We start from the raw sequence: 57,671 nt of genomic DNA on the forward strand, positions 1-57,671 counted from the left end.
GCATCTCCAGCAGGTGCCTGAGCTGGTTCACCTCGCGCGTGAGCGCGCGGGCGATGACCAGCGCCTGGACCTGGTTGGCGCCCTCGTAGATCTGCGTGATCTTGGCGTCGCGCATGTACTTCTCGATCGGGTAGTCCTTCATGTACCCGTACCCGCCGAAGATCTGCACCGCGTTGGTGGTGACTTCCATGGCCGTGTCGGTCGCGAACATCTTGCACTCCGCGGCGTACTTGGAGGCCATGGGGTGGCCGGCCTCCACGGCGCGGGCAGCGAAGTACACCAGCTGGCGGGCGGCCTCGGTCCTGGCGGCCATGTCCGCGAGCATCTTCTGGATCATCTGGAAGCTCAGGATGCTCTGTCCGAACTGGTGGCGCTGCGAGGCGTAGGCCACCGCCCAGTCCAGGGCCCCCTGCGCCAGCCCCACGGCCTGGGACGCCACGCCGGGCCGGGCCCGGTCCAGCGTCATCATGGCGTGCTTGAAGCCCATGCCGGCCGAGCCGCCGAGCAGCTGCGACTGGTGCACCCTGACGTCGGTGAAGTGGGTCTCCACCACCGGCACGCAGCGGATGCCCATCTTGTCCTCGACCTTGGGGAAGCTCATGCCGGGCTGGGCATCCTTGTCCACCACGAAGGTGCTGATGCGGCGCGACTTCGATTCCGGGTCGGTCACCGCGAACACCGAGTAGATGTGCGCCGCGCCGCCGTTGGTGGTCCACTTCTTCTCGCCGTTCAGGATGTAGTGCTCGCCGTCCTTCTTCGCCTCCAGCTTGAGCGAGCCGGCGTCCGAGCCGGCGGTCTTCTCGGAGAGGCAGAACGCCACGAGCTTCTCGCCGGCGGCGATCTTCGGGAGGTACTTCTGCTTCTGCTCCTCGGTGCCCGCCACCAGCACCGGGAAGGTGCCCAGGGCGTTGACGGCGTACAGCACGCCCACGCCGCCGCAGGCGCGGGAAAGCTCCTCCACGCACACGCACAGGTCCACGAGGCTGCCGCCGGCACCACCGTACTGCTTGGGCACAAACACGCCCATCAGGCCGGCCTTGGCCAGCTCGTCGCGGATCTCCCAGGGGTATTCCTGCAGGCGGTCGTACTTCGCGGCCAGGGGGCGCACCACCCGCTCCGCCACATCCTTTGCCACTGCCCGCCAGTGCGGGGATACTTCCAGGGTGTTGGCCTCGTCCACGCGGTCCTCCTTGCCAGGATTGTGTCGGGTTGACGGGGAATTCTCGCACAGGCGGGGGCGGAGAGCAACCGCAGGGCCGCCAGCACGGGGCCGCGGGCCCGCTTTGGGCTTGCGCGCCTGGAAGGGGTGTTGCAGATTGGGCTCGTCCGAATCGCACCCCCCGTCCCACGCTCCAAGGAGGAGATGATGAAGAAAGGCCTCACCCTCGCCGCGCTGGCGCTGGTCTTCGTGGCTTCGGTCGCGGCGGCCCCGGGCGCCGGCTTCTACAAGCATGTGCTCAAGGGCTTCAGTGCCAACGTGATCACCCTCAGGGTGGACAAGGACGGCGAGGAAAAGTACTACAGCGAGAACATGATGTATGCGCTGAAGGACAAGATGCGCATCGACGTGGACCTCTCCAAGACCCGCGAAGACGGCAAGCCGGCGGAGAAGGGCGGGGAGAGCCAGGATGGGCCCCCCGCGGGTATGGGCAAGTGCTACATGCTGATCGACGGCGAGCGGAAGGTGAGCGACATGGTGTTCCCGGACTCGAAGATGTACATGGAGTTCGGGTTCGGAAAGAAGAACAAGATGGACAAGTCGCCCCGCCAGGGCTGGTTGTCGCAGGCCGACATGAAGTACGAGGACCTGGGCGCCGAGGCCGTGGAGGGCCGTGCGTGCCGCAAGGTGAAGGCCACCTGGACCAACACCGCCCTGGAAGAGGCCAGGGAAGAGGCCGCCTACATGTGGCTGGCGAAGGATCTGGACGAGTTCCCGGTGAAGGTCCAACCGATTGATGACGAGGACGAGATCACCACCACGACGTACACGAACATCAAGTTCGGGAGCGTCAAGCCGGAGGTCGTGTCGCTGCCCGCCGGATTCAAGAAGGGGAGCTTCATGGACATGATGAAGGCCTCGTTCAAGAACCCGAATCAGAAGGGTGGGGGGGAGGAGGAAGAGAAGCTCGAGGAGGGCAAGGACGAGCCCAAGGAGGAGAAGGGCGACGTCGGCGGATTCCTCGGCGGCATGAAGAAGAAGATCAAGAAGTAGCCGCGGACGGCTTCCGGCGGCGCGATTGCGCGGGGCCCCCGGTCCTGTGGGCCGGGGGCCCCTTGCCGCCTGGCCGGGGGCTTCGTGAGCCCACGCGTGTCGGAGCTACTTCAATCGCACCAGCCGGACCGCCCGGCTACCCGGCACCCCTTCGAGCCGGGCCCAATACACCCCCGCGGCGACGGGCTTGCCGTCGGCCGCCTGGCCGCCCCAAGCCGCGGCACTGGAGCGGGGCGTCCCGCCCACCCGCGCCACGCGCCGCCCGGAGGTGTCGAAAATCTCCACCCGGGCGCCGGGAGAGCCGGACCACGTGAAGCGTTGCGCGCTGAACGCGGGGTTGGGCCTGCAGAGCAGGCGGGGCGCGTCCGTGTCGCCCCGGGGGGGAACCCCCACCACTCCCGGGCAGATCGCCAGGGTGTCCGTGCCCCAGGTGGAGAGGCTGTCGGAGGGCGAGCCGGTCTCGAGCCACGAGCGCGCCACTCCACGCGTCCCGCACAGGTCCGTCCCGGCCAGGCGGTATCGAAGCACCAGCGGGAGCCGGCTGCCCGGCACGATCGGGATGCGCCCGCTGTAGATCCCGTCGCCGGCCACGCTGTCGGGCCATGCGCCGTTGTCGAGCAGGCTCACGGGGTCGTGGGATGCGCCGCCCAGATCCTCCGTGGCGGTCACGGTGAATGCCCCGGGAAAGCCGGGCAGGTGCCCCGGGATCGCCGCGCGCACGACCAGCGTGGTCGCGGACCGCACCGACAGCCGGCGGCTCAGCCCGTGGAGCAGGTTGGATGTCAGCAGTTGGATACGCCAGTCGGCCGGCCCGGCGGCGGTGCTGTCCAGCCCCCAGCTCCACTGTATGGTGCCGGCGTTGAACACGCCCCCGCCCTGGACGCTCCACTCGGCGGGCCGGCGCTCGTAGTAGGTGGTCACCGCGGTCTGGGGGCACGAGCCGTCGGGGTAGGAGACGGGCGTCTCGAACAGCGAAACCACCGACGGTGGGGAGATCCCCGGGAACAGCACGTCGTACTCGTAGCCCATCACCTGCGAACCCAGGTCGTGCCCCACCTCCTGCTCCAGCCCCAGCGTGAGCCAGCCGTCGCAGCGTGCAAAGTGGATGGGGCGGGAGACCGGGTACTGGCAGGACGAGAGCATCGAGCCGAGCAGCTGCGCTTCGGGCCGCCACACCCAGCTGGCCCGCCAGTTCACGGTGGTGGATTCGGGGTGGAGGGCGAAGATGGGATCGGTGTAGTTCTTGTGGCAGATCACGGTGCGCGCGTTGTCGGTGAAGCGCACCTGCCAGTAGCAGGTGTTGGCCCCGAGGATCGCGAGATTGCCGGCACTGTCGGCGAAGTCCTGTGCGGCGTCGAACATGGACGCGGACCAGTACTCGCTGTGCCCCGTCGTCACCATGAGGCGATGGCCCGCGAGCACTTCGGGGCGCGTGGCCAGGTCCACGTCGGTGACGTAGTCCGCCTCGAACCCGGAGCGTTCGAGCCAGCGCAGGAACGGCACTTCCCACTTGGTGATGAATCCCAGGCCGTTGGCGGAATCATAGGGCCGGTTGTAGCTCACCCGCGGTGAGCGCACCCCGCCGCTGGAATTGTACTCGTAGAGACTCTTCCCACCGAACCCGTTGTAGGCCTGCCAGGTGTTGCTGGCCATGACCAGCAGGATGCCGGACGGGCCGGGGGAGACCGCCCGCACCACCAGCGGCGCGTGGCTCAGCGGATTGCCGGAAGCCGGAAACACCTGCACATCGTAGAGCCCGGTACGCCACCCGGCGGGCACCTGCAGGGTTTGAAACGCGGGCCAGCCGCACCCGCGGGCGTAGGCGCTGTCGGGAGTGGCGGGATTGGCGGCCGGCAGGCCGGAGAGGCTCAGCACCGTGTCGTTCACCGCCCCGAGGCGGATCACCCGCAGGTTCACCGTGGGGAAGGTGCTGGAAACGTGAATCCCCACCGACTCACCCGGGGCGGCGCTGGCGGCCGAGAGGTACACGTCCACCGCCGGGGATGCCGTGGCCGCTCCCGGGCCCAGGGCCAGGATCGCGGCGAAGACGAGCGCGGCTCGGGTGTGTGTCGGCAAGGTATCCCCTCGTTGGTCGGGCACGGGTGCCCCGGTGCTTCGATTCTACGGCATCTTCAATAATCAGGCAAGTTTGCGACGGCCGAATTGTGCGCCGCGGCGCGGCATTCGCCGCCCCGTCGTGCTCCGGCGCGACGGCACCGGGTGCTACCATGGCGGGGGCCCGTGGGAGGCGCAGGTTTCGGGCAACCCGCGCCGCGGGTTCCGCGTCCGAATCAGTAAGCCGGCAGGCCGGTGGCGACGCAAATGCGACACCGCCTGACTAGCCTGCCCGGCGTCCTTTTCGCAGTCCATACTGTTTGAAGCCGATCCGGTCGTGGTGAACCGAACCGGGCCCCGCACCTCCCGACCCGCGGGCCTTCCGAATCAACCCCCAGGAAGGAGACTCCCAGGATGAAACGCACGAGCGTCTGCATTGTCGCGCTGGTTGCCCTGGCGTGCGCCTCGATCGCGAGCGCGGAGCCGGCCGGCGGTCCGCCCAAGGGCGAGCCCGGGCCGGGCCGCATGGCCCGGGTCCAGAAGTTGCAGCTCAGCGATTCCCAGAAGAGCCAGCTCCGCGAGAAGCGCTTCGCCGCCGCCCACCGGCGCATCGAGCTGCACTCCCGGCTGGCGGAGGCGCGGCTGTGCCTGCATGAGCTGATGAGCGGCGAGAAGCTGGACGAAGCCGCCATCCGCACGCAGGCCCGGGTGGTCGGGGAACTCCAGGGCCAGGCTGCCCAGCAGCGCATCGAGGACCACGTCGGGATGTTGACCGTGCTCACGCCGGAGCAGCGCAAGACTGTCCACCAGTTGCGTCCCGGGATGCGCGGCATGCGTGGTCCCGCGATGTGGATGGGTGGTCACGGGATGGGCGGTTCCCGCATGGGCGGCCGTAATGTCCGGGTGCTGCGCTTCGGCGAGGGCCAGGGCGCCGGCGACGGCGAGAACATGGAAATGCTGCACCGGGCGATTCCGGGCGGGCCCGGCGCGGTGCGCAAGCAGGTCCGCATCGTGCGCCCGGGCCAGGGCTCCCGCGTCGAGATCCACGGAGTCGAGCCGGGCGACGAATCCGGCGATGGCCCCGGCGACGTGCGCATCATCAGGCTCGGCCTGGACGGCCCGGATGCCGAATGGGAGGCGATGGACGGCCTGGGTGCCGGTCTCGGTGAGCTCGGTGAGCTGGGAGAGCTGGGTGATCTGAGTGAGCTTGGAGGTGACATGGACTTCCTGTTCGGGCCCGGCTTCGACGGCGAGCTCGAGCTCGAGGAGGTCCTCTAGCCTCCTGCCGCGGTCCGCGATGCTCGCGTGAGGGTTCGCGGGCCCGCGCCGCTCGTTCCTGGAATGTGCATAAACGTACGCCCCCGGGCTGTTGCGGCCCGGGGGCGTTCGGCTATGTTCCCGTCATGCGTCCGCTCTTCATCCTCCTGGCCCTGTTCAGCCTGAACCTCGCCCCCGCGCCACCCGCGGCGTGCGGCGCGCGGGACATCGAGACCATGCGGGGAGTGACACTCTCCCTGTTCCACCCGCTGGACCGAGAGCGGACGGCCGCCAGCCTGGACCGCATCCGCGCGCTGGGCGCCACCCACGTCTCGGTGATCGTGCCGTTCCAGCAGGAGGACGTGGCGTCCCTCCAGATCGGTCTTCCCCCGGAGCAGGCGGTGCCCGACACGCTGCTGCTGCGCGTGGCCGCGGAGGCGCACGCCCGGGGCCTGAAGGTGGTGGTCTTCCCGCTGCTGAGCGTGCGACAGCACGGCCCCGGGCTGTGGCGCGGCGCGCTCCGGCCGCCGTCGTGGCGGGGGTGGTTTCGCGCCTACGGGGAGCGGCTGCTGCACTGCGCGCAGGTGGCGCGCGAGGCCCGGGCCGAGTGGTTCTGCGTGGGGGCGGAACTGGTCACCAGCGAGGCCCACGCGCAACTCTGGCGGGACCTCATCCGCCGGGTCCGCGCCGCCTATCCCGGGCGGTTGATGTACTCCCAGAACTGGGACCGCCCCGGCCGCCTGGGCTTCGGGGATCAGTTGGACCTGGTGGGCATGAACGCCTACTTCGAGCTGACTGCCCCGGACACCCCCGCCCCGCAACGGGGGTTGCGGGAGCGCTGGGTTAACCTGCGTCGAGACCTGGAGCGAAACCGGGTCGGCAGGGGCCCACTGGTGTTCACCGAGCTGGGCTATCCCAGCTCAGAGCGCGCCGCCACTCGGCCCTGGGACCACGTGGCACCCCGCGAGGCGCGCCCGGACTTGCAGAAGACGTGCTTCGAGGCGTTCTTCCGAGCTTGGTCGGGATCGTCCCGGCTGCGGGGGGCCTTTGTATACCTGTGGTCGGCCCAGGAAGGGGGAGAGGGGGATTCGGGCTACTCCATCCGGGACAAGCCTGCGGAGGCCACGGTGGGCTCCTGGTTCCGCTCCGGGTTTCCCGGGGGGTCGGCCCCCGTGGAGGTCGGTTCGGGGTCTGGCGGGGCGCCGGGGGCACCCGGGAGGCCCTGAGGCCCGACCCGGCGGAAGGCCGGCTCCTCGCCAGAGGGCCCCGGCTGTGGAAAAGTGGAAAAAGGCGGAAGGGACGCGGCAAGGCCGCGTCCCTTCACCATATCGCCCACGGACCAGACCCACATCTCTCAGGCGCAGTCTCGTATGCTCCGGGTCCGAAGATCCGGTCACGGGGCGGAATAATGTCCGTGGAGACTGCGGTAAGTAAAACACGGCCGGAAGCATTTGTCAAGTGGCATTTGTCATATTATCATCGCCGCTTGTGGAAAACTTCCTTCCGGCCGCCTTGGCTGGCCACGGCCCACCGGCCTTCCGGGCCGGGAGGGCCGCCCTAGTTCCGATTCAACCACTCCTCGTAGGCCCGGGTGCTGTACTCGCGACCCAGGAAGTCCTTCACCAGCTCCGCTGCCGGTTTCGAGCCCCCGGCCTCCAGCACCGTCTTCCGATAGTGCCCGGCCACCTGCGGATTCAGGATCGGCCCGCCGGAGAACGCGCTGAACATGTCCTTGGCGATCACCATGGACCACATGTAGGTGTAGTAGATCGCCGAGTAGCCCGTGAGGTGCGTGAATCCGGCCTGCATGTGCGTGCCTTCCACGTACGGCCACGGGGAGTACTTCGCCTGCAGCTCCTGGACCAGCTTGTCGGAGTCCAGTCCGTTCGGGTCGCGGTCGTGCATGCGCAGCGAGAGGGCCGCGTAGAACATCTGCTGGCGCACCCAGGCACCCTTGCCGAAGTCGCGGGCCGCGCGCATCCGGTTCACCAGCTCGTCGGGAATGGGCTGGCCCGTCTGGTGGTGCCGGGCAAACGTCTGCAGCGTGGCGGCGTCCCACACCCACTCTTCCAGCAGCGTCGACGGCGCCTCCACGAAGTCCCATTCGGTGGAGATCCCGGAGGTCCCGATCCAGGGATGCCGGCCGCCCAGGATGTGATGGAGCAGGTGGCCAAACTCGTGGAAGAAGGTGTCCACGTCCTCATGCTCCATCAGGCCCGGATCGCCCTTTGCGGGCTCGGGGAAGTTGCACACCAGCGTCGCCATGGGCAGCTGCCTGCCCTTGATCCCGGTCTGGATCGGGAAATTGGCGGCATGCGAGTACTTGTTCGCGCGCGGGTGCATGTCCAGGTAGAAGCGGCCCAGCTTCTCCCGGCCCTGGTAGACGTCGTAGACCTCCACCGAGGGATGCCACACCGGCACCCCCCTGACCGGCTTGTAGGTCAGCCCGAACATCTTCGAGGTCACGTCGAACAGGCCCTGCTTCACCCTGGCGTAGGGGAAGTACGGACGCACTTCCTGCGACGAGAAGCTGTACTGCTCCTTCTTCACCAGCTCGGTGTAGTAGGAGGTCTCCCAGGCATTCACTGCCGTGGCTGCGGGATCGTCCTTCTGCTTGCGCGCCAGCAGCGCGGCCCGGTCGGCCTCCATGCGGGTGTTCGCCAGCGCGCACACCCGGTCGATGAATGTGGCCACCGCGGTGTCGGAGCCGATCATCTTGTCCCCGGTGGCGTAGGCGGCGTAGTTGGGGTAACCCAGCGTGGTGGCCAGCTCCCGGCGCAGCCGCACCAGGGTGTCGAGCTCGGCCACGTTCACCGGGTACGCCCGGTTCATGAACACCTTGAAGAAGCCGGCGCGGTCCTTGTCGCTCTTCGCATACGTGACGAACGGGATGTAGTCCACGTAGTTGGACTTGAGCGTGATCCGCCCGTCGGCCCCCGGGGCGTGTGCCTTGACGTAGTCGTCGGGCAGACCCTCCAGCGCCGCGACTCCGTCCACCGTGTAGGTGCTGTGATCGGCGCTGAGGTTCTGGTCGAACGCCTGGGTGATCCGGACCACCTGCTCGTTCAGGTCGCGAATGCGGGCGCGCGTGGCGTCGTCCTTGTCGATGCCGGAGCGCCGGAAATCGCGCAGCTGCTTGAAGACGTAGAACTGCGTCTCGGCGTCGGCCTTCGACAGGTCCACCGCCTTCAGTGCGGAGTAGACCCTCGGGTCGGTGGCGATTTCGTTGGCCAGCTTGGAAGTGGCCTGCTCCACGGAGCTGGCCACCGCGCGCACCACCGAGTCGGGGTGGACCTGCTGGAAGAGTCCGGAGCGGCTGCCGAGCCGGTCGAGGCAGCGGTTCAGTTCGTTGTACGGCTCCAGGGTGTTGGCCGCGCTGCGCGGGGCCTTCGCCTGGAGCATCCGGGCCAGCGCCGCCCGGGCGGCCTTGAGCTCCCCGTCGGTCTCCCGGCGGTACTCCGAGGCCGTGGGCGCGGCGGTCCGGGCCGCGGACGCCGCGACCGGGGATGCGGAGAGCGCCGCCGACAGCAGGCACGGCAGGGCGATGGCAAGGAGGTGATGGCGTCTCACGTCGAAACCTTCCTCTGGTGGCGGTGTGCGGGCGGCCGGCGGCCGCCGCGGGGTGGGGGAGGGGTGGAGTCGCGCCAGTATACGCCCCGCCCCGGGGTGCTTCAACGAGCCGGGGCGCACGGGCGGCGGCCATGAAGAGCCCGGGAAGGGTCGGCACAGCCGGATCTACGGCGGCGGGGCCCTCCGGGTTGCGGCCGAGCCCGAGGGGGCGTCGCGGGGGTCGAGGGCGTCGCGCAGCCCGTCTCCGAGGCAGTTGAAGCTGAACAGGGTGAGGGACAGGACCGCCCCCGGCGCGGCCACCAGCCACGGGAACAGCGAGATCACGCCCGCGCCGTCGGCCACCAGCGTGCCCCAGGAGGCCGCCGGCGGCTGCACCCCCAGGCCCAGGAACGACAGGAAGGCCTCCTGCAGCATCACCGCGGGCACGGTGAGGGTGGCGTACACGACCACCGGGCCGAGCGTGTTGGGCACCAGGTGACGCAGGACGATGGCCGGATCCCCGGCGCCGAGCGCCCGGGCGGCCTCCACGAAGCTCTGCTGCTTGAGCGAAAGCACCTGGCCGCGCACGATCCGCGCCATGGTGAGCCACTGCACCGCGCCCAGCGCCACGAACAGCATCAGCAGGCTGCGACTGAAGAAGACCAGCAGCAGGATCACCAGGAACAGGTAGGGCAGGGAGTAGAGCACGTCCACGAAGCGCATCATCAGCTCGTCGGCGCGGCCGCCGCGGTAGCCCGCCACCGCACCGTACAGCACCCCGATGAGAACGCTCACCAGCATTCCGAGCAGGCCCACCGCCAGCGAAACGCGCCCGCCGTGAAGAGTGCGGCTCAGCAGGTCGCGTCCCAGCATGTCGGTGCCGAAGGGGTGGGCGGTCGAGGGCGGGGTGGGGCCGAGATCCAGGTCCTGCGACACCGGGGAAGGCAGGCCGGGCAGCCACGCCGCGCCGCAGGCCAGGAGCGCCAGCACGAGCAGGAAGCCGGCCGAGGCGACCGCCAGGTGATTGCGCCGCAGCCGCCGCGCGGCGTCGGCCCACAGGCCGGAGGCCCGGCCGCCCTCCCCGGCGGTGGCGTCCCGCGGCTCCAGGAGGGCCGGGGCGCTCACGCTTCCTCCACCCGCGGGTCCAGCCGCGCGTACAGCAGGTCCACCACCAGGTTCAGCACCAGCAGCAGCGCAGCGTAGAAGAGCACCGCCCCCAGGACCACCGTGTAGTCACGGTTGATGGCGGCGGTGTAGAGCTGCCGGCCCAGGCCGGGCACCGCGAAGATGCTCTCCACCGCGACCGATCCGGTGACCACGCCGGCGGTGGCCGGCCCGAGATAGGAGACCACCGGCAGCAGGCCGGGGCGCAGGGCGTGCGCCAGCACCACCCGCGACTCGGACAGCCCCTTGGCGCGTGCGGTGCGCACGAAGTCCTGCCCCAGCGTCTCCACCATGCCCGCGCGGGTGAGCCGCGCGATGTAGGCGGTGTAGACTGCCGAGAGCGTGAGCACCGGCAGCACCTTGTGGTCCCAGCCCGACCACAGCGCCGGCGGGAACCAGTACAGGCGCAGCGAGAACACCAGCACCAGCAGCGGGCCGAGCACGAAATTGGGAATGGACACCCCCAGCAGCGACGTGGAGGTGGCGAGGTAGTCCAGCCACGAGTTCCGCCGGTGCGCCGCGAGCACCCCCAGCGCGCCGCCCGTCAGCAGCGCCCACCCCAGCGCCAGTCCGCCCAGCTCGAGCGAAACCGGGAATGCCTGGAACAGGATCTCGCGCACCTGCAGCGCCGGCCGGCGGTAGGAGGGCCCCAGGTCCAGCCGCGCCGCGTTGCCCAGGAAGCGCAGGTATTGCGCGCCCAGCGGCTGGTCCAGGCCGTAGCGCCGGCTCATCGCCTCGCGCGCTTTCTTCGGGATGTCGCGCTCGGCCAGGAACGGCCCGCCGGGCGCAAGCCGCAGCATGAAGAACGTCAGCGTGGCGATGACCCAGAGCGTGGGCACCATCAGCAGCAGGCGGCGGGCGGCGAAGCGGATCACGGGCGGGCTCCCGCGGGCGCCGCAGCCCGTCCGTCCGTGGCCGCGGGCGCCGACGTCCGCGCCTGCGCGGCCGCCGCGCGCGCCCCGGCCGGCCCGATCCCCGGACGCCAGGAATGGTCAATCCAGACGTACTTCAGTTCCTGGATGTCCAGCACGTTGGTCTCCAGGCCGCGCACGTAGGGCTTGATCATCTCGTAAACCCGCAGGTGGTAGATGGGCAGGATCGGCCCGCGCTCCAGCGCCACCGCCTCGGCGCGCGCCAGCATCTCCAGGCGCAGCGCGGGATCGGGCTCGGCCGCCGCGGCATCCAGCAGGCGGTCGTAGCCGGGGTCGGCCCAGCCGGTGCGGTTGTTGTCGTCCCCGCCGCGCAGCGCGGCCAGGAACGTGTTGGGATCCAGGTAGTCGCCCAGCCACGAGCGGCGCGCCACGTCGTAGCGCAGGGAGGTGGTGGCCTCGAGGTACGAGCCCCACTCCTGGTTGGACACCGCCACGTCCACGCCCAGCTCGCTGCGCCACATCCCCTGGATGGCCTCGGCGATCCTGCGATGATCCTCGCTGGTGGTGATCAGGATCTCGATTCGGCGCATCCCGCGCCCGCCGGGATACCCGGCCTCGGCCAGCAGCCGCCGGGCGCGGGCCGGGTCGTGCCCGTAACCGGCCGGGGCTTCGTAGCCCGGGTAGCCCCTCGGGGTGATGTTGCCCCACGGCGCGCGCGTCCCGCGCAGGAGCTTGTTGGCGATGGCGTCGCGGTCCAGCGCCAGGTTCAGGGCCAGGCGCACGCGGGGATCGTCGAAAGGCTTGCGGGTCACGTTCATGGAGTAGTAGTACGTGCCCTGGAACGGGCCCGCCGAGAGATCCGCGAAGCGTCGCAGGTGCGGAATGTAGCCGGTGGGAACGTAGCCGCTGGGGTTCCAGTCCACCGCACCGGAGCGGTACAGGCTCATCGAGGTGTTGAGGTCCTCGATGGCATAGCACTCCACGCGATCCAGGCGCACGCGGGCGGCGTCCCAGTAGCGCAGGTTCTTCTCCAGCACGATGCGGTCGCCGGGGCGCCACTCGTGGAAGGTGAACGGCCCGTTGGACACGATGTGCTCCGGGCGCACCCATCGCTCGCCCCAGCGTTCCACCGCGGCGCGGGGGACCGGGAGCAGCGAGTAGAAGCCGGTGAGGAACACGAAGTAGGGCGTGGGCGCATTCAGCGTCACCACGAAGGTGGTGTCGTCGGGAGCCGCGAGGCCCACGCGGGTACTGTCGGAGAGCGTGCCTTTGCTGAAGGCCTCTGCGCCCGCTACCGGGAACAGCAGCGAGGCGTAGCGCGACCCGGTGGACGGGCGGAGCACGCGCAGCCACGACCATAGGAAGTCCCGCGCGGTTACCGGCGAGCCGTCGGTCCAGCGCGCCTCGGGCCGCAGGTGGAACGTGTAGATGCGGCCGTCGGCGGACAGGTCCCACGAGCGCGCCTGCCCCGCGTCGGGCGCGAGCGTGCCGGGGTGGTAGACGGTCAGGCCCTCGAACAGGGCGCGCGCGATGCGCCCGTCGGGCTGCCCCGACATCAGCGCCGGGTCGAGCTGTTCGGGCTCGGCCCCGTTGTTGAAGCGGAACACGTTGCCGGAGGGCGGAGAGACCCGCCCGAAGTACCGCGGGCCGTCCGCGGCCCCCGGGCGCGCCGGGCCGCAGCCGGCGGCGCACAGCGCCGCCGCGGCCAGGGCGCCTGGGATCCACCCGTGGGCTCCGAAAGGGACGCGCATGGGACGCAGCGTAGCCGCTTCGCGGCGCGCGCGGCAAGCGCCGGATGGAGACGGGGCTTCCGGCGTGCTAGAGTGCCGCGGGGAGGCCGCGATGAACCCGAAGACCATCCTGGTGCTGGGCGGCTACGGCGGGACGGGCACGTGGCTGTGCCGGTTGCTGGCGCGCCATACGGACACCCGCGTCATCGTTGCGGGCCGCCGGCTCGGGCGGGCCGCCGCGCTGGCGGGCGAGCTGGAGCGGGAGTGCGCGACGGAGACGGCATCCCCGGAGGGGGGATCCACCGCGTCCCGATTCGCCGCCCGGCACGCCGACGCCGCCGATCCGGCTTTGCTCGCGGCCGCCTTTCAGGGCGTTTCGCTGGTGATCGCCGCCTCCACCACCGCGCAGCACGCCGCCGCCACCGCCGCGGCGGCCCTCGACGTCGGCGCCGACTACCTCGACCTCCACTTCCAGGACACCGCCCTCCGCCAGCTCGAGGCCATGGACGCGCGCGTCCGCGCCGCGGGGCGAACGTGCATCACGCAGGGCGGGTTCCACCCCGGCCTGCCCGCCGCGCTGATCCGGCTGGCGGCCGCGCGCATGGGCGGGCGCTGTCGCGCCGCCGCGGTGAGCATGGTCATGACCCAAAGGGTGGAGCGCGCCGAGTCGCTCGAGGAACTGGTGGATGTGATCGCCGACTTCAGCTCCCAGGTCTACCGCGACGGCGAGTGGCGCAAGGCGGCGTTCGACATGAAGGACGTCCGCCGGGTGGACTTCGGCCCCGGCTTCGGGCGGCGCGACTGCTTCCCGCTGTTCCTCGAGGAGCTGCGTCCGCTGCCCCCCCAGCTGGGACTGGAGCGGGTGGGCGTCCACGTGGCCGGGTTCAACTGCTTCGTGGACTGGGTGGTCACGCCGCTGGCGTATGCGCTGTACCGCGTGAAGCGCGGCCTGGGCCGCCGGACCATGGCGCGGCTGATGACCTGGGGCATCAACACCTTCCCGCCGCCGCGACAGGGCGTGGTGATGGTGGTGGAAGCGTGGGCGGCGGGCGCAGCGCAGCCGGCAGACGCCCCCGCGTGGCGCCTGGTGCTCGACGATCCCGTGGACGCCTACCACTTCACCGCGGCCCCGGTGGCCGCGTGCGTGCTGCAGTGGCTGGACGGCGCACTGCCGGGGCCGGGCGTGCGCCTCATGGCGCACACGGTGAATCCGGAGCGGCTGCTGAAGGACCTCCGGGAGATGGGAGTGCGGGTGGAGGAGGGGGACGCGCGCGGCCAGGGAAGCGGCCGGCCCGCCACGGGCGCTCCCCGTGACGGGCCGGTCTGGCGGCCTGGGATGCTGTTCTTGCGGATCAGGACTTCGGGTACGGGTGCGCGATCTTGGCGGCGGCGGCCTTGAAGTCGAACGCCTTGAAGGTCGGGCTCTCCGAGTTGTGGCACACCACGCATTCCTTCTCGGTCGGCTTCACGAGGCCCACCGAGGCGGCCGCGGTCTTGCCGGCCTTGATGGCCTTCATGACCGGCATGGGCATGTAGTCCTTCCCCGCGCCATGACAGGATTCGCACCCCACGCCGTCCTCGGCCTTGAACGACGCCTCGAACATGGCGGCGGCCTTGCCGTGGCCCGTCACGTGGCACTTGAGGCACTTGGCGTCCTTCTGCGGGTCGGCGATGCCCTTTTCCTTGCCGATCTTCTTGGCCTCGTCGCTCGCGAGGACGGTGAACGCCTTCGCGTGCGCGGACTCCGACCAGACCTTGAACTGCGCACCCTTGGCCGCAGCGTTGTGGCACATCTTGCACTTGGCCGCGCCCACGTACTTGTGGGCGACCTCTTCGGCCGCCAGGGCAGTGCTTGCAACGAAGGCACCGAGCACGAGCAGCCCAAGAACGATCCTAACGTTCCTCATGCTTCTGTCTCCTTTCGATTTGCCGGATCTTGAGGTAGAGCAGGACGACCAGCGCCGTGATGATCAGCGTGGCGACGCCCAGACCCTGCCTCCGGAAATGATACTCCCGTATTGCCGCCAATGCCGCAGCTCTTGCGGCCGATACTACCTTGATTCCGGGCGCCGCGGAAGCCTCCACCGCCCCCTTCTCGAACGCGTGCACCTTCACCCGGGACTCCACCTGGGCCTGGTTCACGGCCTTCAGGGAATACCGCGCCTCGGCGATGTCCATCCCCAGCTGCTCGGCGCGCGAGAGGAGCTTCTCCGCCTCCGCGCGCCCCGCGAACAGGCTGTCGAGGGTGGCCCGGGTTTGCAGGATTATCGAGGCCGCGGGATCCGACGGCTGGTTCGCGTGGCAGGACTCGCACGCCGAGCCCTTCCCGAAGCCGATCATCGAGTCCGTGGGCCGGTCCACGCGGTGGTTGCCGTGGCACACCACGCAGCCGGGCAGGCCCTGGGAGTCGAACGCCGCCCGGTGCTTGCTCTTGTCGAAGAGCTCCGCGTTGGCCTGGTGACACGTGCCGCACACACCGGCCACCGACCGCACCCCCGGGGGCGCCGCGCCATGGTTGCCGTGGCAGGAGTTGCAGGCCGGCGCATTCAAGTCGGAGTTCTTCAGCAGGGCGATGCCGTGCACGCTCTGACGGTACTTCTCGAGCTGGTCGGTGGGAATCCCGTACGGGGCCATCCGCGCCTTGTCGGAGTGGCACTTCCCGCAGGTCTCGGGGACCCGGGTCGGATACACCGCCGAGCGCGGGTCCTTGACCTGGTAGATGGCGTGGTTGGAGTGGCAGCTGACGCACGTCGCGGCCCTCACATCCCCCTTGCGGTTCCGGTCCCCGTGGACGCTGGTCAGGTACTTCTCGTACTGGTCGACCGGCAGCCCCGGGTTGAATTGCCTCATGTAGGCCGGGTCGCCGTGGCAGCGGGCACAGGTCCTGGTGACGTTCGTGGGGTAGACCGGTGAGCGGGGGTCGCTGACCGCCGCAATCCCGTGCACCCCATGACATGAGACGCATTGCGGGCCGGCCGCGTTGCCCTTGAGCGCGGTGCCGTGGGCCCCGCCCAGGAACGCGCCCGCCGCGTCCCCCAGCTTGTGGCGGGTCTTGAATGGGCTGGCCGAGGCTCCATGGCAGCGGCCGCACATCTCGGGAATGGCCGCCGGCCTGGGCTTGCCCCGGAAACCCGCCGCGGGGCTCATCGCCTCGTCCTTGTCCTCCTTCGAGGCGTCCCCGCCGTGACAGCCGGCGCAGGTCACCCCGGCGCGGAAGTGCACGTCGGTGCGGAAGCCCTTGGCCTCGGGCCCGTCCAGCTCGGTGTGGCAGCCGAGGCAGTGATCCACCGCGGCGGGCTGCGCCGCCGCGGAGCCCGCCGGGCGCTGCTGCGCGGGCGGCGTGCCCGCCGGCTCCGCCGCCATGACGACCGCCGCCGCGCCCCCCCCGGCCAGCGCCGCGGCGAGCGTCGCCAGGGCCGCGGCCCGCCTCCATCCCTGCATCGGGGCGGCGCTCACCGGAGCCCCACGATGGTCATGACGATGATGAACATCACCACCACGACGCCGAGCCAGGTGATGATCCGGTTGCGCAGCCCGGCCGGGGTGCGCGCATCCCACAACGGGACCAGGAACCACATCAGCCCCGCGACACCGAACAGGCCCACGCCCAACGCCTCACCCTCCATGCCCAGCACCGTGGCCGGGAAATACTTCAGCGACTGGTACATGAACAGGAAGTACCACTCGGGCTTGATGCCCGCAGGGGCGGAGGCCAGGGTGTCCACCTTCCGGCCCAGCTCCCAGGGGAACGCCACCGCCAGGATCGCCAGCACGTTGAGCACGATCAGCCACAGGAGCAGGTCGCGCAGCACGAAATTGGGGAAGAAGGGCATGTAGCGCCGTCGCGCGCCGCGGTCGTGCTCCCACGATTCGGGCTCGGCGATGCCCTGCAGCTGGATCAGCAGCAGGTGCGCGCCCAGGACCAGCGTGAACACGCCGGGCAGCACCGCCACGTGCAGCCCGAAGAAGCGCGTCAGCGTGGCCGTGGACACTTCCTTGCCCGCACGCAGGATCTCCATCAGCTGGGGGCCGATGCCCGGCACCACCGCCATCATCTGCGTGCCCACCTTGGTGGCGAAGTAGGAGAGGGTGTTCCACGGCAGGAGGTAGCCGCTGAAGCCGAATCCCAGGGAGAGCGCCAGCAGCGTGAAGCCGGTGAACCAGGTCAGCTCGCGGGGCTTGCGGAAGGCGCGCGAGAAGTACACCGAGAACATGTGGATGAACACCGAGGCCACCATGAGGTTCGCCGACCAGCTGTGGATGGAGCGGATCAGCCAGCCGAACTTCACCTTGGTGATGATGAAGCGCACGCTCTCGAAGGCCGTCTGCTCGCCGGGCTGGTAGTACATCAGCAGCAGGATGCCGGTGACCACCTGCACGATGAACAGGAACAGGCTCACGCCGCCGAAGTAGTACCAGAACGAGCCGCGGAACTGCGGCACCTTCTTCTCGGCGGCCATGTGCTCGACGTAGGAGAGATCGAAGCGCTCGCGTATCGCCTTCTCGACCGGGGAGACCCGCCTCTCGTGTGCCATGCCCGCCCCCTAGGCCTTCGAGACCACGACGTCGTCGCCCTTGAGCGCCACCTTGTACTCGTCCAGCGGGCGGGGCGGGGGGCCGGCGATGTTGCGCCCGTTCAGGTCGTACATCCCGTTGTGGCAGGCGCACCAGATGCGCTGCACGTCGGGGCGATACTGCACCGTGCAACCGAGGTGGGTGCAGGCGGCGGAGAAGGCCTTCAGCTTGCCCTCGGAGGTGAGCACCAGGATCGCGGGCTCGCTGCCGAACCGGAATACCCTGCCTTCGTTGGGCTTGAGGCTCTTGAAGCTGGCCGCCACGACCGTGGTGGGCTCGGCTTCGCCCTGCGCCGGCACCTTGAAGTACTCGAAGACGGGGTAGAGGACCGCGCCGAGCCAGGCCAGCCCGGCTCCGCCGAGCGCCACATCCAGGAATGACCTGCGGGAAATGCCCTTGTCCGAACCGCCGTCAGCGGCCATGCACCCACTCCTGCGTACGGGGCCATGCTCCGAGACGTGGCGACGTGCCACGCGTTACCGGGGAAACGGTTGCACTGCACTGAGGTTCCGACGTTCGCGAAACGGGTGCGCCGGACTGAAACTTCCACGTTTCCGAAACGGCTGCAGCATCCTAGCATGCGCCCGCACCGAATGAGAAGCCCCGCCCTCCGCTGCGGGGGCGGGGCATGGGGGGATCCTGCGGGCCGGGCGGCGGCCGGCTACTTCTGCCCGGTCTTGCCCTCGGCGCCGCCCTGCGGCTTGACGGGCTTCGCCGTCATGCCCGGCTTGTCCCTGGCGTCACCCGGGTTGGCCGCGGCCTTGATCTCCGCCAGGTTTGCGGCGCCGTCCTTGTCCGAATCCTTCTCCTCGAGGGCCTCGAACTTGTTCGCGGCGGCCTTGAGGTCCGTGCCATAGGCGTTGAGCAGGGGGTCCGCCTTGGTGACCTTCATCCCGGTGTGGCACAGCAGGCACTTGGCCTTGAACTTGGCCGCTTCCGGGTACCTGGCCAGGAAGTCCTTCTGGATCTTGGTGCTGGCGCCGGCGCCTGCGGCGAGGGCCAGCAGACACGCGGAGGTCAATACCAGGGTAAGGGCGGTACGGAATCGCATCCTGCTCCTCCTGCTGTGGAGATGACTTCAGGCCACCGGGCGCCCGCGGCGTTCCAGGGCGGACTCCACCGCCTCGCGTAGCTCGGCGGCGTCCGCGGGTCGCACCGCGTAGTAAATGGGCCGAAGCTCCTGGACCAGCTTCTGGGTGCTCAGGGATTCGTCGGACGCCACCAGCACCAGCGGCACGTCCGGCGCAATGCGGCGAAACAGGTGCAGGACGCCGAGGTCCTGCTCGCAATCGGCGCGCAGCCCGTAGATGACCACGTCCGGGCGGCGCTGTACGACCTCCTCGAGCAGGGCCCGGCCGTCCGGGCAGGCAACCGGCTCGAAGCCCTCCTGGCGGAGCACCGTCCCCACCGGGGCCTCCCCGATTTCAAAGGTCTCGCATACGACGACGCGAGGCAATTTCCGTCCCCCTGGGGTGCCGCGGTCGAGCGGCTCGGCCCGCCGGCCATGCGGCGGTTTGTGGTAGACATGAGGTGGCATCTGGGGGCCCGAACTCCCGGCGAGCGGGGCTTGCGGCCCCGCGGTACGCCATGTGCACCGAAACCGCCGGGTATGCGTCGGGGCGTGGTTCCCGATCCAGCTTCCCCCGTGGCGAGAAGAGACCGCGTCTCAGTCTGCCTTCGCCAGACCCCTCTTGGACACCACGCCCCGCCAACCACACGGCTGGAATCGGTATGTCTGGAAAGAAAAGGGGAACCGTCCGAGCCGGCGCCTCCCAATCCACCACCACCGCGCGCAACCCGTTGACCCGTGGCGGTTCCCTCGTGATATTCGTCTATGCAATGGACAGGCCGAAGCGTGGCGGCGCGACCGCGCTCTCAGAACGCCAAGTCTGGCAACCAATTGTGCGGGAATGGGGTGGGCCGGGGGCAGGGCCGGGCGGGCCGGGGCTCGGCCTGTCTCTGTCATGCTGGCAGCAGTCCCTGTAATCCTGTCAGGAAAAGCAGGCGATCCGGGGGGCCGGCGCAGCAAATCCCGGCACCGTCTCTACGAGCGCAGCTCCTCCAGGTCCTTCACCTTGCGGTAGAGGTTCCGCTCGCTGATTCCCAGGATGCCGGCCGCCTTCTGGCGGTGGCCCTTGCACTCGTCGAGGACCTTCTTGATGTAGCGGCGCTCCACCTCGTCCAGGGTGGGCAGCCCGTCCGACTCGGCCGCATCGCCGAACGGCGAGGACATGCGCACTCCCATGGGCAGGTGGTCGGGCAGCAGCACGCCGCCGTCACACAGGATCAGGGCCCGCTCCACCACGTTTTCCAGCTCGCGCACGTTACCGGGCCACAGGTAGCGGTCCAGCACCGCCGAGGCCTCCGTCGACATCTTCACGTTGCGCTTGGGGACGATGGAGGAATTGCGGATGAAGTGGTCCGCCATCAGCGGGATGTCCTCGCGCCGGTCGCGCAGGGGAGGGATGGACAGGGAAAACACGTTCAGCCGGTAGTAGAGGTCCTCGCGGAACGCACCCTCCTTCATCATGGACTCCAGCGAGCGGTTGGTGGCCGCGATCACGCGCACGTCCACCTTGATGTCCACCGTGCCGCCCACGCGCCGGAACGTGCCGGTCTCCAGCACGCGCAGCAGCTTGACCTGCAACGGCGGGGTGATCTCGCCGATCTCGTCCAGGAAGATGGTGCCGCGGTCGGCCACCTCGAAGAGCCCGTGCTTGAGCCGGATGGCGCCGGTGTAGGCACCCTTCTCGTGCCCGAACAGCTCGCTCTGCAGCAGGTTCTCGTGCAGCGAGGCGCAGTCCACCACCACGAACGGCTGCTTCGAGCGGTGGCTCTGCCGGTGCACCGCGCGCGCCACCAGCTCCTTGCCCACGCCGCTCTCGCCCCGGATCAGCACCGTGGAGTCCGTCTCGGCCACGCGCGCCACCATGTTCAGCAGTTCGCGGATCTGCGAGGACGAGCCGATGAAGCGCTCGCTGGGCTGCAGCCGCTCCACTTCGCGCTCCAGCGCGGTGTGGCTGCGCTGCAGGCTCTGGCGCTGCACGGCCTTCTCCAGCACCGCCTCCAGCTCCCCCAGCTTGCAGGGCTTGGTGAGGAAGTCGTAGGCGCCCTGCTTCATGGCCCGGATGGCCTCCTCCACCGTGCCGTAGGCGGTGAGCATCACCACCTCGGTGGAGGGGGAGGCTTCCTTGATCTCTGCCAGCAGGTCCAGCCCGCTGCCGTCGGGCATGCGCACGTCGAGCAGCACCAGGTGGAAGGTGTTCTTGCCCAGTTGCTCGCGGGCCTCGTTCAGGCCGGCGGCTGTCTTCACCGCGTAGCCCGCGCGCGCCAGCTCCTTGGCCAGCAGCTTGCGCAGGGACTCCTCGTCGTCCACCAGCAGCAGGTTGATCTCAGACACCGTCGCCTCCAGGCCCGGCGACGGGCAGTTCGACCACGAACCGCGCGCCCTCCCCGGGCCGGCTTACCACGTGGATGTTCCCGCCGTGCCGGACCACGATGCGCTGGGTGATGGAGAGCCCCAGCCCGGTGCCCTGACCCACCGGCTTGGTGGTAAAGAAGGGATCCCAGATGCGGTCCAGGTGCTCCTGCGAGATGCCCGGCCCGCTGTCCTGGACCTCGAGCACCACGGAGCGGCCCTGCCGCCGGGTGCGCAGCGTGAGCGTGCCCCCGGAGGGCATCGCCTGCACGGCGTTCATGCACAGGTTCATGCACACGCTCCGGATGCCGCCCTCGCGGGCCCAGATGGTGGGCACGTCGCCGTCCAGTTCCTCCACCGCGTCCACCCGCTGCTTGCGCATCTGGTAGCGCAGCAGCGCCAGCGTGTCGCGCACCGCCCGGTTGAAGTCCACCCAGCCGGCCGCCACCCGGTAGGGCTGCGCCAGCAGCAGCAGCTTGTCGGTCGTCTCGTGACAGCGGCGGGCCTCGCGCTCCAGGAGTGTGAGCACCTCGGCCGCCTCGGCGCGCGCCTCCGGGTCCATGCCCGGCGAGCGGCCCAGCCACCGCTGCAGCGACTCGACCCCGGCCATCACCGAGGCCAGCGGGTTGTTCACCTCGTGGGCCACGCCCGCGGCCAGGATGCCCAGGCTCGCCAGCCGCTCGCTGTGCGAGAGCTGGCTTTCCAGGCGGCTGCGTTCGCTGATGTCCCGCCACACCTCCACCACGTGGGTCACCTCCCCGGTCTCATCGAGCACCGGGTTCATGGTGGCTTCCCAGCGGCGCTGCGCGCCGCTCGCGTCGGGGAGGTTGCGGATCAGCCGGCGCGGCTCCTTGAGCTCCAGCACGTCGCAGGCGGCGCATTGCGCGCCCTCGCCGGGAGCCTCGGCCTCCGGGCAATTGAGCGCCAGCCGGCAGCGCACCCCGACCACCTGGTCGCGGCGCAGGCCGAAGGCCTCCAGGTAGCGCCGGTTGGCGGCCACCACGCGGTGCGCCCCGTCCACCACCACCACCGCGTCGCTCAGCGCATCAATGAGCTGCGGGAGGATCTGGCGGACCTGCTGGGTATCGAACCGCAGCACCATGGGGCTGTCCAGGGGACTGCGCAGCGGTATGGGCTGGCTGGATGAGGAATCGGGCTGGGACATGGCTCCTTCTGGTGGTGCGAGATTGCGGCCTGACAGAATGACAGTAACGCTTTCGAGGGCCATGGGCAACAGCGAAGCAGGTCACGCCCTGCCCCCATGGCAGGACGACATGACCGATTGGCGTGAACGGTACCCGGGTTCGTGCCCATGCCGGGCGCACAACGGCAGAGGGCCCGTCCCGGGACGGGCCCCCCGTGGCTGGCTGACTCCCCGCCGGATCGGCAGGACTGATCAGGGTTTCTTCGGCGCCGACATCGACGGATCGTGGCACTGGATGCACAGCTCGCGTGTCGGTTCGTGCGTGAGGAGGTTCTCCTGCTCGCTCGAATGCGGCTGGTGGCAACCGGTGCAGGTGAGCGGCTTGCCCGTGCGCGGGTCCCTGCCGCGGCCGGCGTAGGGGTGCAGGTGCTTGGACATGTCGCGGTGACATGACATGCACAGGTCCTGTGTCGACTGCGCCAGCAGGCTCCTGGTGTCCGAGGTGTGCGCCGAGTGGCACCGGTTGCAGCCCTGTTCCAACGCCTTGTGGACGACGCGACCCTGGACCAACTTGCGGCTGTGGCACTGGAAACACAGTTCCTGCCCGGGCCGCAGGAGCAGGTGCGGCGCGGCCGCCGCGTGCGGGCCGTGGCAGGCCAGGCACTGTCGCCCTTCCCGAACCGGCACGTGCACCAGCGGGTGGTCGAACTGGGCCTTGTTCTGCTCGTGGCACTTCATGCACAGCTTCGAGCCCGACTCCACCGTCGCGGTGCTGGCCCCCGGCAAGTGACAGGACCCGCACTGTCCGCGCATGAAGGGCATGTGCAGCGCCGGCCGCAGCAGCCCGCGCTTGGACTTCTCCTGCACATGCGGGTCATGGCAGCCGGTACAGTTGGCCTGTGCCAGGTCCTTGCCCCCGTGCTTGGCGGCCATGGCCGGGCTCTTCAGGGAATGGCACGTGGCACACAGGGCGTAACCCTTGAGCCGGGCCATGCCTTCATTGTCGGAACCGTGTTCGGCGTGGCACGTCAGGCACTTGCCCTGCGCCACCGGGGCGTGTGCCGCTCCGTTCCTGATCCTCGCCAGCAGCTGAGAGTGACACGTGCCGCACAGCTCGGGCGGGCCCTTCTTGAGCAGCCCGGCGCCCGCGCTCTCGTGGGGTTCGTGACAGGCGACGCAGTTGCCGGCCGCCGCGGGCGGGTGGCCGTGCTGCCTGGAGGCGTCGGCGATCACCGCGGCGTGGCAGGAGACGCACAGCCTCCTCGCGGTGTCCACAAGCAGGCCCTTGCGTTCCGATGCGTGCGGCGTGTGGCACACGGTGCACCGTCCCGCCTTCACGGGCGGGTGGATGTGGGCGCCCCTGGTCTTGAGTTCTCCCACCTGGTGACAGTCCGCGCACACCTGCGCGACGGTCCGTCCCAGGGTTGCGGCTCCTGGCGGCCTGCCCTTGGGGTGGCACGTCTCGCAGTTCCGGTCCGCAAAGGGCGGGTGGACATTGGCGGCCAGCAGCCCGCCGGTCTTCGACGAGTGCGGCGCGTGGCAGTTGAGGCACTTCGCCGCGGCCAGCGGGGCGTTGTTGTGCTTCGAGAGCAGCTCCGCGCCGGTCAGGTCGTGGCAGTCGGCGCACAGGGCCGGCACCGGCTTGCGCAACGATGGGGCGGCCGCGCCCGCATGGGGCTCGTGGCAGGTCGCGCAGTCGCCCGAGGCCACGGGCGCGTGTACCACCTCACCCTCCTTGCCGATGGCCGGGTGGCACTTCTTGCACAGGGACTCGGGCTTCGCCGTGAGCAGCTTGGGCTCGGCGCCGCCATGGGGCTCGTGGCACGCCGCGCATTGGCCCTGGGCGGCCGCGGTGTGGGCGGAGGCCGTGCCGAGCTTCGCGCCCACGTCCGCATGGCACGAAGTGCACAGGCCGGGCGGCCGCGATGTCAGCAGCATCCTGGTCTCGCCGCCGTGCGGGCCATGACAGGTGAGGCACTCGCCGTCGCGGGCCGGCGGGTGCGGTACCTTGGCACCCTTCGCCTGGGCCGGTTCGCGGTGGCACTTCGAGCATAGCTCCGCGCCTTCGGCGCGCATCAGCCTGGGGTGGTCCGATTGATGGGGATCGTGGCACGCCGTGCAGTTGCCGGAGCGGTATGGCGGGTGGACTTCCTTGCCCGCGAGGGTCTGGTCGAGCCCCGCGTGACACGTGAGGCACAGGGAACGCTCGTCCTTGCGCAACAGGTGCTTCTCGAACCCGCCGTGGGGCGAGTGGCAGCGCAGGCAGTCCTTTTTCGCCACGGGGGGATGAACCCCCTTTGCGGTGACGCCGGCGACAGGTGCCCCCGTGGAATCGGTGGGCGCGCTGATCTGCCTGCCCAGGTCCTTGTGGCAGGTGAGGCACATCCCTCCGTCCGCGGTCTTCAGCAGCTTTTCCCGGTCGGAGCCATGCGATTCATGACAGGCCACGCAGTTGCCGTCGGCGAAGGGGCGGTGGACGACCGGCAGTTTCGCCGACGCGATCACCTCCTCGTGACATGTGCCGCACAGCGCTGAGGGCTTGTCCTTGAGCAGGGATCCTGAGCTGCCCTTGTGGGGGTCGTGGCATGTGAGGCACGCGCCTTCTGCGGCGGGTGGGTGCGGATGCGTTCTGGATTCCAGGCCCTGCTTCTCCGAGTGGCAGGTGTAGCAGAGGTCCGGTACCGCGCTGACGAGCTTCGCCGCGGGCTTGCCGCCGGCCATTTCGTGGCAGGATTCGCACTGGCCTGCGGCGACAGGCGCGTGGCTGCCGGCGCGCAAGAGCTTGGCCTCGGATGAAGCATGGGCGGTGTGGCAGTCCATGCACCCCAGCGTCCCGCGCACCACCCTGGCGTGGGCACCCTCCATGGCCGGCCCCGGATGGCAGCTGAGGCAGTTGGCGTCTCCCGCCGCCTTGAGAAGGGAGGCCTCGGGGCCGCCGTGCGGCGCGTGACAGGTGCCGCACTCGCCGGCCTTGAACGGAGCGTGCACGTGGGCCGCGCTGACCTGCTCCCCGGCGGCTGCGTGGCACTTGAAGCAGGTGGCCTGGGGGCCGCCGTCGCGCACCAGGCGCGGGGCATTGGAGGCGTGCGGGTTGTGGCAGGTGCTGCACTGGCCCCTCGCGAACGCCTCGTGCTGGTGGGTGGGCGGAGACGACTTCTTCATCGAGGTGTGGCAGTCATAACAGAGATCCGGCTCGGCCTTCTTCAGCACCAGTTTCTGCGAGAAGCCGTGGCTGGCGTGGCAGGCGGCACAGTCCTGGCTGGCCACGGGGGCGTGCGTGAACTTCTTGCTCTCGAACTCCTTCCGGGTCTCCTCGTGGCAGTCATAGCAGCTGCGGCTCGCGCCGCGCGCGGGTCTTGCTGCCCCCGCGAGGCGCTCTCCGCCGGCCAGCAGCACCAGCCCCGCGGCCAGCACCCCCAGCAGTGGGAGGCGGCGGGAGACACCGCCGCGGGGCCAGATCGTCACTTGCCCACCCCCCTGGTGGAGGGCTGGGTCGCGCTGCCCGTCGCGGGAGCCACCGTTCCGCCGGAGGGCGGGAACTTCCGGGTCCCGCCGCCGGCCGGCGCAGCGTCGGAAGTCGTGTCCGAATTCACAATGGGCTCGCGCCCGATGAAGTCGATGCGGGCCACCTTGAATGCGAGCATCGAGTTCCTCGCGAAGTGAGGCGGCATCTTGAGCATGGCCCAGGTGGTGTCCTGCGGCTTGCCCTTGAGGCGGACGACGATCTTGAACGCCGGGTTTCTCGGCTCGGCGGAGCGGCTGATCACCTTGTGACTCTTCATCTCCATGGCGAAGTCGGGAACGTATTCCACCACGGAGGCCGAGTATTCCGTGTCACCCACGATGAACTTCTGCTTCAGGCGAACCTTCTGCAGGTCCCGGAAATCCTCAAACACCCGGTGCCGGATTCCGAGCGTCACCGAGTCGAGCTTATGGGCGGGCCTGGCCACAGGAGCCGCAGCCGATGGCGCCACGGACTGGGACAGGGCCAGGCCGATGAGTATCCTCAACCACCCCCAACGCTTCATTTCCTGGACCCCCCCTTGCGGACGGCGTTTGCCGTACCGGTAAACTTGCGGAGTTCCTCCACCAGCGAGGCGGCCAGCCCAGCGGAAAGCCGCTGCACATCCATCTCCCTGCCCCACCCGAACACCGTTTCCCGGTCCTCGCCGGTCCGGAAGCCCATGGATGCCCATGCGACCCGGCTTGAATCGGCATCGAGCAATTTGAGTGCCACTCCCACTGCGGGCAACTCCATGTCGCTCCTGCGCACGGTGCCCTGCTCGAGCACGCTTCCCAGCAGGAGATAGCGCACTTTCAACTTCCCGGCGAGCTCCCTCGCCTGCGCGTGGGATACGGCACCGGTGCCGCGGATGCCCAACTCCGAGAGCGCCGCCTCCACCTCCCCGGGCTCCACGGTCTGACAGAGACCCGAGCGCGTGAGCTCCACGAACAGGATGCGGGTGAACACGTCCCCGGCGTCCACCTTGGGGGTCAGATTCTCCAGCGGAAGGAGTGCCACGCGGGGCCGATCCCACTCGAGATGGCCCGCCATCACGGCATAGCGGGACGGGCCGGCGCAACCGACCGCCGCGACCAGCGCCATCATTGCCAGCCCCGGCGCAAGGGCGCGGGCCGCCCGGCCGCGCGAAGCGCCGGCACGCGCGCTCAGAACGCCTCCCGGTTCAAGCGCTCCACCACCTCGATGCAGGCTTCCTCGATGAGGCTGCTGAAGGTGCGCTGCCCCGACCCGCCGATGATCGGCAGGCGCCCGCGTCCCTGCTTGATCATGGATGTGCGCCACACCGTGGCGCCCGAGGCGATGTCGATCATCTCGACGTCAAAACTCAGGCTGGGGATTTCGTCCTGCCCGTTGCGGATCGTGGAATACTCCGTCACCGCGCCGCGGATCAGGCCGGTCACCTTGATGGCGTCCATGCCGGACTTGACCTTCTCGGGGTCGAAGACTCCGTCCATGCCGGGCATCCCCCCCACCTTCTCCAGGGCAGCCGCCACTTCGTTGGGCTCCACCACCTGGAAGCGGTCCACCATGACCAGTTCGGTCACGAATGCGCGGCTCACCCGCTCTCCCGCGTATCGGTCCTGCGTCAGGTTGGTGAAGGGCAGGATCGCCACCCGGCGATAGAAGGCCATGTCCGCCTGCGGATTCACGTACAGGCGTGGGCCGCCGGCGCAGCCGGCGAGGCAGGCCAGCAGCAGCGCCGCGGCCAGTGTCCTGGGATGAATCCAGCGAGAGTCCATGTCCGTTACCGCCCGAAGCTCTTGGTGAAGGTCACTTCCATCGCCCGCGATCGCGTGCTGCGGTACGGATCCACGGCGCTCACACCCACGATGAGCCGGGTCGAGGGGGAGAGGGCCGCGAGCAGGCGCGCGCCCAGGTTCTCGCGCCCCGTCAGGGACTGGATGTTGGACGTCGTGCGCGACTGGTTGCTGCTGGTGTAGAACACCGCGGCCTCGAGGGTCCGGCCCGGTTTCCAGTCGAGGTTCACCATCGTCGTGGACACCCGTGGGTCTCCCCGGGGCAGCGCGCCGGTCTGGGTGTAGCTCCAGTTGACCCTGAATGTCGGCCACGGGGTCCAGTGCACTTCCAGCATGCCCGTGCTCGAACGCACCGTGTTCTCGAGCAGCCCCGGGCCGCCGTGATACAGACGCCCGGAGACCACAACCTGAATCGGGCGCAGCGGGGTCGCCCGCAGGCTCAGCGAGCCCTGCGAGATCACCCGCGTGTCCCGCGCCGCGGTATCCCCGTTCGAGGATGCCTGGAGGTCCGCGAGGAGCTCCAAGCCGTCCGCCAGTCCGAAAGTGGAGCCAGCTCGCGCGGTGCTGACCCAGAATTCCTGGCCACCCGGGAACCGGTTCCATGAAGCCGTCGCCAGGGCGGTCCCTGCCCAGCCGGGACGCACCGACCCCTGAGCGGAAGCCGAAACGACTAAGTAGCCTAGCACATCCTCCTTCTGCGGGGTACGGGCGGTGCGCACCCCGCCGCCGGCGCTGAGGAGCGTGGCCGCGGTCGGGCGGTAGCCCAGGATCGAGGACCCGTCGTGGTCATTGAGCGTCCCCTGCGTCGCGTTCACCCTCTGGGCGGTGTGCCGGTAGGAGTAGCCCAGGTTCCACTCCGCCTTGGGTGAGATCTTCACGTTCGCCGAGACATTGGCCGAGTGCATGCGGGTGAAGTCGCTTACAGGGGCGGACAGGCCGCGGCGGTTGTCGGTGTAGTCATAGCTTGCCTGCACTCCCAGTTTGCCGAAGAGAGTTGCCGCGTAGGTCCCGCCCGCGTCCCAGGACCGCTGCTGGTCACGCGCCTGTCGCGGGTCCGCGCCGTCGAACTTCTGGTCGTAGTAGCCCGCCCGCAGGCTCACCGGGCCCAGCTCCTGCGCCGCTCGCAGCTGCCGGCTGATGGTCGCGCCCTCGCTCAGGCGGGCCGTCTCCCGCGCGGCCGTGGAGGTGTCAATGGCGCGCAGTTCCCGGGCGTCCTGGTGTCGCCGGATCCAGCTTACGTCCAGGCGGGGGAGGCCCCGGGGGGCGAGATACCCGGAGAGCAGCGTTTCCTGCTGCCGGGTGGTGAGGCTGTCGGAACCTCTGCTGGAGCCCGGCCGGTAGGAGGCGAAAAGACCGAAGAAGGGATGGTCCATGCGCACCGAGCCCTGCGGCGAGACGACCCGCTCCACCCGGTCGACGAAGCTTGTCTTGTTGAGCTGGAATTGGGAGGAGAGGCCGATGCCGTGGCCCAGGCCCGTGGAGTGGCTCGCCTGGTAGGACTGCAGGAAACTGCGCTGCAGGGAATTCCCCTGGGGGGTGACCTGCTCGAGTTGCTGGAACTGGACCTGGAGGTAGCCCTGCAGGTCGGCCCGCGCGCGCGGGGCCGGGAGCGCGCATGCGATCGCGACCGCGGCTGCTGCCGCTATTTCACGGCTGCGTCCCATCCTGCCTCACCGCGCGTAGTTGATGGTGTACGTCTCAGTCCCATGGCAGGTGGGGGAACACGTGCCGCCGTTGGTGGTCTCGGTGTAGCTGTTGATGCCGGGGTTTCGCCCGGTGACGATCAGGTGCTTCTGGTTCGCGGAGCCGTGCGTGGCGTGGCACGCGTAGCAAGGCCGGCGCTGGTCGATGACGTGGAAGGCGTGCCCCTCGCCGAAGTTCGGAGGGTTGAACCGCGAGTAGCCAAGAACCGTGTTGCCCGCGTTGCGGTTTGCGTATGTGTTGTAGGTGTGGCACAGGAAGCAGATCTCGCTGGATACCATGGTGCGCGACGCGGACGAGGCGGTATACGGCTGCTTCAGGATGTAGCGGTTGTTCGAACCGTGAGGGCCACGCACGCTGCCCGCGTCCGAGCCGTGGCAGCTCCCGCAGGGGGTCGTGCTGGTGGGGCTCCAGCCGACTGCAAACGCTCCCGCACGGATGTTGAGATTCCTCCCCTGACCCTCCACCGGGTGGAAGGACGGATTGTTCGTGTTCAGCACCTTTCCGAAATCGGTCTGCCCGGTCGGCTGGATGGTCCAGCCGGAGTGGCACTTGAAGCACAGCTGGTACTCCGCGACCGGGGAGGTCAGCGTGTCCGAGCCCGCGGTGAAGGTGTACACGGGCGCGGTTCCGGCGGCGCCATTGAGCACCCGTACCCGGCTCACCCCCAGCGTGCTCTTGGGCGCGTTGGTCGTGGGGAAGCCGCCGGTCGGGTCGGTGCGCGCGACGTGCGGATTGTGGCAGTCCTCGCACTCGGAGTGTCGCCGGTTCACCGGCGAGGCAGCGAAGTCGCCCGACAGCGCCTCGTCGGCCCCGGTGTGGCGGCCGGTGTAGTCCTGCACCGGGTGCCGGTAGGCCTTGAGCATATCGGATTGCACGTTGCGGGCCGCGGGCAGACCGTCGTGGCACGTGAGACAGAGCTTCTCCTCCCTCGCAACCGCGAGGTGGGGGATGACGCCGGTGGCGTCGCTCCAACTGTGCGGGTCGTGGCAGTTCAGGCACTTGCTCGCACCGCCCGCCTCGGTGCGGGCGGGTGGCGTTGGGCCCGGCCAGATCATGCTGGGGCCGGAGCCATGCGCGGAGCCGTTGTAGAGCAAGGTCAGGCCGTAGCTGCCGCCCTTGAACGGAGTGGTGTGGCAGCCGTCGCACAGGGTGTTGGCGTTCGGCCCCAGCAGCGCGTTCGGATAGGCGATCTCATTGGTGCCGTGCTGCGTGTGGCACTGGTTGCATTCACCGGTGTGGGGACTGCCGGCGAGCGCCGCGGTGATCTCCTGCGGGGTGCGCGCGAACCGGCCCGGCGCGCCGGCCGCCAGCGCCAGCCCCGCCCCCAACAGGGCGGCCAGGGTGGCAACGCGGACGGCCGGCGCCCGGAGGCGCCGGCCGCCAAGCCCGGCTGGGGGAGACAAGGAGGGCGGAGCGGTCCCCGATCCGCGGTTCCCGAACCCCGGTGTGCAGGATCCCGCTTCCCTGGTTCCGCCTGCCCTGGATGCCACCTTGGCGTTGCCGCCACGGGCCTTGGCGCCCCCTGCCAGAAATCGCATTCGAGTCTCCATGGTTGCCGAATGCAGGCGACGCGGGCCTCGCGGCCCGCGTCACCCTCTCCGACCGGCCCGGGCATCCCTCAGGCCTTGGCCAGGAATCGGATCTACGCCAGGCCTAGCCCTGGACGTGGCACTGCTTGCACAGGTCCTTGAGGATGCCACCGTCGCCCTCTTCAGCCACGGTGCCGGTGCCCGTCATGTAGATTAGGCCAAACGCGTTCTTGTTGCCATGGCTCTTGTGGCAGCTGAAGCAGGACGGCGTCACCGTGTTGTCGGCGGTGGTGCCGTTCCACAGGCCCTGCGAGTCCATGACCTTCACGCGGTTGGTGCGGCTGTTAAACACGGTGATGCTGGAGATGTACGTCGTCGTCGGCGTGTTGCCGATGTTGACGTCGGACGTCGGGTGACGCAGCCACGGGTTGGCATTGCCGGTCGGACCCGTGCCACCGCTCAGGCCGCCCATGTTGGCAGAGCCGCCGGCGCCGTGGAAGTTGGTGTGACAGGTGGCGCACCAGTTGCCGTACGCGCTCTTGGTGACGTCGGGCTCGTTGTAGTCCACGTCGACCACGCTGTAGGCGTTCGCCGCGCGCTCGAACACGTCCTTGGTGAGGTCGTTGGTCGAGACGGCGTAGGTCACGGCCTTGCCCGTGAAGGCGCCGCGGTTGAGCAGGTTGCGGTACTGGGTGGCGATGCCGTGCTGGGCGTGGCAGTTCACGCATTCAAGGCCGACGGTGGTCGAGAAAGTGCCGCCAGGAGCGGTGGCCGTCGACCACAGCGTGTGACCGTTGATCCCGTCGTAGCCGACGTCGTTGGCGCGGTGCAGCGGGTCGGCGTTCAGGGCGCCGGCCAGGCGGACGTTGGTGTTGGAGTTGTTGCCGAACACGTCCGGCGCAAACGTCTGCCCGTCGTGGCAGGTGAGGCACAGGTCGTTGGGCTCAGCGCGAAGCAGGTCGGCGAACGGGCCGCCGGCAGCCAGCGCCGGGGTCGGGCCGCCCACGGTGTAGCCATGGGAGTTGCTGTAGTGCATCACGTGACAGTCGCTGCAAATCAGGGTGGCACCCACGTGGTAGTCGCCGGCGACGGCGACGCCCGCGAAGGCGATCAGGCCTAGAACGGCCACGAGGCTAATCAGGCGCTTCATTTGGTTGCTCTCCTATCCTGTGTGAACTCGCGGTTTGGAAGCCGAAAGACGCCTCGATCTGGGACCCGGGTGCCACCTCCTTTCGGACATACCTGGTATTCAGTTCGAAGATCCGGACCTCCGCTGGTCAGCGGATGGTCATGAGTTGAAACCGCCCACCCTCGCGCTCGGCCACCGCCAGCCACTTGCCGCCGTCGCTGGCCACCGCGCTCGGGTACTTGAAATCTCCGGGGCCCGCACCCAACCCCCCGATCATTCCCAGGAAGGCCCCGGATGAAGCGAACACCTTGATGACCTGGCGGATCTCGTCGGTCACCCAGATCCGGCCGTCGGCGCTGACCGCCACCGCGGAGGGGAAGGAGAAATTGTCCTGTCCCACGTCGTGCCGCCCGAAACCGCCGAGGTACGCGCCCTGCGCGTCGAAGATCTGGACCGCCTGGTCGGCCCCGATTGAGGTCACCACCACCCGACCGTCCGGGCCCGCAGCGATTCCCGACAGCTGCGTCAGTTCCCCCGGGGCCTTGCCCGCGATGCCCCACGAGCCCCTGGGCTTGAAATCCTGCCCAAAGGAGTAGACCTTTCCGGAATCCCCGCGCACCGCCACGAAGATCATCCCGTTCGGTGCCACCGCCACCGCCCCCGCGCCCTGCCATCCGCCCTCAGGTTCGAGGCGCGCGACGGAACGACCGCGGAAGTCGAGCACGTCCACGTAGGAGGCCATGTTATCGACCACGTACAGCCGCCCGGCCCGGTCAACGGCGATCCCGCGAGGCTGCCCGTCGACGTAAGTCCCGGCCGGCGTAGCCACGCGGTGCATGAACCTGGCCTTGGGTCGGCCTCTCAGGTCGAATATGTCGATCCGGCCCGACCCCGTGTTGGCGAGATAGACCTCGCCGCGCTCCGCGCTGATCGCGATCCCCCGGGGGGAGCTGAACGGGACCGAAGAATCCAGGCCGTAGACCACCAGCGCCGGTTCGGCAAGCGCGGTGGCAGCCGTCGTCCCCCCACCGGCGCGGCCAGAACCGGCGGGAGGAGGATCAGCCGCGCCAAACAGCGAAAAAGCCAGCACCGCACCTGACAGGCAGCGGGCCGCGGCCAGCGGGAGCCCGTTGCGGGTCATGGGGGAGCGGGTCATGGGCTTCGCTGTCACTGGAGCCTCCGAATCGGATTCCGGGTCTTCGACTGGCGGCCAGCTCGTCTGCGACACCACATCTCTAAGTGAACCATTTCACAAGTAGTGTACAACCCCGTCTCACTCGCAACGCATGTGCCAGCTTATCCTGGAGGCCCCGGGGTGCCTGCAAACCCGTCTATCTAAAAGCGCAACAAGCAGACCAGATGGGGAGGGGCGAAGCGACAACCTCTTAGACCTGTGGAATCCGGGCCCATTTGCTGCCAGCGTGACAGATCTTCCTGACATATTGGCCGCCCGGAGTGGGGGTGGGGGAATTGACGGAATGTTGGAGGGAATTGACGATTTCCCCGGCGGGCAGGTGGGAGGGTGTGGTAATCATGGACACCCGGGCTGTCCACGGATCTCGCAGGGGGCCTGCGGAGCGGGGCGGAGGACCATTCCGAGCGGGTACGGAAGTTGCAGACTGGCTAGCGGACCGCAACCGAAATCCGGGGTGTTCGCGAACCCGCCCCGGGCCCGTCGCCGCAAGGGCCTCCCCGATTCGCTCCGAGGACTTCATGGACCCAGGCCACATCCTGATCATCGTCGCACTGCTCGCATCGGTCCTTTCCGCGGCGTTGTACGCGGCGGGACTGCTGGGACGGCGGGTTCCCGGCGCGGCGGGTTGGGCCTACGCCCTGCACAGTGCCGCGATCCTGGGTGCCATGGGTCTGCTGGTCCGCGCCTTCCTCGCGCACGACTTCAGATTCGAGTACGTGGTGCAGTACAGCTCCCGGGCGCTCTCGCCGGCGCTCACCTTGGCCGCCAGCTGGGCGGGCCAGGAGGGCAGCATCCTCCTGTGGGTCGCGCTGGGCGCGCTGATGGGCCTGGCGCTGCTGCGCCAGCCGGGGCCGCTGTCCAGGCCGGCGATGTTCTTCGTGAACATCGGGCAGATCTTCCTGCTGGTCCTGCTCATGGTGAAGAGCCCCTTCCGCACCGTATCGCCGGTGCCCGCCGACGGCATGGGGCTCAACCCGCTGCTCGAAGACCCGTGGATGGTGCTGCACCCGCCGATCCTGTTCCTGGGCTACGCGGCGCTGCTGATTCCCTCGGCGCTGGCGTGCGCCGCGCTGTGCCTCCAGGATTACCGGAGCTGGAACAAGGTGGTGTGGCCGTGGGTGCTCATGGGGGTGGTCACGCTGGGCCTGGGGATCGGCATGGGCGGCGTGTGGGCCTACAAGGTGCTGGGCTGGGGCGGGTACTGGGGCTGGGACCCGGTCGAAAACGCCTCGCTGGTGCCGTGGCTGGTCACCGTGGCGCTGCTGCACGGGCTGTTCATCCAGCGCAACACCGGCGCGGTGATCCGCACCAACCTGCTGCTGGCGCTGCTGGGCTGGATCACCGTGATGGGCGGCACGTACCTCACGCGCAGCGGCGTGCTCCAGGACTTCTCCGTGCACTCCTTCTCCGACTCGGGCCTGAACACCCCGCTGATCGCCTTCCTGGCCGGCACCGCGCTGTTCTCGCTGGCGCTGATCGTGGTCCGCTGGCGCTCGATTCCCGACCACATGTCGAACTGGATCGCGGTCTCGCGCGAGTCGGCGCTGTGGCTGGGCCTGATCACCGTGCTGGTGCTGGCCGCGTTCGTGACGCTGGGCACCACCGCCCCGCTGCTCACCCGCCTGGCCGGCACCCCGGCCGGGGTGAAGACCTCCTTCTACGAGAAGGTCAGCCTGCCGCTGGGCATCCTGCTCACCATGCTGATGGCCCTGGCCCCGGCCATGCGCTGGTCGCGGCAGGAGAGCAAGGGCTGGTGGGTGGCGTTGTGGCCCGGCCTGGCGGCCGCGGCGGTGACCCTGGCCCTGTGCCTGCTGGGCGGCATGCGCGACCCCGGCCACCTGGTGCTGACGGTGGCGGCCGCGATGGCGCTGGGCATGAACGTGATCAACGCGGTGCGCATGTTCCGCCGCGGGTGGGAGTTCGGCGCCGCCAACCTGGGGCACCTGGGCATCGCGGTGATGGTGCTGGGAATGGTCGTCTCGGCCTCCCTGGGCAAGTCCGAGCGCGTGCGCCTGGTGCAGGGACAGCCCGGCCAGGCGCTGGGCTACACGCTCACCTACCAGGGTGACGAGCCGGGCCGGCCCATGGAGAAGCTGCTCAAGATCCAGGTCAGGAAGGGCGACTTCGTGTTCGACGCGCGGCCGTCGCTGATGGGCTCCGCGCGCGGCGAAGGGGTGATGCGCAAGCCGGCGATTCGCAACTCCCGCGACCTGTACCTCTCGCCGCTGGAGGTGCAGGAGGCCGATCCGGGCCTGCCGCAGACGTCCCCGGGAGTCAGCCGCCTGGTGAAGGGCGAGCCGGTGACCCTGGGCCGGGTGACCTACACCTTCACAGGGTTCCGCATGGCGAGCGGCGCGAAGTCCATGGTGGTCTACGCTGACATCCAGGTTGCGGAGTACGGCAAGCCGCCGGTGACCGTGTCGCCGGGCCTGAGCCACGCGGCCGCGGGCAAGGAGCCGGTGGATGCCGAGATCCCGGGCATGGGCACCGTCTCGCTGGCAGGCATGCAGGTGGAGTCCAAGAGCATCCTGGTGGCCCTCCCGGGTGGCGAGGCGGCGCCCGCCTCCGGGGGCGGGGTCGCCATCGTGGAGTTGAGCACCAAGCCGTTCATCACGCTGGTGTGGTTGGGGGCGGCCCTGGCGCTGCTGGGATCGGCGCTGGCGGGCCTGCGGCGCGCCGGCCAGTGGGTCGGCAACCGGCCCCGGGAGGCCGCGGCCGCGACACCGGCCACAGGCTCTTAGCAGAAGCTCCGGCCGCGCCGGCGCACCGCTGCGCGCGGGCCAATTTCAAGTGGGGAGGCGGTGGAAATGATACTCGGGATCCTCGCGGCGCTGGTGCTTGCCACGTCCACCCCGGCGACGCAGGACGCCGACTGTCTGAACTGCCACGCCGACCAGGAACTCAAGTCCGAATCCGGCAGGAACGTGCACGTCGCCGCCGAGGCGTTGAAGACCGGCGCGCACGGCAATCTCCACTGCCAGTCCTGCCACACGACCATCAAGGACTATCCGCACCCGGCCCGGCCGGCGAAGCCGCAGTGCACCTCCTGCCACGCGCAGACGGCGGGGAACGTGCGCGGGAGCGCCCACGCGGCGCAGGGCCCCGGCTCGTGCGCCGGCTGTCACGGGGCGGGACACGACGTGAAGCCCGCCCGCCAGGTCGGCCTGGGGCAGTGCGAGTCGTGCCACGCCAGGGAAGTCGGGCAGTACCGCGCCAGCATGCACGGGGTGGGCCGCCGCACCGGGGTGGTGGACAGCCCCACGTGCAAGTCCTGCCACGGCTCCGTTCACGCGGTGCTGCTGCACACCGACCCGAAGTCCCCCGTGGCCCGGGAGAACCTGCCCGCCACCTGCGGCGCCTGCCACGCCAACCCCGATTTCGTGGCCCGCCACGACATCCCGTTCGCCCGCCCGGTGGAGGCCTACAAGCTCAGCGTGCACGGCCGCGCCATGGCCCGGGGCAACACCAGTGCCCCCAGCTGCTCCGACTGTCACACCGCGCACTCGATCTACCCCGGCACCGACGCGCGCTCGTCCTTGAACCACACGAAGGTGCCCGGAACCTGTGGAGCCTGTCACAGCGAGATCGGCCGCGTGTACGCGCAGAGCGTGCACGGGGTGGCCGCCCGCCACGGCGTCCCCGGCTCGCCGGTGTGCACCGACTGTCACGGAGAGCACTCCATCCTGGCGCCCTCCGAGGCCAATTCGCTGGTCAACCCCGCGCGGGTGTCCACGGTCACCTGCGGGCGCTGCCACTCGGACGAGCGGCTGGCGCAGCGCTACAACCTGCCGCGCGACAAGGTGGCCGCCTACCAGGACAGCTACCACGGCCTGGCGAAGCGCTCCGGGTCCACCGTGGTGGCCAACTGCGCGTCGTGCCACGGGGTGCACAACATCCTGCCTTCGAGCGACCCGCGCTCCACGATCCACGCCTCGAACCTGGGCCGTACCTGCGGCACCTGCCACCCCGGCGCCGGCGAGCGCTTCAGCATCGGCCAGGTGCACGTGACCAACACCCGCGGGGTGCACCCGGTGGTCTCGTGGGTGCGTTTCGCCTACGTGCTGCTGCTGATCCCGGGCACCATCGGCTTCATGTTGCTGTACGTGATGCTCGACTTCCTCGCCAAGCTGCTGCGCGGGGGCCCGCACTTCAGTTCCGGCGAGAAGCTGGTGCGCATGAACCTGCACTTCCGGATCGAGCACTGGCTGGTGATGCTGAGCTTCCCGATCCTCATCATCACCGGCTTCGCGCTGAAGTTCCCCGAGTCGTGGTGGGCCGCCCCGATGCTGCAGTGGGAGAACCACTTCCCGTTCCGGGGCACGATTCACCGGATCGCGGCGGCCATTCTCACCTTCTCGACCGTGTATCACCTCGTCCACCTGGCCGTGTCGAGGCGCGACCGGATCATGCTCAAGCAGATGATGCCCACGCTGAAGGACGCCACGGACATGGCCGGCATGATCCGCTACAACCTGGGCCTCGGCGGCGAGCGCCCGCGCTTCGGCATGTTCAGCTTCGCCGAGAAGGCCGAGTACCTGGCCTTCATGTGGGGCACCGTGGTGATGCTGGGCTCCGGCCTGGTGCTGTGGTTCAACAACTGGGCGCTGCAGGCCCTGCCCAAGTGGGTCTCCGACGCCGCGACCGCGATCCACTTCTACGAGGCCGTGCTGGCGTCGCTGGCCATCGCGATCTGGCACATGTACATGGTGATCTTCGACCCGGAGGTCTACCCCATGGACAAGGCCTGGCTCACGGGCAACGCCTCCGCCGACCACCTGAGACACTCCCGCGACCGCCGCTACCTCCGCTCGCTGCGCGCCCCGAAGAAGCGCGAGAAGGGGAAGGAGTAGGGCGGCTGGGAGGGAGGCGGGGAAGTTCGATCTCCGCGGCCCAAGCCGCAGCCGACATGCAGAAGGCCCCCGCCCGTCGGGCGGGGGCCTTCCGGTCATCGGTCTGTCCCCCGGTCCGAGGCTGCCTGCCGTTGCCGGGGAGGTTGGTCGCACCGCGCCGCGACCTGGGAGCGATCGCCTACGACGGCGCGTGACACTCGGCGCAAACCGCCTTCACGTCGCGGCGCAGCGGCACGCTCTTGTGTCCCCCGATGTCATGGCACTTCACGCACCCCATCTGCTCCGTGTGCGACTGGTGCGGCATCTTCTTCCCGAACGCGTTCACCGTCAGCGGCGGCACCTTCACTCCGAGCTTGCCGTGGCAGAGCGTGGCGCAGTAGCCGCCGGAGATCAGCGGGGAGGCCGAAATGTCCGGGAGCTCGGATTTCAGCGCCTCGCCGATGGTGGAGAGTTCCTGGTCCGCCTTGCGCATCGCCAGGGATGCCAGGTACACGTTGTGCTCGCCCCGCGAGAAGCGCACGAATTCGGTCCACTGGTCGGCGCGCCCGAGCCGGCGCGCCAGGCGGTCCCGATCGGTGGTGGGCACGGTGGCCCGGGCCAGGGCGGCGCGCGCCGCCGCGAGCTTCTTCTCCAGCTGGCCAAGCCCCTGCTGGAACTCCGTCTTGGTCTCCTCCCAGACGCCGCGGTACTTCGCGCCGTGGCACTTCACGCACGCCTCGTGCGAGGCGCGCCAGTTGCGCCCGCGGAACTGGACCTCGCGTGGGTCGCCGCCCTTCACCGTGTGACAGGCGATGCAGTCCACGTTGGCGACGTACATGGGGCTGGGGATGCGGGGCAGGCCCAGGCCGGCCACCTCGCCGGTGTACATCTCGCGCGTGCCGGCGTGCTTGTTCTCGTGGCAGGTGGCGCAATCGAAGGACAGCGGGGGATGGCCGCTGCCCGGCACCATCACCGAATCGGCGGCGGCCCTATTCGCGGTCGCGGCCCCGTCCGGGCCCGCCTTGGCCATCTCGGCGGGGCTGCCCAGGACCTGCGCCTCCGAGCCGCCTCCCGCACCCGCCCCGTGCCGCAGGGGCTCGTGGCAGTGGAAGCAGGCCACGTGGTGCCGGGTCACGTGGTTGTCATGCACGAACGGGATGTCGTTGAACTTGGCGATCTTCTCCGGCTGGTTGTGGCACGTGAAGCAGCGGTCCTGCTCCACCTTGCCGGTGCCGCCCAGGATCTCGCTGTGACAGTCGGTGCACCCGATGCCGCGCTTCACCACGAAGTCGCGGTGGTTGTAGGTCATGTTGCCCAGCTTGAAGTCCCGCGCCGGCAGGTTGTGGCAGCCGATGCACCCGCCGATGGGCTCGATGGAGCGCCCCTGCGCCTTGCCCTGGAAGTGGCACAGGATGCAGGTGTCGTAGGTCACCTCGATGTGCTTGCCCACCATCACCTGGGAGTGGCACGACACGCAGCGCAGCGCGCGGCCGCGGCGCCGCTCGGTCAGGTGCGGCCGGTGGTCGAAGTTGATTCCCTGCTTGGTGATCAGCCGGCCCTGAAGCAGGCGGCTGGAGTGGCATCCCGAGCGCATGCACGCGGCGTCGTCCACCTCGGCATAGGGCTTCGACGAATACGTGCGCGTGACGTACTTCACCACCTGCGAGAGCGCCTGGAACTTGTGCCACAGGTGGGTGCGCGGCCCGCTGGGCGGGTAGTGGCATTCCACGCACGCCACCTTGTTGTGCTTGGAGACCTTCCACGCCTGGTAATAGGGCTCCATGATGTGGCAGGAGTGGCAGAACGAGGGGCTCTCCGAGTAGTGCACCAGGTTGCCGAGCACCACGACGGCGCCGAGCACGCCCACGACCACGAAGAAGCGGGGCGTGAGGTGGACCTTCCGCGGACCTTCGGCTGGGAACTGCATGCCGAGGACGGAAAGCAGGTTCTTCCACCACGGGCGAGTCGTGGACGCAGGCATCGGGTTGCTCCTATCCATTTCGGAAGTCGGTGTCGCGGCGGAATCAAACGTTGGCCATCATAGGGGCAAAGCAATCCCGGTGCCAAGGAGCAGCCTCGCGGTGGGCGGCTGGAATCGGATACTCGGTCCTGGCTGGGTGCCCGAAGGGGGATTCAGCCTGACTAGTTGTCACGTTGACTGCCATTGTTTCCGGTCACGTGAACGCGCGGTAGACGAAAGGCTACCGACTTTCGGCGCGATCGAGGGCTCCCGGTCGCGCGTGGGAGCCCGCCGGGCAGGTGGAGTGCCCCCTGGGCGCGGTCACCGCGAAGTCCGACACCGTGGCTTGGTCCTTGCTCATAGCACACTGCGTGAAGGGTGGAAGTGGTGGCGGTGGGACGCGCAGTCCGTGGTGGGCGTCGGTGTGGACGCGGGTGGTGGTGACGGGGGCGGACGGGCCGCGACCCGGTGGGTCGGCCGAACTGGCCGCGCCCGGCGCACTCGTGCCGGGCGGTCGCCTGACTGGGCCGGGGACGCCTCCACGGGCAGTGCGTCGTTGTCTTCCTTGATTCGGATCGCGACCTCGCCCCGGGACATTCCATGACCAGCAAACGAAACTCCATCCCGCTCGACCGGCTCAACTCGGGCCAGAGCGTGCGGATCCACTATCTGCCGGAAGGCGACTTCCGCGCCCGATTCATCCGCCTCGGGATCCACGAGGGGGAGCAGGTGCGCTGCCTGGAGCGGCTCCCGGGCGGCACCGTGGTCCTGCAGAAGAACCGCCAGCAGATCGCCATCGGGCACCAGCTTGCCCGGCAGATCCTGGTGGTTGCCGCGGACGACGCGGCCCGCTGAGCATGGAGCCGACCGCGTCGCCGGACACGCCGACGCACTTCGAGCCGCATCCCCACCCGGAGCTCGCATTCCTGCAGCGCGACGGCGGCCGCCCGAAGCTGGTGCTCGTGGGCAATCCGAACGTCGGCAAGTCCATGGTGTTCAACGAGCTCAGCGGCCTGTACATGGATGTGTCCAACTTCCCGGGCACCACCGTCGAGATCACCCGCGCCGCCTACCGGCAATTCGATGTCTACGACACCCCCGGTATCTACGGGGTCTCCTCGTACAACGAGGAGGAGCGCGTGGCCCGCGACATCGTGCTGGCCGCGGACGTGGTGCTGAACGTGGTGGACGCCACCCACCTCGAGCGCGACCTGTTTCTCACCCACCAGCTGCTCGACATGGGCAAGCGCGTGGTGGTGCTGCTGAACTTCATGGACGAGGTGCGCCGGCACCGGATCGACATCAATGTGACGCGCCTGGCGGAGAGGCTGGGAGTGCAGGTGCTCCCGGTGATCGCGGCGCGGCGCGAGGGATTCGAGCGGCTGGACGAGGCCATCGCGGCCGCGCGGGAGGGCGCCCAGGTGACGGAGCTGCACTCGGCGCTCCACTCCATGCTGGACCGGGTGGGGTCGCAGGGGGAGGCGCTGCTGGTGCTGGAAGGCGACCCGGTGGTGGCGGCGCGGCACGGCCTGCCGCCCGGCACCCGCCAGGAGAGCCTCTACATCGGGCGGCGCAACCGGGTGAACGAAGTGGTGAACGAGGTGGTGCACGACCCCACCGCGCACAGCCGGATCGCCGAGCTGGCCGCGAGACTGTCCATCCACCCGCTCACCGGGATCCCGATCCTGCTCCTCACGCTGTATGTCGCGTACCTGTTCGTGGGGCTGCTGGTGGCGCAGAAACTGGTCCATTACACCGAGCTGCAGATCGGCAGGGCGCTGTGGGAGCCGTGGGTGCGCGGCCTGGTGTACCAGGCGCTGCCGCCGGAAACCTGGTTGGCGCGCCTGCTGGTGGGGGAGTTCGGCGTGGTGACCATGACCACCACGTACCTGGTGTTCCTGCTCCTGCCGCTGGTAGCCGCGTTTCACGTGGCGCTCTCGCTGCTGGAGGACAGCGGCTACCTGCCGCGGCTGGCCACCATGGTGGACCGCCTGCTCACCGGGCTGGGCCTCAACGGCAGCGCGGTCATCCCGCTGATCCTGGGGTTCGGCTGCGTCACCACCGCCACCATCACCACGCGCATCCTGACCACGCGGCGCGAACAGACCATCGCCACGGCCATCCTCCAGTTCGCCATACCCTGCTCGGCGCAACTGGCGGTGATCGCCGCGCTGCTGGCCGCGGCCGGCTTCCGGCCCATGGTGGTGTACTGCGGCGTGATCTTCGCCGTCCTGGTGCTGCTGGGGACCCTGCTCAACCGGATGCTCAAGGGCGAGCCGACGCCGCTGCTGCTGGACCTGCCGCCGATGCGCCTGCCGCGCCCCCGAAACGTGGCCCGCAAGAGCGCGCTGCGCACCTACCAGTTCATGAAGGAGGCGTCGGGGTGGTTCCTGCTGGGCGCGCTGGCGTTGAGCGTGGCGCAGGTCACCGGAGCACTCGCCCTGCTCACCCGGGCGCTGGAGCCGATCACGGTGCACTGGCTCAGGCTGCCGCCGGACGCGGCCACCGCGTTCGTGATGGGAGTGGTGCGGCGCGACTTCGGCGCCGCGGGGCTGTACCACATGGACCTGCGCCCCATGCAGGTGGCGGTGGCGCTGGTGACACTCACGCTGTTCGTGCCATGCATCGCCTCGCTGATGGTGATGATGAAGGAGCGCGGCTGGCGCGAGGGCACGATCATCTGGCTGGGCACCTGGGTGGCCGCCTTCGCCGTGGGCGGGGTGGTGGCCCAGGTGTTGGCCTGAGGTTTGCAATGAATCCATCATGCGCGACGCCGGAGCGGCCGCCGGGGGCAGCACCGCCCCGACGCTTCGGGGGGCCGGAAGGGCCCGGAGGAACTCGCGGGGCCGATGCACCCGGATCCATCAGCGGCCCCCGGGTCTCCGAAGTCGCGGCGGGGAGCCGCCCGGAAGCGACGTGCGTGGGCAGGTCCTGCACGCGCTGCGGGCTGCCGGTCGGGAGCCCCTTCGTGCAGGTGTGCCCGCGGTGCGCCGCGGGCCTGCCCCCGACGGAACACGATTGTCCAGGATGCGCGCGGCACGCCGGGTGTCCGACCCGGGGCCGGTAGCAGGCGCGAAGTCGTTCGTTGACAGCGGGGAGGGCGTGTCCCTACCTTCTTCCCGCACGCTTCACGACGATGGGCCCTCCAAGGCCGCGGAAGTAACCCTGTCGAACGGAGAAAGCGAGTGAGAGTCCCGGAGCAGGTGTCCCGGATCGCCGTGGTCGTTGCGGTCGTCCTCGTGGGGGCGGTCGCCCTGCGGTTCTTCATCATCCCGCAGAGCTACTTCTCGACCGCCCTGCATCGCAGTTCCACGGTCAAGCGCGAGGCCGCCAGGGCCGTCCACTACGCCGGCGCACAGGCCTGTCGCGAGTGCCACCAGGAGCAGTTCGACGCCAAGGCGGTGGGCAACCACAAGAACCTGGGTTGCGAGACCTGCCACGGCCCCTCCGCCGCGCACGCGGAGGACCCCAGCTCGGTGAAGCCGGAGGCCCCGCGCGACCGCAAGTTCTGCCCGGTGTGCCACGCGTACGATCCATCGCGACCCACGGGCTTCCCGCAGATCAACCCGACCTCGCACAACCCGCTCAAGCCGTGCGTGAGCTGCCACAACCCGCACGCCCCGGTGCCGCCGCAGACGCCCGAGCAGTGCTCCGCCTGCCACGGGCAGATCGCCCGCACCAAGGCGCAGTCCAGCCACGCGCTCCTCGAGTGCACGGTGTGCCACACGGTGAGCGAGGAGCACAAGAAGAACCCGCGCAGCGCGTTGCCCAGCATCCCGCAGGCGAGGGACTTCTGCGGTCGGTGCCACGGGCAGGCCGCCGGCGAATCCAGCGCACCCAAGATCGACATGGCCACGCACGGCGGCAGCTACCTGTGCTGGCAGTGCCACTACCCGCACCTCCCGGAGGCTCACTAATGGACCGTCGACGCTTTCTGAAGGGGGCGGTGCTGTTCCTGCCCGCCTGCGGCCTGCTGTCGACCGCCGCCCAGCAGGCGCTGGCCGCGGCGCAGGCAAAGAACGCGGCCGCGGGCGAAGCCGACACCGGGCTGGGGGACTACAAGCCCGGCGACCACTGGTACGGCATGGGCGTCGAGATTGACAAGTGCATCGGCTGCAACCGGTGCGTGGAGGCCTGCAAGGCCGAGAACGATGTCCCCAGGGACATGTTCCACTTCCGCACCTGGGTGGAGCGCTACAAGATCCGCCACGACGGCGAGGCCTCGGTGGAGTGCATCAGCACCCAGCAGGGGAAGGAGGCCACGCCGGAGGCCGACCAGGACGTGGTGCGCACCTTCTTCGTGCCCAAGCTCTGCAACCAGTGCGCCCACCCGCCCTGCACGCAGGTGTGCCCGGTGGGGGCCACGTTTCCGACCGAGGACGGCGTGGTGCTGGTGGACAAGGAGCGCTGCATCGGCTGCCGCTACTGCATCCAGGCCTGCCCGTACGGGGCGCGCTACCTGAACCCCCTGACCCGCACCGCCGACAAGTGCACCTTCTGCTACCACCGGCTGGTGAAGGGCCTGGTCCCGGCGTGCGTGGAGGTGTGCCCCACGCAGGCGCGCGTGTTCGGGGACCTGAAGAGCAAGGCCAGCCGGCTGGTGCGGTTCGAGCGCATGAACCACATCTCGGTGCTGAAGCCGGCGCTGAACACGGTGCCGAAGGTCTACTACGCCCAGCTTGACGGAGAGGTCCGATGAACCCGTATTCCATGGAGATGTTCCGCGAGATCATGGGGCGGGTGTCGGGTTACATCTACCCCAACGAGATCGAGATCAACTGGTCCATTCTGATCGTGGTGTACCCGTACCTCACCGGGCTGGTGGCCGGGGCGTTCATCCTGGCGTCGCTGGTGAAGGTGTTCAACGTGAAGGAGCTGCAGCCGACCTACCGGCTGAGCCTGCTCACCGCGCTGTCCTTCCTGCTCATCGCGCCCTTCCCGCTGCTGCTGCACCTGGCGTGGCCCATGAGGTCCTTCGAGATCTTCCTAACCCCCAATCTCACCTCGGCCATGGCCATGTTCGGGTTCGTGTACGCCTGGTACCTGATGGGCGTGCTGCTCCTGGAGGTGTGGTTCGAGTTCCGCCGCGACCTGGTGGTGCTCGCGCGCGAAACGAAGGGGGTGCTGCGGTTCGTGTACCGTCTGTTGTCGCTGTTCTCCAGCGACATCAGCGAGGCCGCGCTGGCGTTCGATCGCAAGGCCATCCGGTTCATCACCATCATCGGCATCCCCTCCGCGTTTCTTCTCCACGGATACGTGGGCTTCATCTTCGGGTCCATCAAGGCCAACCCGTGGTGGAGCTCGGTGCTGATGCCGATCGTGTTCCTGATGTCGGCCATCGTCTCGGGGATCGCGATGGTGGTGCTGTTGTACATGATCATCACCGCGACGCGCAACGAGACCATCGACATGAAATGCCTGGACAAGATCGTCACCTTCCTGTTCTACGCGGTGATCGTGGACTTCTCGCTGGAGTTCCTCGACTTCATCCACCGCCTGTACGAGAGCGAGGAGTCGATCCAGATCCTGGGCCAGCTGATTGCGCTGCGGCTGTTCCAGAACCTGGTCATCCTGCAGGTGCTGATGGGCATGCTGGTGCCCCTGGCCATCCTGGTGGTGGTGGAGTTGCGCCGGTTCAACGACGACATGCGCAAGCTGCTGTACTTCATCTCCGTGATCCTGATCCAGCTGGGCATCTTCAGCACCCGCTGGAACGTGGTGATCGGCGGGCAACTCTTCTCGAAGAGCCTGCGCGGGCTGATGACGTACAAGATGGAGATCACGGGGCTGGAGGGCCTGCTCACGGCGCTGGTGCTGCTGATCCTGCCCTTCGTCATCCTCACGGTGCTGGTGCGCATCCTGCCGATCCGGCGCCTCGACCAGCAGGCTCTGCCCCCGGGCTAGGGGAGACGCGGGCAGACAGGGAGGCAGTGGATGTCGGGAAGGGCCGCGAGGGAGGCCGAGAGGATCCACGGGGCGGGACGGGGCAGGTCCCGGAGGGTGGGGCGCGTGCTGGCGGCGTTCCTGGCGCTGGCCGCGCTCGGCCTGGCCGCCGCGGCGGCCGCGCCCCCGCCGGCGAAGTTCGCGGGGGCGGAGGCCTGCCTGGAGTGTCACGAGGTCGGGGCGCCCGGCCCGCGCAAGGACGGCAACGCGCCCCGGGTGGACCCGGCCCTGCACGGCTCGGCGCACGCCGCCGTGGGCTGCGTGGACTGCCACGCGGACCTGAAGGGGGCGGAGTTCCCCCACCCCGAGAAGCTCAAGCCGGTGGCCTGCGGCTCGTGCCACGCGGACGCGCGCACCCAGGACGAGCGCAGCCTCCACGGCCAGGCCAGCCGGCGCGGGGACGCCCTGGCGCCCACCTGCAAGAGCTGCCACGGTACCCACGGGGTGAAGCGCAAGGGCGATCCCGGATCGCCGGTGGGGGTGATGAACGTGCCCCTGCTGTGCGGCCGCTGCCACCACGAGGGCTCCCCGGTCCAGCTCACCCACGCCATCCCGCAGGACAGCATCCTCGAGAACTACTCCGAGTCCATCCACGGCCAGGGCCTGTTCCGCAAGGGACTGATCGTCACCGCGGTGTGCACCAGCTGCCACACCTCGCACGACGTGCTGCCGCACACCGACCCGCGCTCCTCGATCTCCAAGGGACGCATCGCCGGCACCTGCGAGAAGTGCCACGCCCAGATCGAGCGGGTGCACCGGAAGGTGATCCGCGGCGAGCTGTGGGAGAAGCAGCCGCACATGGTGCCGGCGTGCGTGGACTGCCACCCGCCGCACAAGATCCGCAAGGTGTTCTACACCCAGGGCATGTCCGACCGCGATTGCATGAGCTGCCATTCCCGGGCGGATCTCCAGTCCAGGACCGGCATCCCGGCCCACCAGTTGCAGGTCAGCGCCGACTCCCTGGGCACCTCACGCCACGCCAAGGTGGCCTGCGTGCAGTGCCACACCGGCGGCTCCCCCTCGCTGGTGCGGCCGTGCAGCACCATGCAGGGCAGGGTGGATTGCTCGGTGTGCCACGCCCAGGTGGTGGAGGAGTACCGGGGCAGCAAGCACGGCGAGCTGGCCGCGAGGCAGAGCCCCGACGCGCCGGTGTGCAAGGACTGTCACGGCACGCACGGCATCAAGGGGCGGCTGCAGTCGGAATCGCCGACCTACCCGCGCAACATTCCCGCGCTGTGCGGGCGGTGCCACCGGGTGGGGCAGAAAGCTTCACTTCGCTACAAGGGCACCGAGCGAAGCATCGTGGAGCACTACACCGAGTCCATCCACGGCAAGGGTCTGCTGGAGAGCGGGCTGACGGTGACCGCGACGTGTGCCAACTGCCACACCGCGCACGGAGAGAGGCCGGTGACGGATCCCCGGTCCACGGTGAACCCCGCCAACGTGGCCACCACGTGCTCCCAGTGCCACCGCGGGATCTACGACCTGTTCGTGAACAGCGTGCACTCGCCGTCCGTGACGAAGACGAAGCTGAAGCTCCCGACCTGCCAGGACTGCCACACGGCGCACGGCATCCAGCGCTCCGACCGGGAGAACTTCCAACTCACGATCATGACCCAGTGCGGCAACTGCCACAAGGAAATCGCCAGGCGCTACTTCGACACCTACCACGGCAAGGTCACCAAGCTGGGCTACACCAAGACCGCCAAGTGCTACGACTGTCACGGGGCGCACGACATCCTGCCGGTGTGGAACCCGAAGTCGCACCTGCACCGCAACAACATCGTGAAGACCTGCGCCCAGTGCCACCCCGGCTCCAACCGGCGATTCGCGGGCTACCTGACGCACGCCACGCACCACGATCCCAACAAGTACCCGTTCCTGTTCTACACCTTCTGGGGCATGACCAGCCTGCTGCTGGGCACATTCACGGTGGCCGGGCTGCACACGCTGGCGTGGCTGCCGCGCTCGCTGCAGTACCGCCGGCAGATCGCGGCGGCTCTGAAGCAGGCCGAGGAGGCCCACGGCGGCGCGCCGGAGCAGTACGTGCGGCGGTTCACGCCGTTCTACAACAAGCTGCACCTCATGGTGATCGTGAGCTTCTTCAGCCTGGCGCTGACCGGCATGACGCTGAAGTTCTCCTACACCGGCTGGGCCCACGTACTGGCGCGGCTGTTCGGCGGGTTCGAGTCGGCCGGGATGATCCACCGCCTGGGCGCCATCGTCACTTTCGCCTACTTCGCCCTGCACCTGTGGGACCTGCTGACGCGCAAGCGCAAGGAAGCCGGCGGCCTGAAGAACCTGCTCCTGGGGATCAACAGCATGATCCCGAACCTGACCGACTGGAAGGAAGTGGTCGGCTCGGTGATGTGGTTCCTGGGGAAGGGCCCGCGGCCCCAGTACGGTCGCTGGACCTACTGGGAGAAGGTGGACTACTTCGCCGTGTTCTGGGGCGTGACCGTGATCGGCCTCACCGGGCTGCTGCTGTGGTTCCCGGAGTTCTTCACTCTGTTCGTCCCGGGCTGGCTGCTGAACGTGGCCACCATCATCCACAGCGACGAGGCGTTGCTGGCAGTGGGCTTCATCTTCACCATCCACTTCTTCAACACCCACTTCCGGCCCGAGAAATTCCCGATGGACCCGGTCATCTTCACCGGCCGGATCCCGCTCGAGGAGTTCAAGATTGACCGGCCGCGCGAGTACGAGCACCTGGTGAAGACCGGCAAGCTCGAGGAGCACCTCGTCGAGGCGCCGTCGCCGCGCATGATGCACCTGTGGCGGGTCTTCGGGTTCACGGCGCTGGGCGTGGGCATCTCGCTGATCCTGCTGATCCTGTACGCGGCGCTGTTCAAGTACAAATGAGCGGACGTGCCTGAAAATGCGGAACCCCCGGTCCCATGGGCCGGGGGTTCCCTCGCGTTTGGCCCTAACTAGATAGAAGCTTGGTCCGGAGAGGATTTCCGTTGACGCTGGTTGGGTTTTGGTGTCTAGTGATATCACTAGTCTACCAAGGAGGATCCCATGGGCTACCCAACCAAAGTCCAGCTCATCAAGCGCAAGGAGAGCGAGCAGTGGTACGTCAACTTTCCCTCCGCCGTGGCTCAGGCCATGGAGTTCGAGCGGGGTGAAGTTGTCGAGTGGATCATCGAGGACAAGTCGCAACTGGTGGTGCGTCGGCAGAGGGTCCCGCCCTCGGCGCTCAAAAAAAAACCGCGCCGGGCATGATCGAGGCGTTCGACGCTCTCTGGGAGCAGGCCCGACCCGCCTTCCGCCAGGAGCGCACCTGGCAGCGGGCCCGCACACTGGCCCTGAGTGCGCTGGTGGGATTGGGACGCCGCACCATCACCGGACTTCTCACCACCTGCGCACAACAGGGCCGGGACTGGTCGGCAAGCTACCGCCTCTTCGAGCAGGAACGCTTCGATGCCGACGCGCTGTTCACTCCGGCCCGGCGCGCCGTGGGAGCGCGCCTGGCTGAAGGGCTTCCCTTGGTCGTTTCGATGGACGACACCCTGGTGCGCAAACGTGGGCGGCGCGTTCATGGCACAGGCTGGAAGAGGGATCCCCTGGGCCTGGCGTTCCGACCCAACTTCGTCTGGGGGCAACGGTTCCTGCAGATCTCCGCCGCCTTGCCCGAGAGCACGGCGCTGTGTCGGGCCCGGGGAGTGCCGATCGATCTGGTCCACAGCCCCTCGCCGCGCAAGCCCCGCAAGAGATCTTCCGAGTCGGACTGGGACGCGTACCACCAGCTGCAGCAGTCGATGAAGCTGAGCTCGGTCAGCGTGGCCCGCCTGCGCCACCTGCGCGCAGCCATGGACGCTGATCCCGAGCATGCCGGGCGTTCCCTGATCGCGGCCGTGGACGGTTCCTTCACCAACCGCGAGGTCTTCCGGAGCCTGCCCGAGCGGACCACCCTGATCGGACGCATCCGCAAGGATGCCCGGCTGTTCCTTCCCCCATCCCAACCCTGCACGCCTCGTCGCGGCCGCCGCAGCTACTACGGTGCCGCACTGCCCACACCCGAAGAGATCCGCCTGGACGAGAGCACCCAATGGATCCCGGTCCAGGCGTGGGCTGCCGGCCAGCTCCACCTGTTCTCGGTCAAGACCTTGCCTGCTGTGCGGTGGGCGGGCACGGGCGGGAAAGACGCACGTCTGGTCATCATCCGTCCCCTGGCCTACCGGCCACGCAAGGGAGCCCACCTGCTCTACCGTAGTCCCGCCTACCTCCTGTGCACCGACCCGCACCTCTCACTCGAACAGTTGCTGCAAGCCTACCTGTGGCGCTGGGAGATCGAAGTGAACTTCCGGGACGAAAAGACACTCCTGGGAGTGGGGGAAGCGCAGGTCCGCACCAGAGCCTCGGTGGAGAACGTGCCGTCCCTGCTCGTGGCGGCCTACGCCTTCATGCTGCTGGCAGGAACGCGCGAGAAGTCACTCGATCTGCCCACGATCCCCCTGCCCAAATGGCGCAGAGTCATGCCCGGGGACCGCACCACCACCAACCGCCTCATCGGCTACCTGAGGGCCCAACTCTGGGGAAAGGGCATGGGAGCGAATATGAGCCACTTCGTGAACACGCACCAGGCAGACACGAAGCCCACCTTATTCGCCGACTCCCTGCCACAGGCAGTCTGCTACGCCTTCAGATAGCCAAACGCGAGGGAACCCCCGGTCCCATGGGCCGGGGGTTCCGCGTTTCAGGGGCTCGGCGGGGGAGCGCCGGGCCGGATCAGCCACTTCGCAGCTTGAGCACCAGCAGCGTGAGGCTGAACAGAAACGTAACGGTGTTCGCCGCGATCAGGGGGAGGTCCCGGATCAGCACCCCGTAGACGAGCCACAGGAACACGCCGGTGGTCATCACCACGAACATGCCCAGCGAGATGTCGCCGGTGGAGCGGGTGCGCAGCGTGCGCACGACCTGGGGAACATAGGCCAGGGTGGTGCACGCGGCGGCCACCAGGCCGAGCAGGGATACGAGCTTCATGCGGTGATGTGCCGGGGCGCGGCCCCGTCCTCCTTGCCCGGCAGGGTAACACAGCGTGCGGCAGGCGGCGCGCGGGGATTCGGGGCGGGGATTCGAGGCGGGTTCGCGGAATCCGAGACGAAGTCCGGTGGAACTTCCAGCGCCACGTCCCGGGCGGCTTCCGGGGTGGATTCCCGGACGGGCGCCGCAGGGTCGTTTCCTACGGCGTTCTGCGCCCCGCGCCCAGCAGGCGCAACAGCGCCCGCCCGATTTCACGGAACGGCTCGTCCCAGTTGGGCCGCGGGCCCGGGGTCACCCGGGGCGTGGTGTCGGGCGCGGCCAGGAAGCGCGGGAGCGCCGGCAGCCCGGCGAGGGTGCGGCCGTGGTCTGAGGTGCCGCGCGCGGCGGGGGCCGCGGCCGGCGGCGCGGGGGGCGCGGGCGAGGGCATCGCCGGGACGAGCTTCGGCGCGGACATGACCGGGATTCTCCGCGCGACCGTGACGGTGTGCGCCGCCGGCGGCGGCGCGGCGCTCGCGGCGCTCGCGCGCCCGGCGGTCGTCGGGGCGAGTGCCAGGGAGCCGGTGGCCTGCGCTCCGCCGGCGGGTCCGAGCACGAAGTCCACGCCCTCGCGCAGCGTGCCCCCGGCCTCCACCTCGATCTGCCGCGGCTCGGGCGCCACCACTCCCAGGGCCAGCATCTGCGGAGCCGCGAACTGCACCCGGTAGCGCCCGGGCAGCAGTTCGGCGAAGTTGTAGAAGCCGTCGTAGTCGCTGTGCGTGCGGCGCACCGCCCGGCCGCGGCCCTCGTCCACCAGCTGGACCTCGACTCCCTCCGCGGGCCGCAGGGACGCGGCGGCGTTCCGGTGCAGCGTGCCGCTGATCTCCCCGGAGACCGCCACCGGGAAGTCCACCGTGGTCACGCGCCCGGGGCGCGGGACCATCTCCACCGCCCGGCGCTCCAGCACCCATTGCGGGTCCTCGAGCGAGCCCGGCACCACCCCCAGCTCCACGCTGCGGTCCGCGGGCAGGTGGCTCAGGAACGCCAGGCCCTGCCGGTCCGTCTGGCCGGGACTGTACGACTCGTCCAGCAGCAGGCTGGCTCCCTCGATGGGCTCCTCGCCGGGATCCATTGCGCCGTTGCCGTTGCGGTCCAGGAAGACCCGCGCCGAGGCCGCACCGGCGACCGCGACGGGGCGCGCATGCGGGTGCCAGCGCCCGGTGCGGGGCTCCCGGTTGAGCCCCAGGCTCAGGCTCAAGCCCGCCGTCACGCCCGCGTCGCGTGCGTACCCGGTGGTCACCCCCACGCCCACCGCCCCGTCGGTCTTCTGGTACGAAAGCTGGTAGCGCACCCGGCCGGTGCTCATCTCCCGCGTCACGCCGGCGCCGTACTGCACGCCGTCGCCGTGCGGCAGCTCGGCCGCCAGCGACAACGCGGTGCGGCGCTCCCGGCGGTCCAGGTCGTAGTCGAACTCGCCGCGCAGCGCGAACCCCTGGATCTGCCTGCTGAACAGCAACAGCCCGCGCAGCGCATCCTCCGGCGCGCCCCCGGTGGAGGGGAACAAGGTGCGGGTCCAGGTGGACATGCTGGTCACGGAGAGACCGCGTCGCGAGCACGAGAGCCGCGCGGCCACCTGGCGCAGGTCGGTGGTGCGGTCGGAGAGATCGCGACTGATCTCCACCACCGCCGGGATGGCCGGGAGCAGCGGGGGGTGCACCAGCGCGTCGAGGCGCAACGACGAGAGCCGCCGTGACCGCAGATGCGTGCCCACGACCTCGCTGCGGAATCCGTCCGCCCGGGTGTGGCGCGCGGTGATGCCGAGCGGCCCCAGCCGCGTCTGCAGCGAGGCGCTGGCCAGCTTGCCATGGCCCTGGTCGCCGGCCACGTCCAGTCCCGCGAGCAGGTTTCCGGCCAGCGCCCGCGCGCCCAGCTTCGCGTAGCGGCGCGTCTCGGGGCCCAGGCGCGCCTGGGCCAGGCTGGCGGTGGCGGACAGGTGCGCGGGCAGGCCCAGGTGAAGCTCCAGCAACGCCCGCTCCTGGGCCCCTCCCAGTCCGCTCGCCGCCAGGCGGTAGTAGGCCTTGCCCGGCGGCGTGAGGTCCGCGCCCACGTTGAAGAAGTCCGTCTCCACCCGGCGCTGCCCCTGCGGTCCGTGGAACACGCGCCGGAAGGAGTTCCAGCCGAACATCAGCGGCACGTCCTCGAAGACGTAGGTCCCGGCGGGGCCCGCCTGCCGGTATGCCAGGATGGCGCCGTTGCGATACAGCTCCACCTCCCAGCCGGGCGGGAGGTCGCCGCGAAAGGTGTGGCGGTCGAACTGGCTCGGCTGCGAGAGGGGGAAGCTGCTCAGCAGGAACCCGGTGCCCAGCGCCGGACGGGACACCGTTTCCAGGCCGGGAAATGCGATCTCGCCCACCGCCAGCTCGCGCGCGTGGAGAGGTCCCAGCAGGTCCCCCTGCAGGTCGCGCCTGCCGGCGTGCAGGCGCAGTTCGGAATGCCCGCCCTGGCCCTGCGAGGTGAGCCGCGCGCCCGCCTCGGTGTACAGCAGATCCATGCTCAGGTAGGCGGTGTGCTGGGACCACGCCCGCCGACCGCCCGTCTCGCCCGGAACCACCGTGACCGCCAGCGTCTGGTCAATGGACGGCGCGTCCCACAGGCGGTAGGGGGTCTCGCGCAGCGGCCCGGACGGCACCCGCGCGCCCATGCGGGCCAGGTTGCCGGCGATGAGGCGCTGCCGCTCGAGGCGCTGCTGCATCGGCAGCGGCTCCCGCGGGACCACTGTGAGCGTGGAGGCATAGGGGTCGAAGACCAGGCTCAGCGGCAACCATGCGGCGAGCGACGCGTGCTCCACGCACAACTCCCCGCCGATGCTCTGCACCTGGCCCGCGGTGAACCGGAATTCGCGGCCGCCCACGCGGACCGTGCGGGTGGCGGCATCCAGCTGGAAGCGCCGCTCCTCGGACAGGATGAACCCGTCGGCGGCAAGCCGGGAACTGTCCACGCGAATGCCCAGGTCCAGCAGCCCGGCCAGGGGGCCCAGGGGGACCATCAGGCCCGTGGGGGCCTGGTAGCAGGCGAGCCCGTCGGTGAGCGTCATGTCGCCGAGGCGCACCGCGACCAGGGTGAGTTCCGGCCCGCCGGCCTCGCCGGGCTCGGCCGCGGGCATCGGCCATGCCGGCCGTTGCCCGGGCACGCACAGCGCGAGCAGGAGGAGCGCCGCGACGAGGCGGGGCGAACCCGGCCTCCGTTCAGCGCAGCGGGAGCGTGGCCTCGGCATGAGGTCCTTCGCCGGCCCCGGGGGCCGCGGCGAACGAGATGTGCAATGTGGCGGTCGGCGGACGATCGCGGGGCAGGCGCAGCGGCAGCAGGAAGACGCGGCGGGGGTTCGGCGCGTACACCGCCACACCGCGCGCCAGGCCCACCACCTCACGCTCGCCCGGGCCGCTCTCCAGCACCGCGGTCAGGTCGCCATACACGGAGCGGTTGCCTTCCCGGTCCAGCACCACGCGCACCCGTTCCTGGGGCGGGGCGCCGGCGGGGTCGTCGAGGCTCACTTCGGAGAGCCGGATGGAAGCACGCGTCTCGCCGTGGCGCACGATCACCGGCACGGAGACGCCGAACACGGGCTTGAGGCGCAGCGTGAGCGTGCGGGTCGCGAGATCCGAGGAGTCTTCACCGGCCTGCTCCGGCAGCGCCTGGATGAGCAGGTGGGAGCGGTATTCGCCGGGGGGCAGGTCCGCCGGCTTGCGCAGCTGCAGGCGCACGGTCTGGGGCACCTGGGGCGCCAGCTCCACGCGGCGAGGCGAGAAGCGCACCAGGCTGTCGGCGAAGAGCTCGGCGCCCTCCGCGTCCTGGATCTCGCGGATCTCGCCGGTCTCGGTCATGCGCATGCGGATGATGCGGAGGCGATAGGTGGCCATCCGGGCGCCGGTGTTGACCAGGGTGAGCTGCGCGCTGCGGACGCCGCCCTCGAACACCACGCGCGTGGGCCCCACCAGCAGTCCGCCCATGCCGCCCGCCCCGACCGCGGGCAGTGGAGGCTGCGGTGCCAACGACTCGGTGGTGGTGGTTTCGAAGGGCGCGCGCAAGGCGGCGAGGCCCTCCGGCGCGGCCGGCGGAGCCGCCTGGCCGATCGGAGGGGAGAGGGCGATCACGCCGGCGATCGCGAGCGCAATTGGGAATCGGGGGAGCCTGGCTCCCGGGAGGGTCCGGCCGGGGTGCAGTCGCGGGTCCGCGCGCATCCGTGCTTCCTTTCCACGCCGGCCCGGTCCTGGGCCCGCGGTGCCGCACATTGCTGGTGAAGCTAGTTGTACGTCACCGTCACGGTGAAGGTGCCGGTGTACACGCCGGTCGCCTGGCTGGCCCCGACATTCAGGGTCGCGCCCACGTACAAGGTCTGGGAACCGCCGCCACTCAGGGTTCCGGTGCCGCTGGGGCTGCTGGTGAAGGTGTCCACGGTCATGTTGTTGCCCGCGCTGCTGATGGTGACCGGACTGGAGGGCAGGGTGATGGCATACGTGTTGGAGGGCTCGCCGGTCACGGTAAAGGTGGCCGACGACACGGACGCGGCGTTGCCCAGCGTGGTGCCTCCGCCCGCCGTGCGCGTGGGGCTGGCTCCGGCGGTGAGCACCACCGTGCCCGACGTTCCGCCCGCGACCACCGAGCCGAAGTTCATGTGGGCGGTGCGACTGATGGCGATCGCCGCTATGATGGTGGCGTTGGCGTTCGCCGTGGTGTTGGCGGTGTTCATCTGGGCCTGCGCCAGGGGCGCAAGGGCGCACGCCGCCGCGACGACGAACAGGCAGGCAACGAATGTGGATTTCATGCGGCTCTCCAGGTCCCGGGATTGAGAGCCCCGCGGCCAATTGCCCGCGGAGCCTGCTGGTCGGGCTTCCCGGGAGTTATCGGCAAAATGCACGAGAACTTGCGTCCGGCCGGGACGGCGATAAAACCCGCCCTTGCCTCGCCGCCTCAATCTATGCTACGATAAGCACTTAGCCGCCACACTGGAAGTTGTCTCCAACCTAGGCCCGGGGCCCCGGGAGCCTGTCGCCATGGAAGTCCTGCTCCGCCGGACCAGTTCTCGCGTCACCCGACACACCCGTCCCCGCGGGTGGATGCTGTCCACCCTGGGCCTCCTTGCCTGCGTCGCCGTGGTCTCCACGGGCCGCGCCGGAGCGGCCTCCGTGCTACCCGAGGACGGCGGCATGCGCGGGGAGCCGGGCGCGCCGGTGCGTCCGGGCCTGGTGCGCTTCCAGGCGCTGCCCCGGGCCCACGCCGCCGCCACTCCGGGCCTGGGCGTGATGATGGAAGGTCCGCGGGGCGACTCCCCGGTGGGCCGGGCCGCGGTGTCTGCCATGAAGCGCATGACGCAGGCGGTCCACGCCGCCCAGCTCCCCGGTGTGACGGTGGACTCCAGCGGCCTGAATGCGCCGGACATACCCGTCACCGGGGCCGGATTCGAGGGCATCACCCAGAACGGCTACATCCCGGGCGAACCCACCGTGGCGGCCGGACCCCTCAACGTCTTCACCACCGGAAACGTCACGGTGACCGTCACCGACAAGGACGGCAGCAACCGCACCGAGGTGAACGGGCGCACATTCTTCGGGGTGCTGGCGGGGGAGGGCGCGGTGTTCGACCCGCTGTGTCACTACGACGCCCTGCGCGGACGGTTCCTGGCGCTGGCCCTGACCAAGGGCACCAACCCGAACTACTCCGCCGTGTACATCGCGGTGTCCAAGACCTCGGACGCCCGGGGCGAGTGGTGGCAGTACCGCTTCGACCTGACCCTGGACGGCACCCGCCCGACCACCAACTGGGGCGACTTCCCGGGCCTCGGGGTGAGCGACGACAAGATCGCCGTGAGCACCCAGCAGTACACGCTGTCCGCCGACACCTACAACTACCAGAAGCTCCGCGTGATGGACCGCGCCGCGATGTATGACGGGCTGCCGACCGGCTTCGTGGACTTCGTGATGTTCTCCCCGCCGCCCACCGGCGACAAGGCCAGCATCTTCGCCACCAAGCCGGGGCGGAACCTGAGCCCGGACTCCACCATTCACGTGTTCACCGTGCGCTACAAGGGCGGGCCCAACGTGGCGTACCGGAGAATCACCGGGCCTCCGGATGCGCCGGTGCTGTCCGCGGGCAACCTGGTGGCGTCCAGCGTGTACAGCCTGCCGCCTGACGCGGCCCAGCCGGGGACCACCAACCTGGTTCAGACCAATGACTGCCGCACCCCCGAGTTCCACGTGCGCGACGGGGTGCTGACCATCGCCTGGCATTTCGGGATCAACTTCGGCAGCGGCGACGTGACCGCCATCCGGCTCTACCGCATGCGCACCAGCGACCGCCACGTGCTCACCGACGAGACCTACGGCGCCGACGGCGTGTTCTACTACTACCCGGCCGCGGTCCCCGACGCCGCCGGCGGGGTGTACCTGGGCTTCGGCCGCTCCAGCGCCACCGAGTACCCCTCGTCCTGGGCCACCGGCAGGCGGCCCTCGGAGACCGCGCTGGAGCCCAGCGTGCTGCTCAAGCCCGGCGTGATCTATACCGCGCAGAGCCGCTGGGGCGACTACACCGGCATCGGCATGGACGAATCCGCCTCCGGTCCCGGCGGCACCTCCGCGTGGTACGCGGGACAGTACGTGAAGGCGACCAACAATTTTGGCGCGTGGATCAGCCCGCTCGAGTTCACCTACGGCCGGATCGGTGGCACCGCCTTCGCCGATTGCGACAGCAACGCAGCCACTTCCCTGGACCGCTCCCCGCTGGCGGGGGCCACCGTCACGCTCTTCCGGGGCGCGACCCCGGTGGACACCGCCTCCGTGGACACCGCCGGCAACTTCCTCTTCGGCTACCTGGAGACCGGGGCGTACGACGCCGTGCTGACCGTGCCCCCGGGCGCGGCGGAGCTGGCGGTCACGGTGGGGACGGGCGCCGACACCCAGGCGGTGGTGTCCAACACCCGGCTGCACTTCTCGGTGACCCACGTGCAGTTCTCCGACGGGAACGAGTTCCTGGTGGCACCGGCGCACCCATGGCCGTCCACATCCGCGGCCACCCCCGCGCACAAGGAGGTCGGGGACACCGCGTTCGACATCGCGGTGGCCGGCTCGGGTTTCACCGGCTGCTCCGAGGTGCGCCTCGACGGCAGCCCGC

The 57,671-nt window shown here is 69.4% G+C and carries 42 protein-coding genes (1 of these 42 running past the window's edge); 15 read left to right on the forward strand and 27 right to left on the reverse strand.

Going from position 1 to position 57,671, the window contains the following annotated elements:
* On the reverse strand, window positions 1-1,453 hold a 1,453-nt coding region (locus HZB25_04740; GenBank protein ID MBI5836531.1), incomplete at its 3' end, for an acyl-CoA dehydrogenase family protein.
* Between HZB25_04740 and HZB25_04745 the strand changes: the two genes are divergently transcribed.
* Window positions 1,364-2,212, forward strand: coding sequence for a hypothetical protein (locus tag HZB25_04745; protein ID MBI5836532.1), 849 nt, complete (start codon window positions 1,364-1,366; stop codon window positions 2,210-2,212). The genes HZB25_04740 and HZB25_04745 overlap by 90 nt on opposite strands.
* Before the next feature lie 105 nt (window positions 2,213-2,317).
* Here the strand turns inward: HZB25_04745 and HZB25_04750 are convergent, their stop codons facing one another.
* Window positions 2,318-4,288, reverse strand: a complete 1,971-nt coding sequence (locus tag HZB25_04750; protein ID MBI5836533.1) for a hypothetical protein — start codon at window positions 4,286-4,288, stop codon at window positions 2,318-2,320.
* 393 nt (window positions 4,289-4,681) lie between these two features.
* On the opposite strand from HZB25_04750, the gene HZB25_04755 reads away from it, so the two are divergent.
* Both HZB25_04755 and HZB25_04760 read left to right on the forward strand, forming a co-directional pair.
* A complete protein-coding gene (locus tag HZB25_04755) occupies window positions 4,682-5,545 on the forward strand; it encodes a Spy/CpxP family protein refolding chaperone (GenBank protein MBI5836534.1) in 864 nt (287 codons plus the stop codon).
* A 125-nt stretch (window positions 5,546-5,670) separates the two neighbouring features.
* Window positions 5,671-6,750, forward strand: coding sequence for a hypothetical protein (locus tag HZB25_04760; protein ID MBI5836535.1), 1,080 nt, complete (start codon window positions 5,671-5,673; stop codon window positions 6,748-6,750).
* 331 nt (window positions 6,751-7,081) lie between these two features.
* Here the strand turns inward: HZB25_04760 and HZB25_04765 are convergent, their stop codons facing one another.
* The 4 genes from HZB25_04765 to HZB25_04780 form a co-directional block, all read right to left on the reverse strand.
* Window positions 7,082-8,926 carry a Zn-dependent oligopeptidase gene (locus HZB25_04765; protein MBI5836536.1) on the reverse strand — a complete coding sequence of 615 codons (1,845 nt, stop codon included), beginning with the start codon at window positions 8,924-8,926 and terminating at the stop codon, window positions 7,082-7,084.
* A gap of 333 nt (window positions 8,927-9,259) precedes the next feature.
* The gene (locus tag HZB25_04770) at window positions 9,260-10,180 is read right to left on the reverse strand and encodes an ABC transporter permease (GenBank protein ID MBI5836537.1); all 921 of its coding nucleotides are present in this window, start codon (window positions 10,178-10,180) and stop codon (window positions 9,260-9,262) included.
* Between the two features lie 14 nt (window positions 10,181-10,194).
* Complete coding sequence (locus tag HZB25_04775; GenBank protein ID MBI5836538.1) at window positions 10,195-11,112, reverse strand: ABC transporter permease; 918 nt, start codon at window positions 11,110-11,112, stop codon at window positions 10,195-10,197.
* Window positions 11,109-12,860, reverse strand: a complete 1,752-nt coding sequence (locus HZB25_04780; protein MBI5836539.1) for a peptide ABC transporter substrate-binding protein — start codon at window positions 12,858-12,860, stop codon at window positions 11,109-11,111. Before HZB25_04780 ends, HZB25_04775 begins: the two co-directional genes overlap by 4 nt.
* A 91-nt stretch (window positions 12,861-12,951) precedes the next feature.
* Here HZB25_04780 and HZB25_04785 point away from each other — a divergent pair, with 91 nt between their 5' ends.
* The gene (locus HZB25_04785; GenBank protein ID MBI5836540.1) at window positions 12,952-14,238 is read left to right on the forward strand and encodes a saccharopine dehydrogenase NADP-binding domain-containing protein; all 1,287 of its coding nucleotides are present in this window, start codon (window positions 12,952-12,954) and stop codon (window positions 14,236-14,238) included.
* Here HZB25_04785 and HZB25_04790 read toward each other — a convergent pair.
* From HZB25_04790 to HZB25_04865, 16 genes are all read right to left on the reverse strand, one after another.
* Window positions 14,192-14,746, reverse strand: coding sequence for a cytochrome c family protein (locus HZB25_04790; GenBank protein ID MBI5836541.1), 555 nt, complete (start codon window positions 14,744-14,746; stop codon window positions 14,192-14,194). The two genes, HZB25_04785 and HZB25_04790, sit on opposite strands and share 47 nt — an antisense overlap.
* On the reverse strand, window positions 14,733-16,295 hold the full coding sequence (locus HZB25_04795) for a cytochrome c3 family protein (GenBank protein MBI5836542.1): 1,563 nt from the start codon (window positions 16,293-16,295) through the stop codon (window positions 14,733-14,735). The genes HZB25_04790 and HZB25_04795 overlap by 14 nt, the downstream gene beginning before the upstream one ends.
* Window positions 16,292-17,374 (reverse strand): cytochrome b N-terminal domain-containing protein, encoded by a 1,083-nt coding sequence (locus tag HZB25_04800; protein ID MBI5836543.1) that lies wholly within the window; start codon window positions 17,372-17,374, stop codon window positions 16,292-16,294. Before HZB25_04800 ends, HZB25_04795 begins: the two co-directional genes overlap by 4 nt.
* 9 nt (window positions 17,375-17,383) lie before the next feature.
* A complete protein-coding gene (locus HZB25_04805) occupies window positions 17,384-17,836 on the reverse strand; it encodes a Rieske 2Fe-2S domain-containing protein (GenBank protein MBI5836544.1) in 453 nt (150 codons plus the stop codon).
* Window positions 17,837-18,075: 239 nt separating this feature from the next.
* Complete coding sequence (locus HZB25_04810) at window positions 18,076-18,465, reverse strand: hypothetical protein (GenBank protein ID MBI5836545.1); 390 nt, start codon at window positions 18,463-18,465, stop codon at window positions 18,076-18,078.
* A gap of 27 nt (window positions 18,466-18,492) precedes the next feature.
* Complete coding sequence (locus HZB25_04815) at window positions 18,493-18,870, reverse strand: hypothetical protein (GenBank protein MBI5836546.1); 378 nt, start codon at window positions 18,868-18,870, stop codon at window positions 18,493-18,495.
* A 588-nt stretch (window positions 18,871-19,458) separates the two neighbouring features.
* Window positions 19,459-20,814: a sigma-54-dependent Fis family transcriptional regulator gene (locus HZB25_04820; GenBank protein ID MBI5836547.1), complete on the reverse strand. Its 1,356-nt coding sequence runs from the start codon at window positions 20,812-20,814 to the stop codon at window positions 19,459-19,461.
* Window positions 20,807-21,997: a PAS domain-containing protein gene (locus HZB25_04825; protein MBI5836548.1), complete on the reverse strand. Its 1,191-nt coding sequence runs from the start codon at window positions 21,995-21,997 to the stop codon at window positions 20,807-20,809. The genes HZB25_04820 and HZB25_04825 overlap by 8 nt, the downstream gene beginning before the upstream one ends.
* A 231-nt stretch (window positions 21,998-22,228) precedes the next feature.
* On the reverse strand, window positions 22,229-25,441 hold the full coding sequence (locus HZB25_04830; GenBank protein MBI5836549.1) for a cytochrome c3 family protein: 3,213 nt from the start codon (window positions 25,439-25,441) through the stop codon (window positions 22,229-22,231).
* On the reverse strand, window positions 25,438-26,004 hold the full coding sequence (locus tag HZB25_04835) for a hypothetical protein (GenBank protein MBI5836550.1): 567 nt from the start codon (window positions 26,002-26,004) through the stop codon (window positions 25,438-25,440). The genes HZB25_04830 and HZB25_04835 overlap by 4 nt, the downstream gene beginning before the upstream one ends.
* Entirely contained in the window at window positions 26,001-26,498 is a 498-nt protein-coding gene (locus HZB25_04840) for a hypothetical protein (protein MBI5836551.1), read from the reverse strand. Before HZB25_04840 ends, HZB25_04835 begins: the two co-directional genes overlap by 4 nt.
* A 146-nt stretch (window positions 26,499-26,644) precedes the next feature.
* A complete protein-coding gene (locus HZB25_04845; protein MBI5836552.1) occupies window positions 26,645-27,238 on the reverse strand; it encodes a hypothetical protein in 594 nt (197 codons plus the stop codon).
* Window positions 27,239-27,243: 5 nt separating this feature from the next.
* A complete protein-coding gene (locus HZB25_04850) occupies window positions 27,244-28,920 on the reverse strand; it encodes a hypothetical protein (protein ID MBI5836553.1) in 1,677 nt (558 codons plus the stop codon).
* 6 nt (window positions 28,921-28,926) lie between these two features.
* Window positions 28,927-30,363 carry a hypothetical protein gene (locus HZB25_04855; protein ID MBI5836554.1) on the reverse strand — a complete coding sequence of 479 codons (1,437 nt, stop codon included), beginning with the start codon at window positions 30,361-30,363 and terminating at the stop codon, window positions 28,927-28,929.
* 250 nt (window positions 30,364-30,613) lie between these two features.
* The gene (locus HZB25_04860) at window positions 30,614-31,639 is read right to left on the reverse strand and encodes a cytochrome c3 family protein (GenBank protein ID MBI5836555.1); all 1,026 of its coding nucleotides are present in this window, start codon (window positions 31,637-31,639) and stop codon (window positions 30,614-30,616) included.
* Window positions 31,640-31,766: 127 nt separating this feature from the next.
* A complete protein-coding gene (locus HZB25_04865) occupies window positions 31,767-32,789 on the reverse strand; it encodes an NHL repeat-containing protein (protein MBI5836556.1) in 1,023 nt (340 codons plus the stop codon).
* Window positions 32,790-33,331: 542 nt separating this feature from the next.
* Between HZB25_04865 and ccsA the strand changes: the two genes are divergently transcribed.
* Both ccsA and HZB25_04875 read left to right on the forward strand, forming a co-directional pair.
* Entirely contained in the window at window positions 33,332-35,554 is a 2,223-nt protein-coding gene (gene ccsA, locus HZB25_04870; GenBank protein MBI5836557.1) for a cytochrome c biogenesis protein CcsA, read from the forward strand.
* A 66-nt stretch (window positions 35,555-35,620) separates the two neighbouring features.
* Window positions 35,621-37,663 (forward strand): cytochrome b/b6 domain-containing protein, encoded by a 2,043-nt coding sequence (locus HZB25_04875; protein MBI5836558.1) that lies wholly within the window; start codon window positions 35,621-35,623, stop codon window positions 37,661-37,663.
* A 178-nt stretch (window positions 37,664-37,841) separates the two neighbouring features.
* Here the strand turns inward: HZB25_04875 and HZB25_04880 are convergent, their stop codons facing one another.
* Window positions 37,842-39,623, reverse strand: coding sequence for a cytochrome c3 family protein (locus tag HZB25_04880; protein MBI5836559.1), 1,782 nt, complete (start codon window positions 39,621-39,623; stop codon window positions 37,842-37,844).
* A 579-nt stretch (window positions 39,624-40,202) separates the two neighbouring features.
* Here HZB25_04880 and HZB25_04885 point away from each other — a divergent pair.
* From HZB25_04885 to HZB25_04920, 8 genes are all read left to right on the forward strand, one after another.
* On the forward strand, window positions 40,203-40,457 hold the full coding sequence (locus HZB25_04885; protein MBI5836560.1) for a ferrous iron transport protein A: 255 nt from the start codon (window positions 40,203-40,205) through the stop codon (window positions 40,455-40,457).
* Window positions 40,458-40,459: 2 nt separating this feature from the next.
* On the forward strand, window positions 40,460-42,346 hold the full coding sequence (feoB, locus tag HZB25_04890; protein ID MBI5836561.1) for a ferrous iron transport protein B: 1,887 nt from the start codon (window positions 40,460-40,462) through the stop codon (window positions 42,344-42,346).
* Between the two features lie 441 nt (window positions 42,347-42,787).
* A complete protein-coding gene (locus tag HZB25_04895) occupies window positions 42,788-43,519 on the forward strand; it encodes a hypothetical protein (GenBank protein MBI5836562.1) in 732 nt (243 codons plus the stop codon).
* Complete coding sequence (locus tag HZB25_04900) at window positions 43,519-44,301, forward strand: 4Fe-4S dicluster domain-containing protein (protein MBI5836563.1); 783 nt, start codon at window positions 43,519-43,521, stop codon at window positions 44,299-44,301. The genes HZB25_04895 and HZB25_04900 overlap by 1 nt, the downstream gene beginning before the upstream one ends.
* 11 nt (window positions 44,302-44,312) lie before the next feature.
* Window positions 44,313-45,506 (forward strand): polysulfide reductase NrfD, encoded by a 1,194-nt coding sequence (gene nrfD, locus HZB25_04905; protein ID MBI5836564.1) that lies wholly within the window; start codon window positions 44,313-44,315, stop codon window positions 45,504-45,506.
* Window positions 45,507-45,536: 30 nt separating this feature from the next.
* A complete protein-coding gene (locus HZB25_04910; protein ID MBI5836565.1) occupies window positions 45,537-48,407 on the forward strand; it encodes a hypothetical protein in 2,871 nt (956 codons plus the stop codon).
* A gap of 159 nt (window positions 48,408-48,566) precedes the next feature.
* On the forward strand, window positions 48,567-48,770 hold the full coding sequence (locus HZB25_04915; GenBank protein ID MBI5836566.1) for a hypothetical protein: 204 nt from the start codon (window positions 48,567-48,569) through the stop codon (window positions 48,768-48,770).
* The gene (locus HZB25_04920; GenBank protein MBI5836567.1) at window positions 48,767-50,197 is read left to right on the forward strand and encodes a transposase; all 1,431 of its coding nucleotides are present in this window, start codon (window positions 48,767-48,769) and stop codon (window positions 50,195-50,197) included. The genes HZB25_04915 and HZB25_04920 overlap by 4 nt, the downstream gene beginning before the upstream one ends.
* Window positions 50,198-50,276: 79 nt before the next feature.
* Here the strand turns inward: HZB25_04920 and HZB25_04925 are convergent, their stop codons facing one another.
* The 4 genes from HZB25_04925 to HZB25_04940 form a co-directional block, all read right to left on the reverse strand.
* Window positions 50,277-50,531, reverse strand: coding sequence for a SemiSWEET transporter (locus tag HZB25_04925; GenBank protein MBI5836568.1), 255 nt, complete (start codon window positions 50,529-50,531; stop codon window positions 50,277-50,279).
* 199 nt (window positions 50,532-50,730) lie between these two features.
* The gene (locus HZB25_04930) at window positions 50,731-53,670 is read right to left on the reverse strand and encodes a carboxypeptidase regulatory-like domain-containing protein (GenBank protein ID MBI5836569.1); all 2,940 of its coding nucleotides are present in this window, start codon (window positions 53,668-53,670) and stop codon (window positions 50,731-50,733) included.
* An 82-nt stretch (window positions 53,671-53,752) separates the two neighbouring features.
* A complete protein-coding gene (locus HZB25_04935; protein ID MBI5836570.1) occupies window positions 53,753-54,592 on the reverse strand; it encodes a molecular chaperone in 840 nt (279 codons plus the stop codon).
* 215 nt (window positions 54,593-54,807) lie between these two features.
* Complete coding sequence (locus HZB25_04940; GenBank protein ID MBI5836571.1) at window positions 54,808-55,329, reverse strand: DUF4402 domain-containing protein; 522 nt, start codon at window positions 55,327-55,329, stop codon at window positions 54,808-54,810.
* A 229-nt stretch (window positions 55,330-55,558) separates the two neighbouring features.
* On the opposite strand from HZB25_04940, the gene HZB25_04945 reads away from it, so the two are divergent.
* Window positions 55,559-57,671 carry the 5' portion of a T9SS type A sorting domain-containing protein gene (locus HZB25_04945; GenBank protein ID MBI5836572.1) on the forward strand. The gene runs 770 nt beyond the window's last position, so 2,113 of the gene's 2,883 nt are visible here — the first part of the coding sequence; it begins with the start codon at window positions 55,559-55,561; its stop codon lies off the right edge, out of view.

The sequence above is a fragment of the Candidatus Eisenbacteria bacterium genome (genome assembly GCA_016235265.1).
Lineage (GTDB): Bacteria > Eisenbacteria > RBG-16-71-46 > RBG-16-71-46 > JACRLI01 > JACRLI01.

Bases quoted from the DNA above. Each gene is read 5' to 3' on its own strand.
- HZB25_04745 (MBI5836532.1), top strand. From the start codon at position 1,364: ATGATGAAGAAAGGCCTCACCCTCGCCGCGCTGGCGCTGGTCTTCGTG.
- HZB25_04755 (MBI5836534.1), top strand. From the start codon at position 4,682: ATGAAACGCACGAGCGTCTGCATTGTCGCGCTGGTTGCCCTGGCGTGC.
- HZB25_04760 (MBI5836535.1), top strand. From the start codon at position 5,671: ATGCGTCCGCTCTTCATCCTCCTGGCCCTGTTCAGCCTGAACCTCGCC.
- HZB25_04765 (MBI5836536.1), bottom strand. From the start codon at position 8,926: ATGCTCCAGGCGAAGGCCCCGCGCAGCGCGGCCAACACCCTGGAGCCG.
- HZB25_04780 (MBI5836539.1), bottom strand. From the start codon at position 12,860: ATGCGCGTCCCTTTCGGAGCCCACGGGTGGATCCCAGGCGCCCTGGCC.
- HZB25_04785 (MBI5836540.1), top strand. From the start codon at position 12,952: ATGAACCCGAAGACCATCCTGGTGCTGGGCGGCTACGGCGGGACGGGC.
- HZB25_04790 (MBI5836541.1), bottom strand. From the start codon at position 14,746: ATGAGGAACGTTAGGATCGTTCTTGGGCTGCTCGTGCTCGGTGCCTTC.
- HZB25_04800 (MBI5836543.1), bottom strand. From the start codon at position 17,374: ATGGCACACGAGAGGCGGGTCTCCCCGGTCGAGAAGGCGATACGCGAG.
- HZB25_04805 (MBI5836544.1), bottom strand. From the start codon at position 17,836: ATGGCCGCTGACGGCGGTTCGGACAAGGGCATTTCCCGCAGGTCATTC.
- HZB25_04810 (MBI5836545.1), bottom strand. From the start codon at position 18,465: ATGCGATTCCGTACCGCCCTTACCCTGGTATTGACCTCCGCGTGTCTG.
- HZB25_04825 (MBI5836548.1), bottom strand. From the start codon at position 21,997: ATGTCCCAGCCCGATTCCTCATCCAGCCAGCCCATACCGCTGCGCAGT.
- HZB25_04835 (MBI5836550.1), bottom strand. From the start codon at position 26,004: ATGAAGCGTTGGGGGTGGTTGAGGATACTCATCGGCCTGGCCCTGTCC.
- HZB25_04845 (MBI5836552.1), bottom strand. From the start codon at position 27,238: ATGGACTCTCGCTGGATTCATCCCAGGACACTGGCCGCGGCGCTGCTG.
- HZB25_04850 (MBI5836553.1), bottom strand. From the start codon at position 28,920: ATGGGACGCAGCCGTGAAATAGCGGCAGCAGCCGCGGTCGCGATCGCA.
- HZB25_04860 (MBI5836555.1), bottom strand. From the start codon at position 31,639: ATGAAGCGCCTGATTAGCCTCGTGGCCGTTCTAGGCCTGATCGCCTTC.
- ccsA (MBI5836557.1), top strand. From the start codon at position 33,332: ATGGACCCAGGCCACATCCTGATCATCGTCGCACTGCTCGCATCGGTC.
- HZB25_04875 (MBI5836558.1), top strand. From the start codon at position 35,621: ATGATACTCGGGATCCTCGCGGCGCTGGTGCTTGCCACGTCCACCCCG.
- HZB25_04880 (MBI5836559.1), bottom strand. From the start codon at position 39,623: ATGCCTGCGTCCACGACTCGCCCGTGGTGGAAGAACCTGCTTTCCGTC.
- HZB25_04885 (MBI5836560.1), top strand. From the start codon at position 40,203: ATGACCAGCAAACGAAACTCCATCCCGCTCGACCGGCTCAACTCGGGC.
- feoB (MBI5836561.1), top strand. From the start codon at position 40,460: ATGGAGCCGACCGCGTCGCCGGACACGCCGACGCACTTCGAGCCGCAT.
- HZB25_04900 (MBI5836563.1), top strand. From the start codon at position 43,519: ATGGACCGTCGACGCTTTCTGAAGGGGGCGGTGCTGTTCCTGCCCGCC.
- nrfD (MBI5836564.1), top strand. From the start codon at position 44,313: ATGGAGATGTTCCGCGAGATCATGGGGCGGGTGTCGGGTTACATCTAC.
- HZB25_04910 (MBI5836565.1), top strand. From the start codon at position 45,537: ATGTCGGGAAGGGCCGCGAGGGAGGCCGAGAGGATCCACGGGGCGGGA.
- HZB25_04915 (MBI5836566.1), top strand. From the start codon at position 48,567: ATGGGCTACCCAACCAAAGTCCAGCTCATCAAGCGCAAGGAGAGCGAG.
- HZB25_04920 (MBI5836567.1), top strand. From the start codon at position 48,767: ATGATCGAGGCGTTCGACGCTCTCTGGGAGCAGGCCCGACCCGCCTTC.
- HZB25_04925 (MBI5836568.1), bottom strand. From the start codon at position 50,531: ATGAAGCTCGTATCCCTGCTCGGCCTGGTGGCCGCCGCGTGCACCACC.
- HZB25_04930 (MBI5836569.1), bottom strand. From the start codon at position 53,670: ATGCCCGCGGCCGAGCCCGGCGAGGCCGGCGGGCCGGAACTCACCCTG.
- HZB25_04940 (MBI5836571.1), bottom strand. From the start codon at position 55,329: ATGAAATCCACATTCGTTGCCTGCCTGTTCGTCGTCGCGGCGGCGTGC.